This is a genomic window from Balneola sp. (assembly GCA_002694685.1).
Classification (GTDB): domain Bacteria; phylum Bacteroidota; class Rhodothermia; order Balneolales; family Balneolaceae; genus Gracilimonas.
This window is the reverse complement of the sequence record NZMW01000001.1, coordinates 403,700-461,370: the sequence shown is the minus strand read 5'-3', so window position 1 is coordinate 461,370 and position 57,671 is coordinate 403,700. Positions and strand designations below refer to the sequence as shown.

58 protein-coding genes (2 of these 58 running past the window's edge) are annotated in these 57,671 nt (G+C 41.2%); 46 read left to right on the top strand and 12 right to left on the bottom strand.

Annotated features, from left to right (window positions below):
* A protein-coding gene (locus tag CL667_01960) for a tetracycline resistance MFS efflux pump (protein ID MAL16450.1) crosses the window boundary here: on the top strand, window positions 1-1,069 show its 3' portion. 167 nt of this gene lie to the left of the window's left edge; the window shows 1,069 of its 1,236 coding nt (coding positions 168-1,236); the start codon falls outside the window, past its left edge; its stop codon occupies window positions 1,067-1,069.
* Here CL667_01960 and CL667_01955 read toward each other — a convergent pair whose 3' ends face one another.
* A complete protein-coding gene (locus tag CL667_01955) occupies window positions 1,070-2,803 on the bottom strand; it encodes a sodium-independent anion transporter (GenBank protein ID MAL16449.1) in 1,734 nt (577 codons plus the stop codon).
* Between the two features lie 3 nt (window positions 2,804-2,806).
* Window positions 2,807-4,594: an SLC13 family permease gene (locus CL667_01950; protein ID MAL16448.1), complete on the bottom strand. Its 1,788-nt coding sequence runs from the start codon at window positions 4,592-4,594 to the stop codon at window positions 2,807-2,809.
* 245 nt (window positions 4,595-4,839) lie between these two features.
* On the opposite strand from CL667_01950, the gene CL667_01945 reads away from it, so the two are divergent.
* The 14 genes from CL667_01945 to CL667_01880 all read left to right on the top strand — a co-directional run bounded on the left by CL667_01945 (window position 4,840) and on the right by CL667_01880 (window position 18,596).
* Entirely contained in the window at window positions 4,840-5,316 is a 477-nt protein-coding gene (locus CL667_01945) for a transcription elongation factor GreA (GenBank protein MAL16447.1), read from the top strand.
* Between the two features lie 16 nt (window positions 5,317-5,332).
* Window positions 5,333-5,791, top strand: coding sequence for an NUDIX domain-containing protein (locus CL667_01940; protein ID MAL16446.1), 459 nt, complete (start codon window positions 5,333-5,335; stop codon window positions 5,789-5,791).
* Entirely contained in the window at window positions 5,770-7,035 is a 1,266-nt protein-coding gene (locus tag CL667_01935) for a hypothetical protein (protein ID MAL16445.1), read from the top strand. The genes CL667_01940 and CL667_01935 overlap by 22 nt, the downstream gene beginning before the upstream one ends.
* Window positions 7,036-7,042: 7 nt before the next feature.
* On the top strand, window positions 7,043-8,260 hold the full coding sequence (locus CL667_01930; GenBank protein MAL16444.1) for an acetate kinase: 1,218 nt from the start codon (window positions 7,043-7,045) through the stop codon (window positions 8,258-8,260).
* Window positions 8,251-9,984, top strand: a complete 1,734-nt coding sequence (locus CL667_01925; GenBank protein MAL16443.1) for a hypothetical protein — start codon at window positions 8,251-8,253, stop codon at window positions 9,982-9,984. Before CL667_01930 ends, CL667_01925 begins: the two co-directional genes overlap by 10 nt.
* Window positions 9,984-10,847 (top strand): hypothetical protein, encoded by an 864-nt coding sequence (locus CL667_01920; GenBank protein ID MAL16442.1) that lies wholly within the window; start codon window positions 9,984-9,986, stop codon window positions 10,845-10,847. Before CL667_01925 ends, CL667_01920 begins: the two co-directional genes overlap by 1 nt.
* Entirely contained in the window at window positions 10,847-11,797 is a 951-nt protein-coding gene (pta, locus tag CL667_01915; protein MAL16441.1) for a phosphate acetyltransferase, read from the top strand. Before CL667_01920 ends, pta begins: the two co-directional genes overlap by 1 nt.
* A 225-nt stretch (window positions 11,798-12,022) precedes the next feature.
* Window positions 12,023-13,465, top strand: coding sequence for a Fe-S cluster assembly protein SufB (locus CL667_01910; protein MAL16440.1), 1,443 nt, complete (start codon window positions 12,023-12,025; stop codon window positions 13,463-13,465).
* A gap of 113 nt (window positions 13,466-13,578) precedes the next feature.
* The gene (gene sufC, locus CL667_01905; protein MAL16439.1) at window positions 13,579-14,352 is read left to right on the top strand and encodes a Fe-S cluster assembly ATPase SufC; all 774 of its coding nucleotides are present in this window, start codon (window positions 13,579-13,581) and stop codon (window positions 14,350-14,352) included.
* On the top strand, window positions 14,352-15,689 hold the full coding sequence (gene sufD / locus CL667_01900; protein ID MAL16438.1) for a Fe-S cluster assembly protein SufD: 1,338 nt from the start codon (window positions 14,352-14,354) through the stop codon (window positions 15,687-15,689). The genes sufC and sufD overlap by 1 nt, the downstream gene beginning before the upstream one ends.
* Window positions 15,690-15,773: 84 nt before the next feature.
* On the top strand, window positions 15,774-17,027 hold the full coding sequence (locus tag CL667_01895) for a cysteine desulfurase CsdA (GenBank protein MAL16437.1): 1,254 nt from the start codon (window positions 15,774-15,776) through the stop codon (window positions 17,025-17,027).
* Window positions 17,028-17,044: 17 nt separating this feature from the next.
* Window positions 17,045-17,596, top strand: coding sequence for a hypothetical protein (locus CL667_01890; protein ID MAL16436.1), 552 nt, complete (start codon window positions 17,045-17,047; stop codon window positions 17,594-17,596).
* Window positions 17,597-17,616: 20 nt separating this feature from the next.
* Complete coding sequence (locus CL667_01885) at window positions 17,617-17,955, top strand: iron-sulfur cluster assembly accessory protein (protein ID MAL16435.1); 339 nt, start codon at window positions 17,617-17,619, stop codon at window positions 17,953-17,955.
* Between the two features lie 131 nt (window positions 17,956-18,086).
* Window positions 18,087-18,596: a hypothetical protein gene (locus CL667_01880; GenBank protein ID MAL16434.1), complete on the top strand. Its 510-nt coding sequence runs from the start codon at window positions 18,087-18,089 to the stop codon at window positions 18,594-18,596.
* A gap of 5 nt (window positions 18,597-18,601) precedes the next feature.
* Here the strand turns inward: CL667_01880 and CL667_01875 are convergent, their stop codons facing one another.
* Window positions 18,602-18,883 carry a hypothetical protein gene (locus CL667_01875; protein ID MAL16433.1) on the bottom strand — a complete coding sequence of 94 codons (282 nt, stop codon included), beginning with the start codon at window positions 18,881-18,883 and terminating at the stop codon, window positions 18,602-18,604.
* Between the two features lie 47 nt (window positions 18,884-18,930).
* Here CL667_01875 and CL667_01870 point away from each other — a divergent pair, with 47 nt between their 5' ends.
* The 24 genes from CL667_01870 (at window position 18,931) to CL667_01755 (ending at window position 44,402) form a co-directional block, all read left to right on the top strand.
* Window positions 18,931-19,653, top strand: a complete 723-nt coding sequence (locus CL667_01870; GenBank protein ID MAL16432.1) for an SDR family oxidoreductase — start codon at window positions 18,931-18,933, stop codon at window positions 19,651-19,653.
* Between the two features lie 774 nt (window positions 19,654-20,427).
* Entirely contained in the window at window positions 20,428-21,453 is a 1,026-nt protein-coding gene (locus CL667_01865) for a type 2 isopentenyl-diphosphate Delta-isomerase (GenBank protein MAL16431.1), read from the top strand.
* 191 nt (window positions 21,454-21,644) lie between these two features.
* On the top strand, window positions 21,645-22,640 hold the full coding sequence (locus CL667_01860) for a hypothetical protein (GenBank protein ID MAL16430.1): 996 nt from the start codon (window positions 21,645-21,647) through the stop codon (window positions 22,638-22,640).
* Entirely contained in the window at window positions 22,630-23,487 is an 858-nt protein-coding gene (locus CL667_01855; GenBank protein ID MAL16429.1) for an outer membrane protein assembly factor BamD, read from the top strand. The genes CL667_01860 and CL667_01855 overlap by 11 nt, the downstream gene beginning before the upstream one ends.
* Complete coding sequence (nadD, locus tag CL667_01850; protein MAL16428.1) at window positions 23,487-24,071, top strand: nicotinate (nicotinamide) nucleotide adenylyltransferase; 585 nt, start codon at window positions 23,487-23,489, stop codon at window positions 24,069-24,071. The genes CL667_01855 and nadD overlap by 1 nt, the downstream gene beginning before the upstream one ends.
* A gap of 28 nt (window positions 24,072-24,099) precedes the next feature.
* Window positions 24,100-25,137, top strand: a complete 1,038-nt coding sequence (locus CL667_01845; GenBank protein ID MAL16427.1) for an LD-carboxypeptidase — start codon at window positions 24,100-24,102, stop codon at window positions 25,135-25,137.
* 25 nt (window positions 25,138-25,162) lie between these two features.
* The gene (locus CL667_01840) at window positions 25,163-27,619 is read left to right on the top strand and encodes a hypothetical protein (protein ID MAL16426.1); all 2,457 of its coding nucleotides are present in this window, start codon (window positions 25,163-25,165) and stop codon (window positions 27,617-27,619) included.
* A 96-nt stretch (window positions 27,620-27,715) separates the two neighbouring features.
* The gene (locus CL667_01835; protein ID MAL16425.1) at window positions 27,716-31,204 is read left to right on the top strand and encodes an amidohydrolase; all 3,489 of its coding nucleotides are present in this window, start codon (window positions 27,716-27,718) and stop codon (window positions 31,202-31,204) included.
* 448 nt (window positions 31,205-31,652) lie between these two features.
* Complete coding sequence (locus tag CL667_01830; GenBank protein MAL16424.1) at window positions 31,653-31,961, top strand: hypothetical protein; 309 nt, start codon at window positions 31,653-31,655, stop codon at window positions 31,959-31,961.
* 120 nt (window positions 31,962-32,081) lie between these two features.
* Window positions 32,082-32,468 carry a hypothetical protein gene (locus CL667_01825; protein ID MAL16423.1) on the top strand — a complete coding sequence of 129 codons (387 nt, stop codon included), beginning with the start codon at window positions 32,082-32,084 and terminating at the stop codon, window positions 32,466-32,468.
* Between the two features lie 313 nt (window positions 32,469-32,781).
* Window positions 32,782-33,450 carry a hypothetical protein gene (locus tag CL667_01820; GenBank protein MAL16422.1) on the top strand — a complete coding sequence of 223 codons (669 nt, stop codon included), beginning with the start codon at window positions 32,782-32,784 and terminating at the stop codon, window positions 33,448-33,450.
* 221 nt (window positions 33,451-33,671) lie between these two features.
* Entirely contained in the window at window positions 33,672-34,166 is a 495-nt protein-coding gene (locus CL667_01815) for a hypothetical protein (GenBank protein MAL16421.1), read from the top strand.
* Between the two features lie 123 nt (window positions 34,167-34,289).
* A complete protein-coding gene (locus tag CL667_01810; protein ID MAL16420.1) occupies window positions 34,290-34,727 on the top strand; it encodes a hypothetical protein in 438 nt (145 codons plus the stop codon).
* A 53-nt stretch (window positions 34,728-34,780) separates the two neighbouring features.
* Complete coding sequence (locus CL667_01805) at window positions 34,781-35,407, top strand: Crp/Fnr family transcriptional regulator (protein ID MAL16419.1); 627 nt, start codon at window positions 34,781-34,783, stop codon at window positions 35,405-35,407.
* 79 nt (window positions 35,408-35,486) lie between these two features.
* Window positions 35,487-35,699, top strand: coding sequence for a hypothetical protein (locus CL667_01800; GenBank protein MAL16418.1), 213 nt, complete (start codon window positions 35,487-35,489; stop codon window positions 35,697-35,699).
* Window positions 35,700-35,962: 263 nt separating this feature from the next.
* The gene (locus CL667_01795; GenBank protein ID MAL16417.1) at window positions 35,963-36,907 is read left to right on the top strand and encodes a Zn-dependent exopeptidase M28; all 945 of its coding nucleotides are present in this window, start codon (window positions 35,963-35,965) and stop codon (window positions 36,905-36,907) included.
* Window positions 36,904-37,311, top strand: coding sequence for a hypothetical protein (locus CL667_01790; GenBank protein ID MAL16416.1), 408 nt, complete (start codon window positions 36,904-36,906; stop codon window positions 37,309-37,311). Before CL667_01795 ends, CL667_01790 begins: the two co-directional genes overlap by 4 nt.
* Before the next feature lie 234 nt (window positions 37,312-37,545).
* Entirely contained in the window at window positions 37,546-38,652 is a 1,107-nt protein-coding gene (locus CL667_01785) for an alkene reductase (protein ID MAL16415.1), read from the top strand.
* A 191-nt stretch (window positions 38,653-38,843) separates the two neighbouring features.
* On the top strand, window positions 38,844-39,968 hold the full coding sequence (locus tag CL667_01780) for a hypothetical protein (protein MAL16414.1): 1,125 nt from the start codon (window positions 38,844-38,846) through the stop codon (window positions 39,966-39,968).
* A 74-nt stretch (window positions 39,969-40,042) separates the two neighbouring features.
* Window positions 40,043-40,291 (top strand): FUSC family protein, encoded by a 249-nt coding sequence (locus CL667_01775; GenBank protein MAL16413.1) that lies wholly within the window; start codon window positions 40,043-40,045, stop codon window positions 40,289-40,291.
* 118 nt (window positions 40,292-40,409) lie between these two features.
* A complete protein-coding gene (locus tag CL667_01770) occupies window positions 40,410-40,838 on the top strand; it encodes a putative toxin-antitoxin system toxin component, PIN family (protein MAL16412.1) in 429 nt (142 codons plus the stop codon).
* Window positions 40,835-41,071, top strand: a complete 237-nt coding sequence (locus CL667_01765) for a toxin-antitoxin system HicB family antitoxin (GenBank protein ID MAL16411.1) — start codon at window positions 40,835-40,837, stop codon at window positions 41,069-41,071. The genes CL667_01770 and CL667_01765 overlap by 4 nt, the downstream gene beginning before the upstream one ends.
* A gap of 164 nt (window positions 41,072-41,235) precedes the next feature.
* Complete coding sequence (locus CL667_01760) at window positions 41,236-42,618, top strand: amidohydrolase (protein MAL16410.1); 1,383 nt, start codon at window positions 41,236-41,238, stop codon at window positions 42,616-42,618.
* A 143-nt stretch (window positions 42,619-42,761) separates the two neighbouring features.
* Entirely contained in the window at window positions 42,762-44,402 is a 1,641-nt protein-coding gene (locus CL667_01755; protein ID MAL16409.1) for a glycoside hydrolase 43 family protein, read from the top strand.
* A 279-nt stretch (window positions 44,403-44,681) separates the two neighbouring features.
* On the opposite strand, the gene CL667_01750 is transcribed toward CL667_01755, so the two are convergent.
* The gene (locus tag CL667_01750) at window positions 44,682-45,749 is read right to left on the bottom strand and encodes a hypothetical protein (GenBank protein ID MAL16408.1); all 1,068 of its coding nucleotides are present in this window, start codon (window positions 45,747-45,749) and stop codon (window positions 44,682-44,684) included.
* 169 nt (window positions 45,750-45,918) lie between these two features.
* Window positions 45,919-46,767, bottom strand: coding sequence for a 5'-nucleotidase, lipoprotein e(P4) family (locus tag CL667_01745; protein MAL16407.1), 849 nt, complete (start codon window positions 46,765-46,767; stop codon window positions 45,919-45,921).
* A gap of 111 nt (window positions 46,768-46,878) precedes the next feature.
* Between CL667_01745 and CL667_01740 the strand changes: the two genes are divergently transcribed.
* From CL667_01740 to CL667_01715, 6 genes are all read left to right on the top strand, one after another.
* A complete protein-coding gene (locus CL667_01740; protein ID MAL16406.1) occupies window positions 46,879-47,325 on the top strand; it encodes a hypothetical protein in 447 nt (148 codons plus the stop codon).
* Window positions 47,326-47,337: 12 nt separating this feature from the next.
* Window positions 47,338-48,261 carry a 30S ribosomal protein S6--L-glutamate ligase gene (locus CL667_01735; protein MAL16405.1) on the top strand — a complete coding sequence of 308 codons (924 nt, stop codon included), beginning with the start codon at window positions 47,338-47,340 and terminating at the stop codon, window positions 48,259-48,261.
* Window positions 48,254-49,198 carry a succinylglutamate desuccinylase gene (locus CL667_01730; protein MAL16404.1) on the top strand — a complete coding sequence of 315 codons (945 nt, stop codon included), beginning with the start codon at window positions 48,254-48,256 and terminating at the stop codon, window positions 49,196-49,198. The genes CL667_01735 and CL667_01730 overlap by 8 nt, the downstream gene beginning before the upstream one ends.
* On the top strand, window positions 49,199-49,561 hold the full coding sequence (locus tag CL667_01725) for a hypothetical protein (protein ID MAL16403.1): 363 nt from the start codon (window positions 49,199-49,201) through the stop codon (window positions 49,559-49,561).
* On the top strand, window positions 49,558-50,448 hold the full coding sequence (locus CL667_01720) for a hypothetical protein (protein MAL16402.1): 891 nt from the start codon (window positions 49,558-49,560) through the stop codon (window positions 50,446-50,448). Before CL667_01725 ends, CL667_01720 begins: the two co-directional genes overlap by 4 nt.
* An 81-nt stretch (window positions 50,449-50,529) precedes the next feature.
* Window positions 50,530-51,210, top strand: coding sequence for an energy transducer TonB (locus tag CL667_01715; GenBank protein ID MAL16401.1), 681 nt, complete (start codon window positions 50,530-50,532; stop codon window positions 51,208-51,210).
* Between the two features lie 40 nt (window positions 51,211-51,250).
* Here CL667_01715 and CL667_01710 read toward each other — a convergent pair whose 3' ends face one another.
* The 6 genes from CL667_01710 to CL667_01685 all read right to left on the bottom strand — a co-directional run bounded on the left by CL667_01710 (window position 51,251) and on the right by CL667_01685 (window position 55,649).
* Entirely contained in the window at window positions 51,251-51,619 is a 369-nt protein-coding gene (locus tag CL667_01710; GenBank protein MAL16400.1) for a response regulator, read from the bottom strand.
* Window positions 51,620-51,937: 318 nt separating this feature from the next.
* Window positions 51,938-52,393, bottom strand: coding sequence for a peroxiredoxin (locus tag CL667_01705; GenBank protein MAL16399.1), 456 nt, complete (start codon window positions 52,391-52,393; stop codon window positions 51,938-51,940).
* Between the two features lie 17 nt (window positions 52,394-52,410).
* On the bottom strand, window positions 52,411-53,016 hold the full coding sequence (locus CL667_01700; GenBank protein MAL16398.1) for a hypothetical protein: 606 nt from the start codon (window positions 53,014-53,016) through the stop codon (window positions 52,411-52,413).
* On the bottom strand, window positions 53,016-53,546 hold the full coding sequence (locus tag CL667_01695) for a hypothetical protein (protein MAL16397.1): 531 nt from the start codon (window positions 53,544-53,546) through the stop codon (window positions 53,016-53,018). The genes CL667_01700 and CL667_01695 overlap by 1 nt, the downstream gene beginning before the upstream one ends.
* Window positions 53,547-53,559: 13 nt before the next feature.
* On the bottom strand, window positions 53,560-54,249 hold the full coding sequence (locus CL667_01690; GenBank protein ID MAL16396.1) for an NADH-quinone oxidoreductase subunit I: 690 nt from the start codon (window positions 54,247-54,249) through the stop codon (window positions 53,560-53,562).
* Between the two features lie 89 nt (window positions 54,250-54,338).
* Window positions 54,339-55,649 (bottom strand): ribosome biogenesis GTPase Der, encoded by a 1,311-nt coding sequence (locus tag CL667_01685; GenBank protein MAL16395.1) that lies wholly within the window; start codon window positions 55,647-55,649, stop codon window positions 54,339-54,341.
* A 67-nt stretch (window positions 55,650-55,716) separates the two neighbouring features.
* On the opposite strand from CL667_01685, the gene CL667_01680 reads away from it, so the two are divergent.
* The gene (locus CL667_01680; protein MAL16394.1) at window positions 55,717-55,959 is read left to right on the top strand and encodes a hypothetical protein; all 243 of its coding nucleotides are present in this window, start codon (window positions 55,717-55,719) and stop codon (window positions 55,957-55,959) included.
* A 3-nt stretch (window positions 55,960-55,962) separates the two neighbouring features.
* Here CL667_01680 and CL667_01675 read toward each other — a convergent pair whose 3' ends face one another.
* Window positions 55,963-57,671: the 3' portion of a hypothetical protein gene (locus tag CL667_01675; protein MAL16393.1), read on the bottom strand. Its footprint extends 1,270 nt past the window's final position; 1,709 of the gene's 2,979 nt are visible here — the last part of the coding sequence; its start codon lies off the right edge, out of view — the gene reads right to left on this strand; the stop codon is at window positions 55,963-55,965.

Below are 57,671 nucleotides of genomic sequence, written 5' to 3'. Positions count from 1 at the left end.
TGCAGCCACTCAGTTTCTTTTCGCTCCGGTGATAGGTGGACTTAGCGACCGGTTTGGTCGAAGACCTGTTTTACTCTTTTCTTTATTTGGGTTTGGTCTAGACTACATTTTGCTCGGCTTTGCCCCAACTATTATTTGGCTGTTTATTGGTCGATTTCTTTCCGGGATTACAGGAGCCAGTTATACAACAGCTAGTGCTTACATCGCCGACATTAGTCCACCAGAAAAGCGTTCTCAGAATTTTGGATTAATTGGAGCTGCTTTCGGGCTCGGGTTTATTATTGGCCCGTCCGTAGGTGGGATATTAGGGGAGTATGGAGTGCGGATTCCATTTTTTGCTGCAGCTGCATTGGTTTTAGTCAATATGTTATATGGATACTTTGTGCTTCCTGAATCACTCCCGAAAGAAGAAAGACGGCCTTTTGATTGGAAACGTGCAAATGCCTTTGGAGCTTTTAAACAAATAAAGAAGTACCCGAAAATTGCCAGTTTAGTCGGGGTATTCTTTTTGGTATATGTCGCCAATCATGCCACACAAAGCACATGGACTTACTTTACCATGGAAAAATTTGGTTGGACAGAGATGACAGTCGGGCTTTCGCTTGGAGTTGTTGGGATGGCAGTTGTTGCGGTGCAGGGAGGTCTTATTAAAGTGGCCATTCCAAAACTCGGAAATAATCGTACAGTTTATTTTGGTTTGTTGATGTACGTACTCGGATTCTTAGGCTTCGCTTTCGCATCCCAGGGCTGGATGATGTTTGCAGTCATTATTCCTTTTTGTGTAGGCGGATTAGCGACCCCGGCTTTGCAGGGTATAATTTCCAATGAAGTTCCGCAAAACGAACAAGGTGAGCTACAAGGTGCTTTAACAAGCCTGATTAGCTTCTCAGCCATATTCGGTCCTCCAATGATGACGAATTTATTTGGTTATTTTACATCCGATCTGGCGCCATTCTATTTCCCGGGCGCACCATTCTTCCTTGGGGCTATTTTGGTGATTGCAGCCATGCTGTGGGCAACAAAGTCACTCGGTATTAAAGAAAAGGTTGTTGTGATTAATGAGGATTAATCAAGCGCTACGGTTTGAGTATTCTGATAACCTGTTTCCTTCATCAGTAAGATCTTGTTTCTTAAGTGCAGCTTCTACAGCATCATGAACGGTACTGTAAATCCGGTCTTTACTTAGAAAAGTGCTTATATCTGATTTCCGGATTACATCCCTTACAGGCCCAATTAAGCCCGATAAATACAGCTCTATGCCGTGCTTGTTAAGAGTTTCAATAGTCATAATAAGCGTATCCATAGCCGAAATATCCAAGTCACCAATGGTTGTCCCATCAATTATGACATATTTAGGGGCTTTATCGCGGGTTATACTTTTATCCAGTATATAGTTTTTGAAAAATTCAGCATTCACAAAAGAAAACGAAGCATCAATTCTAAGTATTAATACACCGGGGATTTTTTGGGCATTCTCAAACCGACTGATGTTTTTGAAGTCTCGGGTTCCAGGAATAAGTCCCAGTTGAGCTACGGTCGGTTTTCCCATCTTAATAAGTAACGCTAAAACAGAGGCACAAATACCGATAATGATACCTTCCTGAATACCTATCACCAGAACACTGGCGAATGTAATGAAAGCTACAACAGCGTCTCTGCGTTTGGTATTAACCAAAAACCGAAGCTCTTTAATATCGATGAGACTGCTAACCGAAACTACGATGATTGCCCCCAATAATGGATTGGGCAGTACTTCAAACAGAGGGGTTAAGAACAGGAGGGTAACCAAGATTAGGAGTCCTGCAAAAATGTTATTTAACGATGTCTTTGCTCCGGCTTGTTCGGCTATTGCGGAGCGTGAAAAGCTGGAAGAAACTGGCAGGGATTGGAAAAGTCCGCCAAGGATATTACTGCTTCCAATGGCTATTAATTCTTGATTCGGATTCACGGTATAACCATGCTTTCGGGCAAAGGATTTTGATAAGGAAGCAACAGTCATAAACTGAATAAGTGAAAGCGTTAATGCACTGGGCAATAGTGATTTAATTGTTTCATATGAAGCATATTGAAGTTGGAAATCGGGGAGTCCTGCAGGTATATCTCCAATCTGAGCTATTCCAATTTTGGTAATGTCTAAGAAATGAACAACAATGAGTGTTAGTGATACAAGGATAACTGCCTCAGGCAACTTAGAGTAGAATTTTTTTGCTCCAACTAAGAACCCAATAAAAATTAAAGAGAGGAATAATGATGGGTAGTGAATTTGATGTAAATGGTCGGTCAGGTAAAGAAAGATTTCATAGATATATTGAGTATTTGGGATATCCATATTAAAAAGAGTGCCCAGCTGACTGAATATGATGATAATGGGAGCGGCAATGGTAAAACCAGATATCACCGGCCTCGAAAAAAGGTTGAAAGCAAAGCCCAGTTTTAATACTCCCATCAGCACCTGCATAATCCCGGTTAGAATGGCAATCATAACAGCTAGAAGGGCTTTTTCAGTGATACTGTCGCCAGCTAAGAGTCCTAATCCCGCAGCTAGAATCAGCATATCAATAGCTACCGGGCCAATGGATAAATGGCTGGAAGTGCCCAATAAAGGATATACAAACAGAGGAACTAAACCGGCATATAATCCATAAATGGGAGGGACTCCGGCTATTACGGCATAAGCCATTGCTTGGGGAATGAGCACAACTCCAACAGTAGCACCCGCAACAAGATCATCCCAAAATTTCGAGGAGGAATAATTACATAGTACCTCAATGATTGGTAAGTAAGTTTTCAGAAAATCTTTCATGAGTTAAAATGACCAGAATATAGGTATGGCAAAGCTACCGATTATCCAGAATAAAAGGTTAAGTGGTGTTCCTACTTTCACAAAATCCATAAACCGATACTGCCCGGGCCCAAAAATCATGGTATTGGTTTGGTAGCCAATGGGGGACATAAAGCTTAAAGATGCCGCCATGGTTACCGCAACCAGCATTGGCTCCGCGTTTACGCCGATGCTTGAAGCCGCTTCAATAGCTATAGGTGCCAATAATGCTGCGGTAGCTTGATTTGAGATTAAATTCGTTAACATCATCGAGAGGAAGAAAAAAGCAGATAGAACAGCTGTAGGTCCATAGACCTCGAGACTTGATATAACGGTGCTGGCCATTAAGTCTGCAGCTCCCGTTTTCTGCATGGCTACTCCAAGCGGTAAAACACCACCCAGAAGAAAAATCACTTTCCAGTTAATACTTTGGTAAGCTTGTTCATTGCTCAAGCATCCGGTTAGGATCATTAAAATAACACCGCAAATTGCGCTGGCCACAATGGGTAACAGCCCAAAAGCAGCCGATCCTACTACTCCCAGAATGATACCAACTGCCAACGGTATTTTGGATTCCTCGTGATCAGGAAGATCAATCTCCGTAGCCAGGACAAATTCCTCAGCTATTTTGATATCATTGATACGTTCCTTTTTGGCATATAGTAAAACAGAAGTTCCACTCTGAAGCCTTATCTCGGATAGCTTATCTTGTTGAACGGTACCATGCTGCCGAATTGCTAAGACCTGGGCCTCAAATAGCTCATAAAATTCAATATCCTGAAGGGGTATTCCGTCATAAGAAGATTCAGGAGCTATTACAGCCTCCACTAACTGGGCATTTCCCAGCTCAAAATCTTTGTCTTTCCAGTGCTCAGAAGGTTTAATGATGACATCTTCACGATTTAGCAATTTGTTTATTTCTTTGACTCCGCCCCGAATTCGAAGCACATCATCTGCTTCAAGCTGAATGGTTTCGCGGTCAGTTTTAGACTTTCCATCTTTGTCATATACCTCTACAATATCCAGGTCTAAATCTTGTATCAGTTTGGTATTTTTGAGGGGAGTGTCTACAAACGGGGATTTTTGGTTGAGTATGACATCAGTCAGATACTGTTGCATTTCGAAGGAATCGGTGAGCTCCTCATCTTTCCGTCGTTCAGGGATCAGTTTAATCCCCATTGTAAATAAATACACAAAGCCTGCTGCGAAGAAGATGAGACCAACCGGGGTAAATTCAAACATACTGAAACCCGCTAACCCATTTTCTTTAGCTATTGAGTCGACCAGTAAGTTTGTTGAGGTACCAATCAGTGTACAGACTCCTCCAAACATTGCGGCGAAAGACATGGGCATCAATAATTTTGAAGCACTTTTCCCCATATCCTTTGACAAACTAATGATGACAGGAATGAAAATTGCCACCGCAGCCGTATTATTAATAAAGGCTGAGATAACTCCAATCACTAGCATTATGATGAATATAGCCGCTTTATAGTTTAGCTTACTCAGTTTGAAAAACCAGTCGCCCACGATATTTAAGGCACCCGTACGCCTGAGCCCCTCACTCAAAATAAACATACAGGCAATGGTAACGGTTGCAGGGTTGCTAAATCCCGATAGGCCTTCTTTGGGAGTGAGGATGCCGGAGACCACCAAAATGGCCAATAGAATGAGAGAAGTTATATCAAATGAAATGCGCTTGTTAATGAAGAGAAATACAGCAAGTACGATAAGGCTGTAAACAAACCAGATCTCAAATGAAATTCCGAGCATTACTCAAATCTTATTGAAATTAGTTAGAACAACTATAACTTAATGGATATAGCCTAATTTTAAAATTCATGATGCCTTTATTAGTACAAGGAATAGGTTAAAATAGTTTGAAGAGCTAATTTGAAATCAACAATGGATATACATCTTTCTACACCGTATTTTAGCATATATTGTAGAACAAATAGAAAGGCGTCTGCCGCAGGTAGATGGCTTTTTTTATTTTTTGAAATCGAACAAAGGAAGAGATTATGAGCAAAGTGCAATACCTCACACAAGAAGGTTATGACAAATTAGACGCGGAATTAAAAGACCTTAAAACTCGGGGAAGAAGAGAAATTGCTGAAGAAATAGCCGAGGCTCGGGCAAAAGGCGATTTGAGTGAGAATGCCGAATATGATGCCGCTAAAGAAGCTCAGGGGCATATGGAAGACCGCATCACAAAACTTGAAGATGCTCTGGCTAATGCTCGTGTGCTTGATAAAACTGAACTGGACTTATCAAAGGTTCGTGTGCTTACTACGGTGACCATCCTGAATAAAAATGTAGGCAAAGAAATGAAGTACACGCTCGTTTCTGCAAATGAAGCTGATTTTGCTGCCGGTAAAATTTCGGTTGATTCCCCAATTGGTAAAGCGCTCATGGGACTCGAAATTGGTGAGACCGTTGAAGTTGAAGTTCCTGCAGGAAAGCTCGAACTGGAAGTGAAAAATATCGAAATCTGATTCGATTCCTCATATCATGAAAAAACTTATCGACGTCTATCCTTACAAAATTGAAGGTGGACAACCTCTTTTCCTGATTTTTAAGCGCTCAACGCAAAAGATCTACGGGAATCAATGGCGTATGGTTGGGGGAAAGGTTAAAGATGGAGAAGCAAGCTGGGAAGGCGCACTTCGAGAATTAAAAGAAGAAACCGGTTTGACTCCCGCTAAATTTTGGACCATTCCATCGATAAATCAGTTTTATGAAGCTAAATCGGATATGGTGCATTCAATTCCTGCTTTTGCGGCCGAATTTGAAACGGGTGCAGAAATTCATCTTGATGAAGAACATTCTGAGTTTATGTGGGTTAGTATTGATGAAGTTGATCAATTAATAGGCTGGCCTGAACAAAAAAGGTTAATGAAACTGACCTTTGATATTTTAACCGATAATTATCTTGAAATCCTTCCAGAGTGGATAATCGACATTTCGTAATTGCTTTTCTTTTGATACTGATTCCAGGCATTGGCTTAGCTCAGGAGGATAAGTATGAACTCGAATTTGCTCCCGATCTTTGGTACAACAGTGTTGACGGGATTCGCGTCGGTGCTCGTGTTTTGGGAGATATGGAGGGTACTTTCCTCGATGGACCTCATCGCTTGGATGCGGGTGTTTGGTTAGGTACAAGCTTTCCGGATATGCCGGTTTCATATTATGCGACTTTTACAGAACCGATTCCGTCATTATCTGATTTTGGGGAAGAGTTTAATGTTCAGCTTAAAAGTAGTATCCGAACCGGTTATAGTCAGCATGCCGTATCTTTAAACAAGCGTTTTCAAAAAGGATTTGATGAGCTGAGATATCAGGAAGTAAGTGTTAGCCTTTCTCAGGAAAAAGCCATTGATAATGAATACAGGTTACTTGGATTTGCTGAAACAGATTGGAAGACTCTTGCCGGAATAGAATTTAGAACAAGCGGTTTTACGCCAATTGGAACTCTTCAAACCAGCTTAAACTTAAAGCAGAATGTAAATACTGCCTCCGGAAACTTTTCGGTGGGTAAAGCTGAAGTTAAACACCTGTCAGATTTGGGAAGTGGTTTTGGGTTGAACTTAAGAGTCTTCGGAGCTTTAGTCAGTTCAAATGCTCCAACAGAATATACATATAGCCTGGCTAACCGAGACCCAATATCATGGCTAAATAATGGGGTTACAAGGGCGAGTGGTACCATTCCGGATACTTTTTTTGAAAATGGTATTGTACAGGTAGCAGGAGGGTTTAACCTTCGTGGATATAATGTAGATGCTTTTGTAACACCTCAGGGGAATGAACAAAATACAATTAGCTACAGTGGCACCATTGATAGAGGGGTCTCTTTAAATACTGAGCTACTTTTCCCTAACTTCATAAACTCTTTACTTGAACGAACGATTATGGGTGACTTTGTGCACCTGAAATCCTATGTGTTTGGTGATATTGGTAAAATCAACGGCAATGCGATAGATGATGACGTATCTTTTAATGTAGATCGGACTTATGCTGACGCCGGGGTTGGATTCCAATTTTCAATAAATATTCCCGATTGGTTAGGAAAAGATAGAGGATTCGCCATCAGATACGATATGCCGTTTTGGCTTTCAGATCCTGATGGATTACATGTTAATCCTTCTGATTTATCTGAATCACCAAATTTCAAATTCAGAGGAATACTTGGAATTGGAGCAGTAATCTCACTTTAACTCACTTATGAAAATTCTTGTTATAAATTGCGGTAGTTCATCCATTAAATATCAGCTCATAAATACTGAAAACAAGGAGTGTTTATGTAAGGGTCTCGTAGAGCGCCTTGGGGCGGTAACCTCCATCATTAAGCAGGAGTTTAAGGATGAGAAGCCGCTTAAGAAATCAATGGTCATAGAAAACCATGCCGCAGCACTAAAGAAAATCATGGAACTGCTGTTAGAGGCTGATAATGATTATCTGCAATCTTTAGATGAAATTGAAGCGGTTGGGCATCGCGTTGTACACGGGGGAGAGACCTTTAAAGATTCCGTTTTGATTGATGAAGAAGTTGAAGAAGCAATTCAGCAAGCATTCGATATTGCTCCATTGCATAATCCGCCAAACCTGGAAGGGATCAGGGCTGCGAAAAAGCATTTGCCTAATGTGCCACACGTTGCTGTATTTGATACGGCTTTCCATCATTCCATTCCTCAGCACGCATATTTATATGGTATACCGAACAGACTTTACCGTCGATATAAAATCCGTAAGTACGGGTTTCACGGAACATCTCATTATTATGTGAGCCGTCAGTACCATAAAATATCTGGACTGGCTAAAGAAGGTTCAAAAGTAATCACTTGTCACCTTGGGAATGGCTGTTCCGTTACGGCTATCAAAGATGGAAAGTCTTACGATACAAGTATGGGATTTTCACCTTTAGAAGGACTCGTAATGGGGACAAGGAGTGGGGATATTGATCCGTCTATCTTGTTCTACCTCATAGAGAAAGAGGAGTTATCTCTCGCTAACGTTCATGCATTATTGAACAAACATAGTGGGCTTTTAGGACTCAGTGGTTACGCAGCAGATATGCGTGATTTATTGGATGAAGCCGAAAGCGGAGATCGAAGATGTAACGAGGCAATTGATGTATTTTGTTATCGCGTAAAAAAATATATTGGTTCGTATATTGCGTCGTTAAATGGTGTAGATGCCATCATATTCACAGGCGGTATTGGAGAAAATGCGGCTCCCATCAGGAGTAAAATTCTGGAAGATATGGAGTACGCCGGAATCTCAATTGACAAGACCTTTAACCAAAACCTGGAAGGAAAGACCAAAATTAGCACTGAAGATTCCAATACAGAAGTTCATGTTATCCCAACAAATGAAGAACTTGTGATTGCTATCGATGCTGCTAAAATTGCTACGGCCTCAAAACAAACTCCATGGGCATAAAGAAAGCATTACTCTTACTAGCTGTATGTATTGCAGCTATGTTAAATCAGAGTTGTTCCAGCACCAGTTGGGTCATTACTGATGAAGAGGCCATGGATATCAACGACTTTGAGCTGATATCTTCTCGCTTTTATTTGGAGAGTAGTAAAGGTATTTCACCAACACAGCCACTGGTCTATTTTGATCTCAAATCGATCAATACCTACGAATATGCTCAGAGAATTGAAACGGAGCGATATATTCAGCGTTACCGGCCTCGACTTGGATATGTATTATTAGGAGCAGCCGGGGCGGGTATTTCTTACTACGCGGCCTTTTCAGACCAGCTTTTAGATCGTCCTTCAGATATTCAACGATATGCACTCACAGGAGCGGGGACACTTTTAACCGGACTTTCATTTTTAAATATGAAACCGGTCGGTGAGCCAACCCGAACAGGAGAAAGCAGGCTTTTAAGACAAACAGGCACTATTCAGGAAGTTGACACAACCGATGCCCGTCCCTATGATACTCAGGATCCGGCTATCAAAATAACCTATAACGGACAATTAATAGCCGAGAATACAGCTTGGAATTTCAACGGGGGCAGGATTAATGTAAATCTGGCTGAGGAAGTTGATGCAAGTCTGTTTGGTGAAAATCCGCGCAGTAATATACGGGTAACAGCGACCTACGATACTTTAAACCAGACAAAAGAAGTTCCTGTTCAATCTGTTTTCGAACAGTTTATAGTTGTTGATGTTCAGATTACAGCTCTTCGTAATGAGCCTGAATCAAATCCGGGCAATGTACTGACTGATTTAGCAGAAGGAAGTCAACTTAAGTTGATATCAAAGGAAGGAGAGTGGTATAAAGTGTTGTATGGTATTTCAGAAACCTGGGTCTCTGCAAATGATGTTCGTACAATATGGCGCCCTTCAGAATTCGCTTCTGATTTATCTGTTATAGCAATACCTAATGTGCCTTTTGGCTCTATTGATGTTGAGCGAAATATTCCTGTTTTGGGTAGAAGCTCAATCAACTCCGCAGCGTTTATCCTGTCAAACAATCAGTATGATGGCGAGATATCTGAACGAATTTACGGTCAACGCGACGCTAAGCTGATGGAAGAATATTTTATTCAAGGTTTTGGTGTACGGGGAACCCGAGTAGTTAAAGCCATGAATGCGGCCAACGACCGTATTGTAGAAAGAGCATATTCAAGGCTGGCGTCATCCATGAGTGAATCACGCCAAAACTTAAGGGTCTATATAAATGGATATGCAGAGATTAGAGATTCTCAGGTTTTTCTTTTGGGAAGTGACTTAGACAGCAATGGTGAAAATCAATATATCGACCTTCAAAAATTATTCAGAGCATTTAACAACCTGGAACTGAATTCTATATTAATTGTCGCTGATTTAGATATTCTAAACCAAGATGGATCTACAGAACCACTTCAGAACCTGGCTTCTATTGTTACGGATGCCAATTTTGGAGCAGCAGTCTTCTTTAGCTCCCGTCCCGATCAGCGGTCAGGGATATACTCCTCAAACAACGGGGATCAAAACCGACATAGTATCTTTACGTATTTCATGGCGGAAGCTATTAAAGAACGGAACATGACTATGAATTCCGTATTTAATCATCTTGACAGAAACGTGCCGTTCACGTCAAGGAGCTTGTATGACAGGCCGCAGAATCCCCTGTTTTTTGGAAATGGAGATCTTGGGCTACTTGAATAATGGGTTTACTCTTCATTGCATTAAGTATCAGCTGTTCTCTTTCGATTGCTCAAATTTTAAAGCTTGCTGAAAACCGAAAGCTTGATGTGCTCAAAATCCTTGTCTGTAATTACCTTGCTGGATTCCTGATCAGTCTCTTCAATTCGAAGGAATTTTCTGTATTCCCTGAGGTTTCTCCAAACCCGGAGATATGGCTCATAATTTTAGCTGGAGTTTTAGGTATTACATTTATAGCTAATATGGTTGTATACAGCCGATCGATTGACCGGGTGGGAATGGGAGTAAGTATCGCTGCTATGAGAATGTCACTCATTTTCCCAATTGGTATCAGTTTGTTTGTTTTTGGTGAAGCCATTGGCGGATTTAAATATTTTGGAATCATTCTCGCATTAGCTTCTTTATTGTTAATGGTACCTAGGATTAAAACCAAGAGTATCTCCGGGTTTTCTGATGCCTGGCTTCCTGTTTTGATCTTTCTGATGACAGGCGCTGCTGATACGGGCCTTAAAGTTTATGAAAGGTTGTTTTCAACTCAGGTTTCTGAAGATTTGTTTGTATCAGGAATTTTCTTTTTTTCATTTTTAATCGGACTTGGTATCCTTATTAAAAGAAAAGAACTTCATTTTAGCTTCACAGAAATTGGATATGGTATTGCCACCGGAATAGTAAATCTATATTCATCGATTTTTCTTTTATATGCATTAAAACTAATGCCCGGTTCGGTAGTTTTCCCTTTGGTAAACGTAAGCCTGGTCGTTTTAGGTACGTTAATTGGAGTTTGGTTCTGGAAAGATAAACCCTCCATAAAACAATGGTCAGGGTTAGCAGTAGCAATAATCTCAATCATTTTATTAGTAGGATAATGGACATAATTAATGACATCCGTGAACGAGCAAAGTCTAATCATAAAACTATTGTTTTCCCCAGGTCTTCAGATGAGCGGGTTATTAAGGCTGCTCTGTTTCTACAGGAGAATGGACTTGTTGAACCGGTGTTAATTCAAAATGAAGGTGCATCGATCCCAAAAGGACTTAAGGTTATCGATCCGGTTTCTGATGAAAATCTCAAGAAGTACGCTAGTTCTTTCTATCAACGCAGAAAACATAAAGGGCTTACGGAAGCAGAAGCCATTGAAGTGGTTAAAGATCCGCTTTTCTTTAGTGCAGCTATGGTAGCAGCTGGTGATGCTGACGGCTGTGTTGCCGGTTCAGTTTCCACCACTGGAGACGTACTTCGTGCAGCCATCCAAACGATAGGGTTAAAGCCTGGTTCAAATGTGGTATCCAGCGTCTTCCTTATGAGTTTTGATGACGGGAGGGTTTTCACATATGGAGATTGTGCCGTAGTTCCCTATCCAAATGCTGAACAATTGGCTACCATTGCTATGGATTCTGCCCGCACCCATAAAAAAGTAACGGCTGTTGATCCTAAGGTTTCCATGCTTTCTTTTTCTACGAGAGGTAGTGCACAACATGAGCGCATCGATCTAGTTCGCGAAGCATTAGAAATTGTAAAATCTCATAACCTTGATTTTCCTGTTGACGGTGAGCTGCAATTTGACGCTTCTATCATTCCGGAAATTGCCAAGCGAAAAGCTCCAGAATCTGAAGTAGCCGGAAACGCTAATGTCTTCATTTTCCCAAACCTGGATGCAGGTAATATTGGATATAAAATCACCGAAAGACTCGCAGGAGCTACCGCAACGGGGCCTATCATTCAAGGACTAGCCAAACCGATGATGGATCTATCCCGTGGATGCTCCTGGGAAGATATCGTAAACACCGCTTGTGTTTGTGCTTTGATGGGGGAGTAAATAGCTCTTAAGAACATGATTGATCTTATGCCTGCCAAATATTTAGCCCGTGCTTGACCTATTCCTTATATAGAGATTCTCAATCATTTCAGATTTAGTTAAGAGAGGTAGATTTTGTATATTTGTATTCGATCTAAATAAGCCCGCAAAACAGCGAACTTAATGTGATAAAAGGTTGTTTTTGAGGCAGAATAAAGAAGTGAAAATTTTAAGACCAAATAGCTAATGAGCGAAACGCAAGCGTTAGAGTCGATGATTGGGGAAGAGTACAAGTATGGCTTTTCCACTGACATTGAATACGAAGAATTTCCAAAAGGACTGAATGAGGACATCGTCCGTGAAATCTCGGCCAGAAAAGAAGAGCCTGAATGGATGTTGGAATTCCGTTTGAAGGCCTATCGTGCATGGACTGAAATGGAAGAGCCTGATTGGTTCAACGCGGTCTATGAAAAGCCGGATTTTGAAAACCTTCAGTATTATTCAGCTCCCAAAAACAAACCCAAATTGGATAGCCTCGATGATGTTGACCCCAAAATTCGGGAAACATACGAGAAGCTTGGCATTCCTTTGGAAGAGCAGAAAATGCTCTCAGGTGTAGCTGTTGATGCTGTATTTGACAGTGTCTCTATTTTTACTTCATTCAAAGAAAAGCTTGCTGAAGCGGGTGTGATCTTTTGCTCAATTTCAGAAGCAATACAGAAGCATCCGGAAATCGTTAAGAAATATATGGGATCGGTAGTACCGGCTCGTGATAATTTCTATTCAGCATTGAATTCCGCGGTATTTTCTGATGGATCTTTCTGCTATGTGCCGAAAGACACAGTGTGCCCAATGGAACTTTCTACCTATTTCCGAATCAACAACATGAATTCCGGTCAGTTTGAACGGACACTGATTATCTGTGAAGATAATAGTCATGTTAGCTACCTCGAGGGCTGTACAGCTCCTATGTATGATGAGCATCAGCTTCACGCTGCTGTTGTTGAGTTGGTAGCGATGGAAAATGCTGAGATTAAATATTCCACCATTCAAAACTGGTACGCCGGTGATGAAGATGGAAAAGGCGGTATTTATAATTTTGTAACTAAGCGTGGTGCTTGCCGCGGTGATAATTCCAAAATTAGTTGGACTCAGCTTGAAACAGGTTCAGCTGTAACGCTGAAATACCCAAGTGTTATTCTTCAAGGTGATAACTCAATTGGTGAGTTTTACTCTGTTGCTGTAACAAACAAACGTCAGCAGGCAGATACCGGTACCAAGATGATTCACATCGGTAAAAACACCAAGAGTACGATCATCTCGAAAGGTATTTCTGCCGGGAATTCTCAAAACAGCTACCGTGGAGAGGTTAAAATCTCCAAGAAAGCTGATGGAGCTCGTAATTACTCCGTTTGTGACTCGATGTTAATTGGTCAGTCCTGTGGAGCTCATACATTCCCATATATTTCTTCTCAAAACCCGACTGCAAGTGTGGAGCATGAGGCTTCAACTTCAAGAGTAGGTGAAGAGCAAATTTTCTACCTGATGCAGCGTGGAATCAGCGAGCAGGATGCTATTTCCATGATCATTAATGGATTTGTGAAAGAAGTATTGAAAGAACTGCCGCTTGAGTTTGCGACCGAAGCCAATGCCTTATTAGATGTGAAGCTAGAAGGTAGTGTTGGATAAGTATTGGCCATCTCGCTACGTACGCTCTGCGTCGTAGCGTTGGTGACGACGCAGAGCGTCATCACCAGTTTTTAGCAGATAAAGAACTTAAATCATAAAAGAAAAACGATAACGTGTTAGAGATTAAAAATTTATATGCCTCAGTAGAAGGCGAAGAAGAACAGATTCTGAAGGGTGTGAACCTGAAGATCAATAAAGGTGAAATCCATGCTATTATGGGACCGAACGGCAGCGGGAAAAGTACGCTTGCCAAGGTTGTATCGGGACATCCAGAGTATGAAGTAACCAAAGGTGAAATCCTTTTTGAAGGAGAAGACATCACCGAAATGGACGCTGATGAAAGAGCCCACTTGGGAATGTTTCTGGCTTTCCAATATCCGGTTGAAGTTCCTGGAATCACCAACAAAACTTTGCTTCGTGAATCTTTTAATACGATTGCACGCGAAAACGACCGGGAAGAGTTAGATCCTCTTGAGTTTGAAGATTACCTAAAGAGCCGTCTCGATATCATTGACATGAAAGATGAATTCCTTGAGCGCTCAATCAACACTGGATTTTCCGGTGGAGAGAAGAAGAAGAATGAAGTTTTTCAGATGGCCGTTTTGAACCCAAAACTGGCTTTCATGGATGAAACTGATTCTGGTCTCGATATCGACGCCCTCAAAGTAGTTTCAGACGGTATCAATAAAATTGCCGGACCTGAAAACGCAATTGTTCTGATTACTCACTATCAGCGACTACTCAACTACATCACACCTGACCATGTTCATGTAATGATGAATGGTAAGATTGTGAAGTCTGCCGGTAAAGAATTGGCCCATGAGCTCGAAGAGCAGGGTTACGAAGAACTTGAAAAAGAATTTTCCCTAAACGGAGAGGCTCAGTAATGAGTACTGCTGTACAAGAAAAAGAAACCATTTTAAGTTACCTGGACGGCAATTTTGAGACCGTTTCTGATGTGAAGACTATCGGAGCGATAAATCAAAAGGGTGCCGGAAATATTGCTGAGTTTCCATTTCCTACTAAAAAAGATGAAGACTGGAGATTCACAGATTTAAAATCAATTAGCCGAAATCATTTTGTTGCGGTTGAAGATGCCGGAGCTGCTTCAGTTGGAGATATAAGCAATTACTATCTGCCAGAAGCTACAAACAGCCGACTCGTTTTTGTAAACGGTGTTTTTGATGCTGAACTTTCCTCACTTTCAGATATTCCTGAAGGTGTGACGGTAGGAACTCTTACCGAGAATGGAGATGATGAAGCTGTGAAAAACCATTTGGGTAAATACCTCAATTTTGATGAAGAGCAAGATGTATTTGCAGCACTGAATGATGCCAACTTTAAGGATGGTGTTTTCATCCATGTGCCAAAAGAGACTAAAGTTGAAGTCCCTATACATATTCTGAATGTGTTTACAGATTCTGAAAAACCATTCTATGCAACACCCAGAGTGCTATATGTGGGCGAAGCTTATTCAAAGTCGACTGTAGTTGAAGAACATATTGGTCTGGCTGAAAACGAGTATCTGAATATCCCTGTTGCAGAATTTAAGATGCTGGAAGGATCCAACGTCCACCATGCCCGTATTCAGCGGGATAGCAAGAAGGCGAACCATATTTCTCGCCCAATGGCTCACTTGGATAAATTTGCAGAATATCATTCTTACACCATTTGTTTGGGAGCCAAGTTGTTCCGAAATGACCCGCGTGTAGTTCAAAATGATGAAGAAGTTAATTTCACTATTGATGGGTTGGTTCTGATTGACGGTGAGCAGATTGCAGATACGCATTCCGCTATCGATCACAGACACTGGCATGCACAAAGTCACCAGCTGCACAAAGTTGTAGTGAATGACAAAGCGCATTCTATTTTCAACGGTAAGATTTTTGTCCGCGAAGATTCACAGAAAATCGATTCCTTCCAGGAAAACCGAAATCTGCTGCTTTCTTTTGACGGAACGGTTCACACCAAGCCACAACTCGAGATTTTTTCTGATGACGTACTTTGTTCTCACGGTGCAACTATAGGTCACCTGAATGAAGATGAAGTATTTTATCTGCACAGTCGTGGCTTAACGAAGAAGAAAGCCCGTGAACTCTTGGTTTACGCTTTCACACTCGAAAGTATCGAGAATATGGAAGTGGAATCGGTACACAAATTATTACTAGACGAAGTTGTGAAATTTACCAGCCGCGACGAAGAATTTGTAGCGGTGAATAACTAGTTATTACATAGCTCGTTCCGATGCTCAGCGTCGGAACGTAATTGGTGCCGACGCAGAGCATCGGCACCAGAAGTTTACTGAAGTATGGAAGACACACTAAAAGAAGAAAGAAAGACCACCTTAACCACGGATTGGGAAGCCATCCGTGATCAGTTTCCTGTGCTTAAACGGGAAATAATGGGTAACCCTTTGGTCTATCTTGATAACAGTGCTTCCAGCCAAATGCCTCAGCGGGTAATTGATCGTATCAACGATTATCACTCTAATGAACATGCGAATGTTCACCGTGGTATTCACACCTTGAGTCAGGAGGGAACCGATGCTTTTGAAGCAACCCGGACGAAGGTTAAAGACTTGATAAATGCTCGTCACCTTGAGGAGATCATTTATACCACAGGAACAACAGATTCTATCAATCTGGTAGCTAACAGCTATGGACGTAAACATTTCAAAGAGGGTGATGAGATCATTCTTACTGAAATGGAACACCACGCTAATATTGTACCCTGGCAGATGGTGGCTGAGGAAACAGGAGCAAAGATCAAAGTTGTTCCCATGACCGATGCCGGTGAGCTTGTGATGGAGGAATTCCATAACCTGCTTTCCGATCGCACTAAGATGGTTGCAGTGGTTCATGTTTCGAATGCACTTGGTACAATCAACCCGGTGGAAGAAATGATTGAAGCGGCTCACGCCAAAAACATTCCGGTACTTGTTGATGGAGCTCAAGCCGTTCCTCATGCCGTCGTGGATGTTCAGGCTATGGATGCTGACTTCTACACTTTTTCTGCTCATAAAATGTGTGGCCCAACCGGATTTGGTATTCTTTATGGCAAGAAAGAATTGCTGGAAGAAATGCCTCCGTATCGTGGTGGTGGAGATATGATTGACAAAGTCACGTTTGAGAAAACGACCTGGAATGACCTTCCCCATAAATTTGAAGCCGGAACTCCGCCTATTGCAGTGGGAGTAGGTTTTGCCGAAACCATCGACTTCCTAAATGAAGTTGGGATGGAAAATATAGCAGCTCACGAACATGAATTGCTGGAATACGCGACTGAAGAGTTGAGTAAGATTGATGGACTTCGGATCGTCGGAACAGCGAAGAATAAAGCATCCGTAATTTCATTTTTACTGGATGGCATTCACCCAACCGATGCCGGTACGATCTTAGATCAAAAAGGAATTGCAGTACGAACCGGACATCACTGTGCACAGCCGGTTATGGATTATTATGATATACCAGGCACAGCAAGAGCATCTTTTTCCTTCTACAATAATAAAGAAGATGTTGATCGTTTAGTGGAAGGAATTAAATACGTAAAAGAGTTTTTTTGAAATAAAGGAGAATTGAGATGGCTAAAATTAAAGAAATAGAACGAACACCAAATCCTGATGCCATGCGCTTTGTATTGGCTGAACCGCTTACCAACGGAACCACGCGTTCTTTTGAATCTGCGGCTGAAGCTGAAGGCGATGAGTTGGCGTCTGCATTATTCGCAGTCGATAACGTGATCAACGTTTACTATGTAGATAAGTACGTTACCGTTACTCAAAATGGTAAAGCGGTATGGTCTGAGTTGCTGCGTAAGCTGGCTCCGCCAATCCGTGAAGCAGAAGCGTCTGACGAAAACGAAGATGACTCTGATGTACATATGAGTAAAGAAGTTCAGGGTTCTGATGATCCACGCTTGCAGGAAATTACCCGTATGCTGGATGAACAAGTTCGCCCATACCTTCTTGCTGATGGTGGTGGATTGAAGATTTTGGGTCTCGAATCAAATCGACTCAAGGTTCACTATCAAGGAGCTTGCGGAACGTGCCCAACAGCTACTACAGGAACGCTTTATGCTATCGAAAGCATGGTGAAGCGTATTGATCCTGAAATTCAGGTTATCTCAGTTTAACGGCTAACGAGAGAAGTATTATGGAAGAACTTTCCATCACAGAACGAGCTAGTGAACGCATCAACCTAATTCGGAAAGAACAGAGTGTTCCGGATGATGCTTTCTTACGCGTAGGCGTAGTGAGCGGCGGTTGCTCCGGCTTGACGTACGACCTTGAATTCAATTCTGATGTCCAGCCCGAAGAAAACGATAAGATTTTTGACGTGGACGGACTCAAGGTATTGGTCGACATGAGAAGTTTTCTCTATCTGGCCGGAACCGAACTGGATTACACCGAGGGACTTAACGGGCAGGGATTCCACTTCAAAAACCCAAATGCCTCCCGAACCTGCTCCTGCGGCGAATCTTTCTCTATCTAATTTTAAACTGGTGACGATGCTCTGCGTCGTCACCAACTTGTTCGCTACGACGCAGAGCGTTCGTAACGAGTAAAAATGTTAAATGGCTATTCAAGCATTTAACATTTAACACTTAAAATTGAGCATTTCCTATGTCAGAAGAAACAATTGTAAACCGGGTTCAGCAGAATACGAAGCTGGTAACGCTGGATTTGCAGAAATTTCATGATCCCACGCCGATCGAAGAGCTGGATATTAAGCAGTTCTTATTTCAGGAATTGATGCTTAAGGAAAAAGACTTCCGTGAGCAGGTTAAGGAATTTGACTGGTCTCAGTTTGAAGGGAAATACCTGACCGTTTTTTGTAGCACCGATGCCATCATCGCACCTTGGGCCTGGATGGTGATTACTTCTCATGCCTCTGCGTTTGCAAAAGAAGTATTTAAGGGTAGAAAGGAAGCTTTTCAATATCAGCTCTACCAGCGGGAATTAGATAACTACGACTGGGATCAATACGAAGATAAGTTTGTGCTGCTGAAAGGATGTGGCAAAGTGCACGTGCCCGATTCCATTTATATGCTAGCTACCAACAAGCTGATGAAGAGAGCGAAGAAAGTGATGTATGGGGAAGCTTGTTCGAACGTGCCGGTGTGGCGGAAGTAAGTAAGTTAGTTGGAAGTACTATCTGACTCTTGAATTGTTATTATTTTGTTCAAGTTTTGATTCAACTTAATTAGCTCTTCATTGTTAGACTCTAAGCTATCAATTTGACGTTGCATCCAAATTTCATCTGACTTCAGGTCAGATATATCTTTCCAATAAGTTGAACCAAGTATACTATTCTCTGAACTTGCTAATTGCTTCACTCGGTACTGATATTCTTTAATCTTGTCTAGTAATTCATCGTTACTACAACCAGTTGGGTAATTTTCGGGGATTCCTTTGCTCATAAATTTTCTTTATTTAAGTTTAGTTTAAATTTAAAATAATACATTTCATGCAGATATTAGTCACCGGCACCTCCCGCGGAATAGGAAAATCAATCGCTCAGCAATTACTAAGTGAGGGACATGAAGTAATCGGAACCTCGCGATCCACGAGTCACGAATTCCTGAATAACGAACTTTACAGACATATTGCCTGTGATCTATCCAAGCCCGAGGAAGTAAAGAAGCTTAAGGTTGTTTTTCAGGAAGAGGAAATCCCTGAAGTCCTTATCAATAATGCGGGAATGTTTGCAGAAGCTGATTTCGATATTTCGGATGAAGAGTGGCTGGCAAATTGGGATTTAACGCTGCAGGTTAATCTTCGTTCGGCCGGACTCATTTCTAAATGGGCACTCAATGCCTGGAAGGAAGCCGGAATAGAAGGGAGGCTCATCAATATTTCATCCCGTGCCGGAACCCGTGGCGATACGCAAGAATACGCAAGCTATGCAGCCAGTAAAGGAGGAATGACCGCCTTTACCAAAAGTATAGCCCGTAGCTTTGGGAAACACGGTATCACCGCTTACACCATCGCTCCTGGCTTCGTAAACACCGATATGGCCCAAGGTTCAATCGAAGTATATGGAGAGGATTATCTGACTAAGGACTTGGCTTTGGATTCAATCGCACCGCCCCAACAAATAGCGGAGATTGCAAGCCTGTTAGCTTCTGGTAAATTGAAGCATGCTACCGGACAGACTTTTCATGTTAACAGTGGGAGTTATTTAGTATAAACCACTGTCGTCATGCTGAATTTAGTTCAGCACTTAAGAAAAGCATCGAGGCTTATTCAGATCCTGAAATAAATTCAGGATGACCAAGTGGATTTAATTATTCTTAGCCTATTCTTAGAATAGTTTCAGATTAAACATGGGGAGATCCTTCGGAGGTATCCTCAGGATGTCTTTGGGGTGGGTAGATGGTGATCTACTTGAGTCATTACATATTTCTCCTTAAGGAGCTCAAGAAGCATCCGACCTCTTTTGTTTTCTCCTTATCAAGGAGAAAGACGCGTTGATAAAATTTCTACACTTTAACTCCGAATAAAAACTGTAAATAGGCTCGAACGAGTCTCTCCTTGAGAAGGAGAGATTTAGAGAGGTCGGAGTATTGGGCTTGGAATAATTACGTGGCTTTGCAATAAAATACCAAGCTTTCATCAGTATTTGTGAGTACCAAAAAGTTACAAAATGTTGTCTCTGAATTACCTGACATCTACAAGGATGACGACCGATTTTATAAAAAAGTCATTGCGAGGAGTATAGATCTCGGATTCGATTCAGAAAGTATTACGACGAAGCAATCTCCTAATAAAGTAGATCAAGTAGATCGCCTCGTCGAAAGCTGTAATCAGCCTTTTCAAGTCAGGAAGCTCCTCGCGATGACAATCTTAAAAAAATACCGTCGTAAAGGCGTATTGCGATACGCCCTAACGAGACTGTACTTGCCAGCTATATTACTTTCGAATTACATTTTGTGTTTTCGTGAATTAGTGGCAATTTCCTTCTATGACAGACATCAGAGATCGAAAAAAAGACCACGTTGAGCTTACCGTTACGGACGGAACCCAGTATAATGTATCCGCTGGGTTTGAACGATTCCGATTTATCCATAACGCCTTACCGGAAGTTGATTCCTCGGACGTTTCTACAGAAGCAGCGTTTTTGGATAGAACTTTCAGTTTTCCATTATTTATTTCTTCCATGACGGGAGGATATGCGGATGCGGGTCCGGTGAATGCTGTGATTGCTGAGTTTTGCGAGGCGGAAAATTTACCCTTTGGCGTTGGAAGTCAGCGTGCAATGCTGGAAGATGAAAGCCTGACTGACACCTTTGCTGTAGTTCGGGAAAAAGCTCCGAATGCTTTTATATGCTCTAATATTGGAGGCGCACAACTCATTGGTGGACTTGATACTAACAAGATCACCAAACTCATTGATTCAATAGAGGCGAATGCTATCATAGTTCATTTGAACCCATTGCAGGAACTCATGCAGCCGGAAGGTGATCGAGATTTTAAAGGCATTTTGGGTGGTATTGAACAGTTGGTAAAAGACACAAACCTTCCGGTCATTGTTAAAGAAACCGGGGCCGGGATATCAGAACATACTGCCCGAAGATTATTGAATGTTGGAGTCGAAGTCATTGATGTAGCCGGAGCCGGAGGAACGAGCTGGGCGAAAGTAGAAAATTTTCGTTCATCCAACGAAAGCGCAAATCATCATTTTGATGAGTGGGGAATTCCTACGGTTGAATGTATTCAGCAGCTCAGTAAACTGGAATGGGAGCGAAGCTTTGAAATTATAGCATCAGGTGGAATTCGGTCTTCCTTTGATATGGCTAAAGCAATCTGCCTGGGAGCCCACTTTACGGCATCTGCTCAACCTGTAATAAAGGCTATTAATGATAATGGCTATGAAGGATTAGAGCAGCTTTTCTCGGAATGGAAAAAAGATCTCAAAACCATACTGACACTATTAGGATGTACGAATATCAAACAACTTAATGGTTCACATATTCGTGAAATTATGTAGTTATCCTGAACTTGATTCAGGATCTGAGTGAGCCCACAATATATGAGTCGTTCGCAAGATGCTGAAATGAATTCAGCATGACGAGGGAAGGAGTTTTATGAATATCAGATTCTCCAAATTAGTGGCGATTCGAGTCTAAATTCATTCCAACATTTCCTTATATTTGAGCTATTCATCTACCAAAAAGAGCCTTGAGCAACACTAATTTATACCAAGACTTACTGAAACAGGTTGAACAGAACCTGAAGGACCTTGAACTTCCTGCCAAGCCGGAAACGCTGTATGATCCTTATCGTTATGCAATGTCGGTTGGGGGAAAAAGGATCCGCCCTTTACTAACCCTCTTATCTTGTGGCCTGTGTAAAGGTGAGCCCGAAAAAGCTCTCCCTGCTGCATTAGCCATCGAAATTCTGCATAATTTCACTTTGGTTCATGATGACATTATGGACAGCGCCGATACTCGAAGAGGGGAACCCAGCGTGTTTAAGAAGTGGAATGAGAATGTAGCTATTCTTTCCGGTGATGTGATGTTTGCCGATGCTTACCAAAAGCTGGGATTCTACGGCCATGAAGAAGAATTCTCCAAAGAAGAGTTTGCGGCCCTGCACGATGTGTTTGTCCGTACGGTAATTACCGTTTGTGAAGGCCAGGCTTTGGATATGGAATTTGTAGACCGGACCGATGTTAAGCATGAAGAATACATCGAAATGATAGCCGGTAAAACCTCTGCTTTATTAAGCGGGGCTCTGGAAATGGGAGCTATTGCCGCGCACGCATCTACCCAAAAAAGAGAAGAGCTTGCACAGCTTGGTTATGAAATGGGTATCGCTTTTCAGATTCAGGATGACTTGCTGGATGCCACAGCAGATCCCGAAAAGTTTGGGAAACGCCCAGGCGGAGATATTTTTGAAGGAAAGAAAACATATCTCACCATACTTGCGTTAGAACGTGCAGATGCCCAACAGGCGTCTTTAATAAGGGAAACACTGGATGATGAAACTCCCAAAGAACAGGATGTAGATCGTGTTCTTGAGATTATGGAGGAATTAAATGTCCTGAAAGATGTGGCTCAGGAAGTTGAACAACATTATAAAAAAGCATTCCAGTTACTCGACAAATTTGAATCTTCAGACTACAAACAAGAGCTTGAAAATCTTCTTATCTTCTTACAGAATCGTGATCATTAAAGCACAACAACTTTATTCAATGCGGAACACACTTTTATTAGTATTTGGTATCCTATTTCTATTTTCAGCTTGCAAGAACGACCGACTCATAAAGAGGGGTGATTCTGTAGAGGTAGCCTATGAGAAAGCGATGTACTTTTTTGAGCAGGAAAACTACACAGATGCAGCCAGTGCCTTTGATACCGTAACCCGGGTTGGCAGGGGTACAGAATACGGACAGGATGCTCAGTATTATCTTGCAGAAAGTTATTATCGTGATCGCCAGTATCTGCTTGCAGCTTCCGAATTTGACCGGTATGTGAGCTATTACCCGCAGGATCAAAGACGTCCTGAAGTTGAATTCAAGGCAGCTATTTGCTACAAGAATCTAAGTCCGCGATATAATCTTGATCAAGCCCAAACCCGCCGTGCTATTGAGCGTTTTCAGCTTTTTAATAACCGATATCCAAACTCTGAGAAGGTGCAGGAAGCGGCCGGCTATATTGATGAACTCAGAGAGAAACTGGCACGTAAGTCTTACGAAGCTGCCCAGTTTTATGTCAGAACCGAGCAATACAAAGCCGCTGCTATTTATTTAGATCGTACTATTGATCAATATCCGGAATCTAAGTGGGCTGAGCGTGCACTTGTTGACCAAATTAAGAACTATATCGATTACGCAGACCGAAGTGTTGCCAGTAAGCAAGCCGAGCGTTACACGAAGTCTATAGAGACCTATGAGAAATTTCTGCAGCTCTTCCCGGAAAGTAAGTTTCGTGAAGAAGTAGAAGATTATCATGATGAAGCTCTTAGCAAGCTTGCCGATGTTCAGAATCCTGAAGAAGTCGCAGAATCAAGTCAGGGCTAATGGCTCAGCGCATTGGTTTATTCGGGGGAACATTCGACCCGGTGCATAACGGACACCTCTCCATTGCGGAGTCTTTTCTACAGTCCGGACTGATTGATGAACTCTGGGTTTTGCTCACTCCATTTCCTCCGCATAAGCAGGACGTTAATCAGACTCCTTATGATACCCGGCTTCAGCTTTTAGAAACTGCTTTTGAGGGAATTTCGAACCTCTCCATAAAAACGATCGAGAATCGACTGCCTAAGCCATCCTACAGTGTTCAGACCATTCGGCATTTGAAGGGAGAATATCCCGATGCCACTTTTTACTACTGCATGGGGGAAGACAGCCTTGCTTACTTTCATACTTGGAAATACTACACAGAGATTTTAGAAGAATGTGATCTTTTAGTTGCCAAACGTCCAGGAGTAAGCCATGATGAGGTGGAAGATCAAATTTTAAGGAGCACTCACTTTGTGAGTCATACCCCTTTAGAGATTTCATCTTCATCCATTAAAGAGCAGATTCAAAAAGGAGATTCGATTGCGGGGTTGGTTCCAAAATCTGTGCATAAAATCATTGAAAAAGAGCAGTTATATAGCTAACTACTGCCATTCATAAATCAAAGAACGAATGGCTTTTACTCGAAAAGATTTTTTAAAAACATCAGCGCTGGTTTCTTTAACAGGGGCAGCTTTTAGCATTACAGGTTGTGAGGCTGAAGCTGACGTTCATTCCCCACAAGCCATTCCCAATAAGATTAAGCCTAAAGCCCTCAAAAAGGGTGATACATTAGGATTAGTAGCACCGGCAAGCCCCATCTATCAATCTTCTGTTTTTGAAGAAATGCTGGAGAATTTAAAAGCTCTTGGCTTTGAACTGAAACTGGGTGAACATGTCTGGAGTCAGCGTGGCTACCTTGCCGGAATGGATGAACAGCGAGCCGGGGATTTGATGAATATGTTTGAAGACCCCGAGGTTGACGGCATTATGTGTATTCGCGGGGGATGGGGTTGTAACCGAATTCTGCCACTGCTTGATTATGAAGTCATCCGAAACAATCCAAAGGTGTTTTGTGGATTTAGTGATATCACATCATTACATATGGCTATTTATCAGCATAGTGACCTCATTACTTTTCATGGGCCGGTGGGCAAATCGGACTGGAATGATTTTACTACGAGCGCATTTAAGCAAGTCATTTGGAATGGGGAAACTCCTGAATTTTCCGTGCCTGATGAATTAGACGAAACATTTGTAGTCACTGAGGGTAAAGCTGAAGGTAAAATGCTTGGCGGAAATTTATCTGTTTTAGTGTCTATGATTGGCTCCGATTATTTACCTTCTTTTGAAGATTCAATTCTCTTTTTGGAAGACATCGGGGAGAGTGTTTATCGTATTGATCGTATGTTTACCCAACTCAAGCTTGCGGGGATTCTGGATCAGCTCAACGGATTCGTATTCGGTAAATGTACCGATTGCGATGCGGGTTCAAATAGCCTATCGTTAAAGCAGGTTTTTGATGATCATATCAAGCCATTAAACATCCCGGCTTTTTATGGGGCTATGATCAGCCACGAAGAAAATAATATCACGATACCAATGGGTATGAAGGCCATGATTGATTCAGAAAAGAAAACTATTCAAATGCTTGAATCAGGCGTTAGTTAAAGAAGCACAGAGATAAAGCGAGTAGATGCAGGTACAATCCTACGGAATTAACAAATGGGTCTTGAGAGTAGCATGCAGCTTGTTTCTCTTATTATCCGGTGCTCAGGTTTCAGCTCAGCAAGGTACCTTGTCCGGTATTATATATGATGCTGAAACGGAGGAAACCCTTCCTTACGCCAATGTGATTGTAGAAGGAACCAGTCGGGGGACTTACTCGGTAGGTGATGGCTCATATTCCATAAAGCTTGATACCGGCTTGGTGAAAATCAGATATCGCTTCATTTCTTTCAGAGATACAGTACTAGAATTTCAGATCAAGGAAAACGAAGAGATAACTCAGGATATCTATCTCAAGCCCGATATGGCATCCATGAATATAACGGTAAGCGCCAATCGCGTGGCCCGGAAAGTTCAGGAACTGGCTAATATCAGAGATCAGCAGAATTCGAACCTCAATTCTTATGTAGCTGATGTCTATAAAGTAGCGATTCTAAGTAACGTGGGTAAGGATTTTAGGTATGAAGATGCCGAAAATCAGGAGTTAGAACCGATTGCTTTCTCAGAACGGAAATCAACCATTCGCTATTTATCCTCTCCGGAACGGTATTCTGAAACAATAGAGGCAAACCGAGCCAGTGAAAACTTCTTTAGCGAATATGACTTCTTTTCGACCGGGGGAGCTCCGCTGAATTTAAACTCTGATGAGATAAAGCTGAGTATCATGTCCGAAAACCTAACGGTGATAGGACCTATTTCGGATCAGGCCGGGAAATTTTATGAACTCTACGATGAGGAGGCCGACAGCACCTGGCCACCCGGTACCATAGAGATTTATTTTGAGCCCAAGATAGACACCCGTCCGCTATTTCGAGGACAGGTTTGGTATGATGAAGACCAATCGGTGATTCTGGGTATTGACGTGACCCTCAACGAATATTCGAATACCAATACGGGGGCTTACAGCATTTCAAACCTGCGGTATCAGCAAACCTATCAGAAAGAGGGCGACTTCTGGCTTCCTGAAAGAACCCAACTGTCGGCCATCATTCGGTTCCTCACTTCAAAAGAACGCATTTATTATCACGACGAATGGAGCTGGAATAACTTTGATGTGAATATTTCGGGGATTGAACCTCAGGAAGTAGAACTCAAAACAATCGACATTAAGGCAAATGCCCATAAACGGAAGGATGTGTATTGGGACACTCTAGCCAACAAGGAAAGTAATACCAACACAGAACTGCTTGAAGAAGCCAAGGATTACGAAGAAGACCGGGCTTCCGTTAAATTTGGGATGGCTGCCATGCGTACATTTTTCCGCCTTCCATATCAATTAGAGCGGTTTTATATCACCAACTTCAGTGATTTTTATCGATACAACAGGGTAGAGGGTAATTATGTAGGTATCGGTCTCAGAACTCCGGTCCATCCGGATTATGACTACAGAGCCATTGGTGGATACGGCTTTGGGAATCAATCCTGGAGTTACGAATTAAGTGGATATCACTTTTTGGGCAATGACTTCATAGCGCCCGAAGGAAGCTACCACAAAACAACGGTAGGTCAGTATCAGGATTATGAATACAACCGAACTCCTTTGGATTTCTTTGAAGCCCGCCAAACCATGTATGCACTATTTAGCGGCACGACCGGAAATAACTTTTTTGAACGGGAAGGATTTGAAGCCGGACTAAGACTGCGCTTCGACACTGAGTCCTTTCTAAGGGCGCTGTATCTTGATGAATCTCACAATTCCTTAAGCTCGACATCTGATTTCAGCATCTACAAGAATAGGCTGACCCCGGAAGAATATCAGAACAACGACGCTACTTATCCCGCTCAGGAAGGGAATGTAAAGGGATTGTACCTGCACCTTCATCATGATACCCGGCAGTATTTACGAACCCAGTTTTTGCGGGATTACAACCTCCGTGAATTCGGCTGGCTGGCAGATGCGGTTCTTGAAAAAGGAATCAACAGCTGGGGCAGTGACTTTGATTACGACCGATATCGACTTGGGCTGAAGTTCTACTGGCCGGTTTTATCCTCACATTCCGTTCAAACTGATATCATTATTGGGGCTTCGGATTCAGGAGTGCCCAATCAGCGTATGTTTACCTACAATGGCTTTGTTGTAGATGATTACGTTCGGTTCCGCCCGTTTTATACCGTGGTTTATAAAGAACCTTTGGGCTTTCGGGTCTCAGAGCTGCAGATTCGCTACAAGTTTGGCAGTTCCTTAACCCGAAGTATTCCCATCAACTTCATACAGAAAAGCGGAATACAAATTTCATCTGCTGTTACAGTAGGAGTTGTTGATCAAAAACAAACCTTAGAGCCACTGCTGCCTTATTCAGGGTCTCAAACGCAAGCTGAACTCAGCATAGCTGTATCAAAGATTTTTGGAGTATTCTACACCGAATTCAGTAGAAAGCTTTACGGGGAATACGGAAGCTCCTTCGGTTTTGTGATTCTATTCTGATCAAATCCATATTCAGAAAATTATTCAAACACGGGAGTAACAATTTGCTTTAATTCCGTAGGGATGATTTTAAACTACAACTAATCACTTAATAACATGACTACATTTACTTTAAAGAAGTGGGCTCAGATTCCACTGTGTTTAATGATGGGAGTGTTTGCAATTCAGAGTGTTACGGCTTCTGCTTATGAAATGAGGCAAGACACCACTGAAACGGATACAACGACCATACCAAAGGCTGACAACGAATTACCGATGAAGCCGGGACGCATTGTTGAATTCTCGACTACGGAAGCAACCTGGATGTCGCTGGATATAAGTCCGGACGGACAACATATAGTTTTTGATATGATGGGAGACATTTTTCGAATCCCTGCAAGTGGAGGAGAAGCGGAGCAACTAACCGATGGAATGGCGTTTGATACGCATCCACGATACAGCCCGGATGGCAAATACGTTTTATTTACTTCTGATGCCTCCGGCGAAGAAGATTTATACTATGTGGAAGTCGCCGACACGTCTGAGATTACACAGGTTACCAAAGGCGGAAATACCCGCTATACCAATGCCGACTGGACTCCCGACGGTGAATATATCATTGCTTCTAAAGGTGGATTGACTCCAAAATTATGGATGATTCACAAAGAAGGCGGCAGCGGAACAGCTCTCATTGGCGAACCTGCCAACCTAAAGATTATTGACCCTGCGGTTTCACCGGATGGTCGTTATGTGTATTTCTCACAGCGAAATGGAGCATGGAACTACAATGCCCAGCTTCCACAGTATCAGATAGCTCGCTACGATCGGGAGGATGGCTCCAGAAGAACCATTACCTCGCGCTACGGATCAGCATTCACTCCAACTTTATCGGATGATGGGAAGTGGATGGTGTACGGTTCCCGATATGAAGATAAGACCGGCTTAGTGCTTAGAGATATGGAAACCGGTGATGAAAGATGGTTGGCTTATCCGGTTCAACGAGACGATCAAGAATCCATTGCTACGATGGGAGTGTTGCCCGGAATGACCTTCACACCAGATAGTAAGAACTTATTAACGTACTACAGTGGAAGCATTTACAGTATTAACATCACAAGTGGAGAAGCTACTGAAATTCCGTTTGAAGTAAACGCTCACCTCGAAGCTGGGCCTGAAGTTTTCTTCAAATATCCGGTGGATGACAACAAGGAAATGATTGCTACACAAATTCGGGATGCCGTGCCTTCACCGAATGGAGAGCAACTGGCGTTTACCGTTCTGAATAAATTATACATCCAAAACTTACCGGATGGTGAGCCTAAACGAGTGACCGACTCTGACCTTATTGAAGCTCAGCCTGTTTGGTCTCCCGATGGAAAATGGATTGTGTATGCCACCTACGATATGGAAAACGGCGGGGCTTTATACAAAGTAAATCCTAATGCCCGACGTGTTCGTGCTGAGAAAATCACTAACGAACCGGGTGTGTACAGTGATCCGGCCTGGTCGTACAACAGCAACCGAATTGTGGCTCTGAAGGGCGATAACAGAAGTTATGACCAATCCATCGGGCCTAATGCCTTTGGATCTACTGAAGATATCGTATGGGTTTCTCCGGATGGAGGAAATGCAAACTTCATTGCTAAGAGCAGTGGACGAGGTAATCCTCACTTTGTGAAGTCCAATGACCGAATCTACATGAACAGAGGAAACGGAACCTTGCTTTCTATCCGATGGGATGGAACCGATGAGAAAGAGTACGTTCGTGTAACCGGTATTACTACGGCAGGCTTTAATGAGATGGGCACCAATTATCCGACTCCGGATATGCTGCATCCTGAAGAAGCTGCGAAAGAAAATAATCCTCCTTCCAATGCCGGGTTAATTACGATGGCCCCGAGCGGAGATCAGGCTATGGCGCTTATCAACAACGATATTTACGTGGTTACCGTCCCTAAAGTAGGTGGCGATACGCCAAGAATATCCGTTGCAAGTGCGCCGAGTGCAGCATTTCCTTCCAAAAAACTGACAACCATTGGTGGACAATTCCCGCAGTGGTCTGATGATGCCGGAAAAGTACACTGGTCCATTGGCCACGGACATTTCATCTATGATCTGGATGATGCCGAAGCCTATGCTGACAGCGTAGAAGCCGCCAAGGAAGCCGAAGCTGAGAAGAAGAAGGAAGAAGAGAAAATGAAAAAAGACGATGATTCTGATGACGATTCCGGTGATGCGGAAGAGGAGACAGAGGAAGAATCGGATGAAGAAGACGAAGAGAAGGAAGAGGACAAAGGCTATATGCCGGAAGAACTCAGCATCGAAGTGGTGGTTACCAGAGACATTCCGGAAGGAACCATTCTTCTTCAAAATGCACGCATCATTACTATGAATGGTGACGAGGTGATTGAAAACGGAGATATCCTGATTGAGAACAACCGCATTATTGAAGTGGGAACCAACCTTTCAGCGCCAAGTGGTGCCGAAACCATGGATATGAGTGGCAAAACCATTGTTCCCGGTTTCGTTGATACGCATGCTCACCTTTGGGCTGCATGGGGCATTCACAAGCAACGCTTCTGGGGCTATGCCGCAAATCTTGCCTATGGTGTAACCACAACCCGTGATCCTCAAACAGCTACCACCGATGTTTTGACCTATTCTGATATGGTTGAAACCGGTATGATGGAAGGTCCGCGCGTGTATTCTACCGGACCCGGACTTGGTTTCTGGGCGTACAATATCAAAAGCCTCGAGCATGCTCAGGACGTGATGAAGCAGTACAGCAAGTACTACAACACCAAAACCATTAAGATGTACCTGGCTGGGAATCGCCAGCAGCGTCAGTGGATTTTGATGGCGGCTAAAGAGCAAAGCATCATGCCAACGACCGAAGGTGCCTTAGACTGGAAACTGAATATGACTCAGCTTCTGGATGGTTATCCCGGACATGAGCATTCGCTGCCGATTTACCCGATTTACAGTGATGTGGTAACAACGGTGGCTGATCTGCAAATGGCAGTGACGCCAACCTTACTGGTTTCTTATGGCGGACCGTGGGCTGAGAATTATTATTACTCTCGCGAAAACCCATTCTTTGATGAGAAGCTCAGAACCTTTACTCCGTACACCGAGCTGGCTTCCAAGTCACGCCGACGTCCGGGCTGGTTCCATGATGATGAGCACGTTTTTCAAAAGCTTGCCGTTTTCCAGAAAGATCTGAAAGAAGCAGGCGGACTTTCCGGTGTGGGTAGTCACGGACAGCTGCAGGGCTTAGGTTTCCATTGGGAGCTATGGTCGGTTGCTGCAGGAGGGATGGATAACCACGATGCCCTTCAGGTGGCCACGATTGACGGTGCTACCGCTATTGGCTTAGACGGTGACCTCGGTTCCATTGAATCCGGTAAACTGGCAGATTTGGTTATTCTGAACGCCAACCCGCTGGATGATCTCCGAAACACCAACACCATACAAATGGTGATGAAAAACGGAAGACTCTATGATGGTAATACCCTCGACCAGCTGTACCCAATGCAGGTGAAAGCCGGTCCTTATGAGTGGGAATTCCCGAATCCATCCCAAATGACCTTACCGGGCGAAAAATGATTCGTTAATGGTAAAAATGGTGAATCGTTATTCGGATTCAGGTTTACCCGAATAACGATTCATGAATAACGAAAAAAGCTCCTTCGGGAGCTTTTTTTATGCCACTACAACTCAACCACAATTGTCATTCCTGCGAAGGCAGGAATCTGGATTTTGAAATAAACATAGCTCTCTTTTAAAGCTTTAAGCTTTCGGTATTAGCTGTGGGACAGTTTTTAATAATTTGGGATTAATTACAGTTGTAATAATGAGTTAAGATGTTATCTTGTTACGAGTTAGAATGATGTTATCCGTTGATATTATCCAACTTACGAGACGGAGAACATCCTAAATACAACAAATAATGGGTTTAAAGGGCGATTTCGGGATTTTATCTTCCGTTTGCTAACCAAGCCTTTGTTCATATAATATTTTGTTTTGCCAATAGAACCCAAAAAAGAGGAAGATTATGTCAAGACCATATGCTGTAATATTACACATTACTGAAAAGAATTGTAGCAAAGAGCAACTGGAAAAGTTAATTTCTTTAATGAAAGAAGTAAATAGCTTCAGTTTGTTAGGATCTTCTTATTCTTCAGACAAAACTCATAATGGTACAACGCTATTTAAGTCTGTAAGTGGGGAAAATGCACAAGTAGTATTTGAGGTTGTTAAGGCTGAGATTGAAGCAACTGAAATTAATATGATGGGTAATTTTAATTGTCAATTAACTGTAGCAGCAACAGATGTAGTTTCAGACGTAATATTTATAAAATAATTCTTAAAGTTATGAGCAAAGAAATAACCCGAAAAGAAATTCTAAAAGAGAGTTTAAATAAATTAGGAAGGTTAAAGAAAGATGATTCTTTAAAAGTTACAGTAAAAAAAAATAAGAGTGATGAGAAAAAATCAAAATGATAAAGAAGACGAAGTTTTTCGATCAGCATCAATAAATGCTTGGATACAATCGAAGATGGAGAGGGATAAAGCATTATTGACCTTATCCTCTGGAGGGGTAGGCTTGTTAGTAACTTTTCTTCAATTCAAAGAGAATATTGCTCCCTGTCATTCAATGCTGTATTACATCGCATTTATCTCCTTTACACTGTGTATAGCTTCAGTTATCGTCATTTTCAGCCGAAATGCAAAATATATAGAAAAACTTCTTTCTTCTGAGACAAGAAAAAACGATAAAGTACTTGGTTTTTTTGATTATATGGCTGTTCTTTTCTTCTCAATTGGAATACTTTTTACTATTATTATTGGAGTAATAAACATCAATTAAATCATATCATTATGTCTGATAACAATGATTCCAAAAAGAACACAAATCAATCGAATAGCCCATCACAAGAAGAAAAAAGCCTAAATAATTTGGGAAGTTTAAAAAGACCAGAGTCTTCAGCTCAATCATCCGAATCAAGTTCAGATTCTTCTAATAGCAATTCGTAAAATATTTGCATAGCAACGGTTTCAATGCGGACTTGGCTGCTGTTTGCCGATTCAAAATTTGTTGGCTTATTGAAATTCCCAGTTTTAACTACATTACCAGCCAATAAAGCCAAGCCGGTTAAACCGCAGACCGTTAGAACTCATAAATGAATATTCCGAAATTAGACCCCAGCAATAGAAGCAGAGAATTTGATGCCTACAGCGACGAATTGCGTGCACAAGTAATTCGTGGATGGCTTTTCTTTAGCAAAACCCATAGACAACTGGATGAAGATGTCCTTGGACTGGATCGAAATGTATCCAAAGGCTATCAGTCTATGGGCATTCTGCATTTTCTGGGATTGAAAGCCGCTTTTCGTGGAATATTTCAAGACATACCGGAATCTAAAGCAATAGATGTTCTTAGAACTGATAGTCAGGATTTCAGTTCGATCATTGCCTTTCTGGAAAACGGAGAGAGCATCATTAATATAAAAACATTAATTGATGACGAAACTGCGGAAATAGCAAAATCCAGAAAAGATACATCTGCAGCACGCTATGAACGCATAGCAAATGCGGAAAAAAGACCAAAAAGACAACGAGTTTATTCTTATACCTATCGACGCAATCCAGACATTATTGTTGAGGCATTAAAACGAGCAGATGGATTTTGTGAGAACTGCAAGAAGCCTGCTCCATTTCACCGAGCATCGGATGGAACTCCTTTTCTCGAAGTACATCACATCAAATCGCTTTCAGATGGTGGAGAGGATACATTAGAAAATGTTGTTGCACTATGTCCAAATTGTCACCGCAAAAAACACTATGGATAGTTCTAAAAAATCGCTTAAGCGATGCGGAGACTTAAAAGTTCTCGCCCCGGAAGTCTCCGACTTCCATACAGGCAATCGGCTTATCCCAACGTAAAAGGGCAGAGGTTACATTCACGATGGAACTTGATTGCCAGGAATTTATTTCGCTACTTCAAATAAATCATAAACTCCGCGCCGTTTAAACGCTGGGTCGTAATGCATAAAAGAGAAATCGAGTTTATATGGCAAAATTAATTTTAGTTTGCGGCCCAACCGGGGTTGGTAAAACGACTTATTCATTATCTTTATCTAAGAAAAGCGGCGCAGTTCGGTTTTCTATAGACCCATGGATGCAAACGTTATTCTCTGAAGACATGGTTTCACTTGATTACTCGTGGATGATTGAGCGAGTAAACAGATGCTATGAACAAATATGGGAAGTAAGTAAACAAATTTTAGTTCTTGATGGAAATGTCGTTTTAGATTTAGGCTTTACTACTAAAGAGCAAAGAGATGTGTTTGTTAACAGAGCTAAGGAACTGGGTATAAATGCTGAAATCCATTACTTGGATGCACCAAAGGATATTCGCAAAAAGCGTATCAAAAAACGTAATTTAGAAAAAGACCCATCTGTGTATGCTTTTGAGGTAACCGATATGATGTTCAACTTCATGGAACCAAAGTTTGAAGTTCCCAGCCAAGAAGAGCTTAAACACGGTTGCACAGTAAATGCATAACAAGCACATCAAAAGAAGTCTCTGACTTCCACATGGCATCGGCTTATTCCCACATAAAAGGGTAGAGGCTCCATTTACTTAATATCATTTCCTGTAAACGTTAACCATTCAAAACTCCTATAAATGTTTATCGAATCTGATTTCTATTCAATATTAGGATCCGCAATAATTTTTGTCCTGCTTTTTACCATTGGATTCAAGTTTTGGGAAGGCAAAAAAGAAGATGAGTTGGAAAAGGCCATTTCTCTGCTAAAGATTAACATTTTCTCAACGGGGTTTCTGCTGGTAGTCTTATGGTTTATGCTTCCCTCAACCCCTTCGCTTGGTACTTTCGGTTTTCCGGAAACGGTCAATGAGATACAGTCAAATGAACAACTCCTTAATTATCTGCAAACATATAACGAGGCTATAGTGCGAACCACGCAAGTAGTGCGTTGGTTTATCTTTATTTTTGTCTGGGCATTTTTGACAACCCTTTATTCTGTTATAAAGACATTCCAGAGCCTAAGAGAAAAAGATTATTTTAGTAATGTCAAAGATGAGGCTTCAGCCAAACGGTGACTTAAAAGTTTTGAGGAAGTCTCATATAGGAAGAATTAGAGTAATAGGGTAGAATGGAGTTCGATAAAAATTTTCTTTCATTTTTAAAACCGGAACTTCGGGAAGAAGTTTTTGAAATGTCTTCGGTTAAAGAGTTTCCAAAAGGCACTGAAATTTTGAGGGAAGAACAATATGTAAAGGTATTGCCAATAGTCATTGAGGGACTGGTTAAGGTTTACTCAAGATTTAATGAGAAAGAGCTACTGTTGTACTACATAGAGCCAAGTCAAAGTTGTGTTATGACTTTTTATGCTGCTCTCAAAAACACCCCCAGTCAAGTATTTGCAACTACTGAAAAGGCCTCCAAAATCCTTTTAATACCAGTCCAATATTTACCGGGGTGGCTGAAAGAATACCCGGATTTTAACGAGTTGTTTTACAACCAGTTTAATTTGAGATATACAGAGCTTTTAAATACCATCGGCCATCTTTTGGTAGACAATATGGACAAGAGAGTTTATGATCATCTCAAAAAGAAATCCCTTTTGACCAAGGATAAAACCATCAGGATGAGTCATAGCCAGATTGCAAATGAATTAGGCACGGCTCGTGAAGTGGTAACGAGAGTGTTAAGTAAGCTGAAAACTGAAGGCAAAGTGGAACAAAATTCAGTTGGTATAAAAATTATTGACGAGTGGTGACTGCAGTCACTGAATAGTAGCTAAAGTGTTCGCATATTAGTGCCACAATAAATTTTAAATCTAATAAATCTTTAGAATTATGAAAAAGAATATGGGAACAGCAGATCGAGTAATCAGAACAATCATTGCAGCTGTAGCAGGAGTGTTATATTTCACAGGTACAGTTTCTGGAACAGTAGGTATCATTATGTTAGCCTTGGCTGGAATATTTCTCCTAACAAGTTTGATAAGTTTTTGTCCACTTTACGCTCCCTTTGGCATCAAAACTTGTCCGGTAAAAGAAACCAACTAAAAAAGCTATCAAAAGCTTATCGATATATGTGAGGGGAGAAGTTTGAACCGTTCTTTCCCTCACTCTTTTTGTTTTCCAATTTTAGGGAAGATACATTCAGTCTTTGGGCTAATCTATGTGAACCACCTAATCTCTTTTAAGTCTTCAGCCAAGCGGTGACTTAAAAGTTCTTGTCCAGAAAGCCTCATATAGGAAGAATTAGAGTGAATAGAATTTCTTATTTCTTACATTAAGGCAGAACCCGGGAAATAGGAGGATAAATGTTGAGAACACTTCTTGTAATTATCACAATAACTGTGACCTTATCTGCCTGTTCAAGCAATGATAATTTTCAGCCCCTTTTGACGGAAGATTTAGCGGTTCAAAAAACGGAATATCAGCAACAGATTGTTGGGCATTTATCGGGGGAATATGTCTTGGCTGATAATACAACCATAGCCAGCCGATGGTCCAAAGAAGAACGGGAGTTGACAAGGAGGTATTTAAAAGAGTTGCTTTTGCAATTGAATATCGAGCCTCAGGAACAAGACTATATATCGCCAAACCTCAACTTTGCAATTGATTTAATTCTTGGCCCGTTTCGAGGGACCAATGTGTACGGTATTCTTCCAGCCACCCAACCCAGTAATGAGTATATCATCCTGGGTGCTCATTATGATACGGGGAAAAGAAATGCACCCGGAGCCATTGATAATGCAACGGGGATCGCTCTAATTTATAGTGTGGTCAAGGAAATGACAGAACTGGAATCCAGGCAGAAGAATATTTTAGTGGTCTTTTTTGATCAGGAGGAGGAAGAACTTATCGGCAGCCGAGCTTTTCTTGAACATATCAAACAACAGCAGTGGGATGTACACTCCATACATTGCTTCGATATGGTTGGCTGGGATGAGGATCAGGACAAAGCTATTGAGATTTTTTCGCCAACTGAATCATTACGAACAATCTATAAGGAAACAGCGGTATCACATAATATCCCTGTTCGCGAAATAGTCATTGATCCGGTTGGATACGAGGTAAGCTCAACCGACTTCGATGTTTTTGTCCCTGCCGGTTATGATGTGATCGGAGCCGGAGAATTATTTTATCACCGTGATTCAACTCCCTATAAAGACAGTCCGGATGACACCTTTGAGACGGTGGATTTTAACTATTTATTGTCCAGCTCAAATCTGGTTGCAGATATCATTGAAAAACTGGTGAAATGATGACAAAATTAGTGAATCAATTATACAACGTATTCCGCCAAAACCAGCTTTTTAGCTTAATCCTGAGCATTACATTGCTCTTCTTCGTTTACAAAGGAGTCCATTATGCTCTGATTGGAAGTTATGTACCCTTGCTCTTCATTATCATCATACTATGCCTGCTGATGGTTGGTTTAAATAAATCGCCTAATGTCTTTAAATGGAGTGTGGGTTCCTGGTCTGTTTTAATCATCCTTTGGGCAACGGTAAGGCTTTTGTTGAGTATGGCGAATCTATTTGTAAAGCCAGTACCGGAAGGTCATGTAGACGGGCAATTGGGACTAGCGAGTATTCTTCTCAGTGTGGCTTTTCTAATTGCCGGCATCTATTTATGGCAAAAAAGGAAAAAAGTTCTTTCTGTATAGTTTAAACATCACGTTTATCAGATCCATATTCACTTGACGCTTAGACCAGTAGAGCTAACGTCATCTAAGGTTTGTTCCTGCCTCAAAATAAAACGCCAAACCTTATTTACATGGATTGATTCACCTCATCTAACTGTTGGTTAAGCAATGCCGAGCAGTCGAAAATATTATTACTGATAAAAAAGACTCGGTCAGAGAACAAAATTCAAGAATATTTAAAAGAGAAAACCACCCATGAGTGAACAACCATTATTAAAGCCATTCAAATCAGATAATTTAGAATTGGATAACCGGGTCGTGATGGCGCCTATGACCCGAAGCCGAGCCGATAACGAAGGCAATGTACCCACAGGAGAGCTTCAGGGACTCTATTATGAGCAGCGTGCTTCTGCAGGACTTATTATTTCAGAAGGTTCTCAAATTTCAGAGAAAGCCATTGGATATATAAATACGCCGGGAATTCATACCCAGGAACAAGTGGAAGGGTGGAAAGAGGTAACCGAACGTGTGCACAATGCAGGAGGGAAGATCTTTCTTCAACTATGGCATGTGGGAAGAATCTCACACCCTGATTTCCATGACGGAGATCTGCCGCACGCACCGTCCGCTTTAAATCCCGGGGAGAAGTCCTACACACCCGAAGGCTTCAAAGATACGGTCACTCCCAAAGAAATGACCAAAGCCGATATCGAACAAACTATCGAAGACTTCCAGATGGGAGCCCGCAACGCGATGGAAGCAGGATTTGACGGAGTAGAAATTCACTCTTCCAATGGATACCTGATCCACCAGTTCTTTAATGGCACTTCCAATCACCGAACCGATGAATATGGTGGCAGTATTGAAAACCGCGCCCGATTCTTTTTTGAGGTCCTTGATGCCGTGAAAGAAGAAGTGCCGGAAGGGAAGATCGGCGCTCGTTTCAATCCTTCGCTGCACGGAATTTTTGGAATGGAAATGGATGAAGAAACCATCCCAACCTTTGATTATGTGATCGAGAAGCTCAACGACTATGATCTGGCTTATATCCATCTCTCAGAACCGTTTAACGATGTTTCTGATATCCCTTATGCTGAGACCGAAATAGCCAAACGTTACCGCCCAATGTATGATGGCACCATTATGATTAACGCCGGCTTTGATCAGGAAAGCGGAAATAAAGTAATCGAAGAAGGCAATGCCGATCTGGTTGCTTTTGCGAAGATGTATATCTCCAATCCGGATTTGGTAGAACGCTTCCGTGGAAATTCCGACCTGGCCGAATGGGATGAAGATACTTTCTATACCCCCGGTACAAAAGGCTACACCGATTACCCCAAACTGGAAGAGGTTGAAGCTTAGTATTTTTTCGATATTCGTGAATAGCATGATCGTTAATCGTTGATGGGATTTTGTTTTAAGCAAATGACCATTAATGAATTACGATAAATAAAAGAGCTCCTTCGGGAGCTTTTTTTAATTGAGTAATTCCTTCTTTGATATAAAAACTGATTTCTTCATTTTCCCTCAACTATTCAGAATAACACGACTGTATGACAACCATGAAAAAGACTATTCGACTGCTACCCATCCTTTTTTTATCCCTCTTGCTACAGCCGCTCAGTGTATTTGGGCAAAGTAACGCAACAGAACCGGGTTCATTAATCGGTAGTCCAGAAGACAATTTGCCACCCTATATCAAACTTGTAAGTGGCTTTGGAGAACGTCCAAATTGGTCTCATGATGGCAAATTCATTCTGTTTTTAGATAAGCCGATGGGTGAAGTGTATGAATTAGAACTGTCAACCGGAATTATAAGGCCAAAGACTTTACACTTTAATCACTACGGTTTTACTCGCGCCAAGTATCTGGCTAATGGCGACATTTTACTTGCCGGACCTAATGAACCCTTTGATCCAACGGATGAAGAAGAGAGATATCGGGCTCGTAACATAACTTGGTTATCAGTAATGGATAAAAGTGGTGAAAAGCCTCCGGTACCGTTAAACACTATGTGTGCTGAAGGTCCTGCTGTTTCCAGAAACAATATGAAAATAGCCTGGACCATACGGGATCGCCAACTACCCGAGCTGTGGAAAAACAGGGCGAAGTTGTATATGGCTGAAATAATGTATGAAGATGGTGTGCCACAGTTGTCCAACCAAAGAGAGATCTTCGATTCTAAGCAATTGCCTTTTTCACTGGGTGATGCCAGCCTTGAAACACAAAGCATAGTCCCACCGGAGGATGTAAAAGTAACATTTACCGCTTACACGATTAATGAGGGAAATAACACCGATGTTTTTATGGTAGATACTGAAACCGGAGAATACGAAGCCATGACCAACTCTCCTTGCTGCTACGATGAAGCTGAAGGAATTTTCCCAGACGGGTTACACACATTGGTTGAACACGCAAATTCTGAGGAAAAAGCATGGCCTTTAATTGATTTGTATAAGTTGAAATTAGATGGTTCAGGCGAAATGCAGAGACTAACCCATTTCACTGATTATAGAGGATACAAGGCTAATCAGGGAGTAATATCAGATGATGGAAAATATATGAGCATTCAGATAGGAAAAGATAATACTGAACCCGGTGCCGGCTTCGGTTTCCTGATTATGGATTTGGAAGAAGCTGCAAAACACCTGGGAGGTTTTAAATCCTATGATGAATAACGACGTTATTTACGTAAGTGTAGGGTGATTTAAAAGCTATCGCCTTTTTATTATTAATCAATATCAAAGAAAAAATGAACCAAAAAGAACTATCCCAACTATCCGATAGCGAATTGCTTGAAGCAGCACAGAGTAATAAGCCATCACCTTTGGTAGATGCTTTTTTTATAGGGTTTTTGGTTGGAATCATCATTTTTAGTGTGGGTTCAAACGCTTGGGGATTTCTCACCTTAATACCTCTGTTTTTGATTTATGTATTTTTGAAAAAACCGAAAAAGTATGAAACGCTGAAGAAAGAATTGAAAGCGCGAAATTTACAATAATCGAATTCGGTTAGTTGCAGGTTCCGTAGCTCTTTTAAGTCTTCAGCGAAGCGGTGGTTAGCCTATATAAAAGTGAATCGTCACTTGTTACTTTTTATGGTATTATATATAATACCATATGTCAATTCATCAAATTGTATTAGACACAAACATCATCTATTCAGCACTTCGGTCAAGGCGAGGGGCTTCATATAGATTGCTTTCTTTGTTGGATTCTTCCAAATTTGAAATCAATTTGTCGGTTCCACTCGTTATTGAGTATGAAGATGTATTACTTAGAAAGCTTGATACACTCAACTTTAGTGAGTCTCAGATCGGCCAATTCTTAGATTACTTGTGTCTGGTTGGAAACTGGCATGAAGTCTATTTTTTATGGCGTCCAATTTTGAAGGATCCTGAAGATGACATGATCCTGGAATTAGCGGTTAGAGCTAATTGCAATTACATTGTAACGTACAACAAAGCTGATTTTCAAGGCATTGATAAATTTAATATTGAGTTGGTGACAGCAAAAGAATTTCTCCAAATCATACAGGAGTTACCATGAGTACATTAAGCGTTCGATTACCCGAATCACTACATAAAAAAATAAAAGAACTGGCTAAAAAAGAAGGTGTTTCTATGAATCAGTTCATCACATTGGCGGTATCCGAAAAAATGTCGGCATTATTGACCATAGATTATCTTAAAGAACGAGCAGAAAAGGGAAGCAAGCAGGGGTTTGAAAATATAATGAATCAAGTACCTGATGTGGAACCTGAAGAATATGACAAACTATAATCCGATAGGCTAGCCCCCCCAGCTCTTTTAAGTCTTCAGCGAAGCAATGACTTATAAGCTCTCGCCTAGGAAATCTTAGATTTCCATACGGATCATCTGCTTTTGCACGGCTTTCCTATTTCAGCTACATTCATTTCAGAAATTCTCACCCAATCTTGTTCTTCATGAAATCAATTACGGCATTTGTAGCTCTGTTAAGCTTTATTCTATTGAGTAGCCCTGTCGCGTTTACTCAGGACTTGATTATACAAGGAGGCTGGCTGGTTCAGGTGGAAGAGGGCACTGCCATTGAAAACCCCGGAATAACCATTGTAGCTGGTAAAATTCATGAAATTGGAAACCCAAGCCGGGAGGATTTTCCCATACTTAGATTAGAAGATCAGGATTATATCCTGCCCGGGCTGATTGATCTGCATTCCCATTATCACGTCCGCTATAATGGCGTTACCAAAACGGATACGGTTGTTACTCCAAAGTTATTCCTGGCCAACGGAGTCACCACTACTTTTACTGCCGGAGATCCCAACCCTGAACTGACTCTGGAGTTCAAACATAAAGTGAACAGAGGAGGGGCTATCGGACCAAGAATTTTAAACTCCGGTCCATATTTCGGATCAGCAAATTCGGAATGGAATCGCGACTTCACTAAAGAAGATATCTACAGTATTGTGGATGAATGGGCGGAAAAAGGCACGAATGGATTCAAAGCTAAAGGTATCAGCTACAATCAGTTAAAGTATTTAATTGAACGAGCTCATAATTATGGTTTGACCGTGACTGCACACCTGGGTTCAGGAGCATATGGAGGAGTGAGTTCAGCAGATGCCATTGAATTGGGAATTGATCGCGTTGAACACTTTTTGGGAGGAGAAATGCTGCCCGGTGAATCAGGTGCCTATGATGAAATCGCTAATTTAAATACCCAAAGTGAGGGTGTGGAAGATGCCATGCAAGACTTCATAGATCATGGTGTCGCTTTCAACGCTACCATCGGAACCTACGGCGGCTGGTCCCGAAGCAATGACGGTGCCTTTGACTATTGGGTTGATGAATACAAATACCTGACACCATTTACTGCTGAGTTTATCAAGGCAACAGATAACGAACCTCAAGACATCCAGCCGACGATTGCCAGCGTGTATGCCAAAAAGAAAATCTTGCTAAAAAGGTATCACGAAATGGGAGGCAGAGTTACGCTGGGAACAGATCGCCCGTTCTATCTGGATTTGAATCTGGGTAATTACATGAATGGTTTTTTCATCCATAGGGAGATGGATATCATGGCTAATGCAGGAATCAGTAACGCCGACGTGCTTAAAATAGCTACCATTAACGGGGCAGAAGCTATTGGCTGGGGGGATCGAATCGGAACCATTGAAGTATCCAAACTCGCTGACCTCATGGTGATCAAAGGAAATCCACTTAACGACATTCGTAACACCCGAAGCGTACATACCGTCATCAAGGGAGGGGTGATATTCGATTCCGATGAAATCCTAAAGAAAGCAGAAGGGAAGCTTGGCCCTGTCAGCGAAACAGAATGGTAGTAGCTTAGGGAAAAAAAGATTTGCGGGAATTTGCTCAAAATTATGAGCAAAAATTTTAAATAAGGGTGGAATGTCCGTTGCGATATATTGATATTGGATAGCCTTAAAACCGATAACCAATTTTTCGAAGTACTACAGATCGCATTATGAAAATTACCAATCCCATACTTCCCGGCTTTAATCCTGATCCTTCCATTTTACGAGTAGGCGACGATTATTACATCGCAACCTCAACGTTTGAATGGTTTCCCGGGGTTCAGATACATCACTCCAAGGACCTCAAAAATTGGAAGCTTATTGCGCATCCTTTAAACAGAACTTCTCAGCTGGATATGACCGGAAATCCAAACTCATGTGGAGTCTGGGCGCCTTGTTTGTCTTATCATGAAGGTACGTTCTTTCTAATTTATACCGATGTGAAGACCTTTAGAGGAGCGTTCAAAGATGCTCACAACTATCTGGTTACTTCGGATTCAATTTCGGGGGACTGGTCAGAACCAATTTACATGAACAGCTCCGGATTTGATCCATCGCTGTTTCATGATGACGATGGGAAAAAGTGGTTTGTGAACATGGTTTGGGATCACCGATCTGAGAAACATCCGTTTGGTGGAATTCTGCTTCAGGAATATGATCATGAGCAAGAAAAGCTTGTCGGGCCAGTTAAAAATATTTACACAGGCACCGATATCAAGCTTACCGAAGCGCCTCACCTGTATAAAAAAGATGGGTACTATTATCTGATGACGGCGGAAGGGGGAACGGTACTTCGTCACGCCGTAACCATGGCTCGGTCAAAGAATATCGACGGACCGTACGAAACCGATCCGAATAACCCTATGCTGACATCCTTTAATAATCCCGAGCTTGAGCTACAGCGAGCGGGTCATGCTTCCCTAGTGGAAACGCAAACCGGAGAATGGTACCTGGCTCACTTGGCAGGGCGAAGAATGCCGTCTCGCGGTCGTTGCCCAATGGGAAGGGAGACAGCCCTGCAGAAAGTAGTTTGGAATGATGCTGGCTGGCTGGAACTTGCTGATGGCACTAACGAACCAAGCTTGGTTATAGACGGACCGGATTTGCCGGAACATCCTTGGGAGAAAGAACCAAGCCGGGACGATTTCGATTCAGAGGAATTGGACATCAATTTCCAGTTTTTACGGGTTGATATTTCAAAAGACCTGGTTTCCCTAACCGAAAGACCCGGTTATTTACGGCTGTACGGCGGTGAATCCCTGAATTCACACCATCGGCAGTCATTAGTTGCCCGACGCCAACAATCCTTTTTCTATACTACTGAAACTAAGCTTGAGTTCGCCCCTGAAACCTTTCAGCAGATGGCTGGCTTAATCTGCATGTACGATAACAAGAACTTTTACTACTTACATGTAACATGGCATGAAGAACTGGGCCGCTGCATCGATATCATTACAAATATTAAAGGCGAATATGAAGAGCCGCTGCATCAAAATCGCATTTCTGTGAACGATGAAGGCCCGGTTTACTTGCGAGCTAAAGTTGATTATGACAAACTTCGGTTCTTCTACTCCGAGAATGGTGATGACTGGAACTTCACCGGACAAATATTTGACGCTAGTACTCTTTCTGACGAATATGACGATGGAGGAGGGGATGGACACTTCACCGGGGCGTTTGTAGGAGTATGTAATCAAGATTTATCAGGGCGAAAGAAGCCAGCAGATTTCGATTATTTCGAATACGTTGAGCGGGATACCATGGATAAAACTCCCACCAAAGCAGATGATTATTACTACAAGGGATAGCAGCAGAAACGTTAGTTCGGTTTAGAATAATTACTGCAGTCACTCAGCCTACAAATGGCAACTGTACGTATTTTGTTTAGGCTATTCTAAGGCAGAAAAGGCATCATGAGCTAATAGGTCGTCATGCCGAACTCGATTCAGCATCTGAAAAGGATGAGGTATTAGCGAAAAAGCTTGTCGGGTTCAATAAATCACTCTTCTCAGACCCTGAAACAAGTTCAGGGTGACGACTTATTTTATTGATTCATTTAAGGGAAGGTCTAAGCTGATCTTCCCTTTTTAATTGGGCTGATAATTCATGTGGTCGAGTACCTGACCTTTCTTGGTAAAGTATTTACCCATCAAATTTGCCGTGAGGCATGAGTGTATGGGAAATATTTGTATGGTTTCACCCACATGAACCTTACTGAAAACATTTGGGCTGCACTGTATAACCCCATGTTCTTGGGATAAGCTTTTCACATAGGTTTCTTCGGATAGATACTCAAGCTTTGGTTCTCCAAAACTGAGGTAGTCATCAATCTGCACAGAGTCTTTGGAGAAATGAATAGCTCCGCCGTGAATTAAAACTTCCGTTCTTTCGTAGAATTTTTCAATAATCGGACATTCCATATGCACGGCTATTTCATTTGGTGAACAAGATCCTATTTGAACTTGCATCCAATCATAAAACACAAAATTACCAGGACTCAGTTGATCTACAGGTCCAAATTCTTCCAGAACACTGCACGAAGGAGTATCCCCATAACAGATAGGGAGCTCAGGGAAGTGCTCTTTCAGGACCTCAAGCTTATTGAGCACTTCATTACCTTTATTTCGAATTTCCTCCTTAGAACGGCACTTGTAGGTATGTCCCGCATGGCAGTAAAAACCAGCATTGTAACAATTTGAAGACTGCTCAATTGCATTGACTACTGCTTTAATTGCATCCAGGTTAGAAACAGGAACTCCGCTCCGCCCATAGTCCGGATCAATTTCTACATAAAGACCAATTTTATGCTTTAATTTCTTGTCTAGTTTTTCCACAACTTCTCTTGAAATTGCCAAGGTCTTAAGGGAAGCGTTCTCTGCGATTCGGTTATACTCTTTATGGGCTAAAACATTGGCAGGGAATGCAATAGTGATATCATCCCAATCATCCATTACAAAATAATCAGCCATTTTTGGAGAGGAAACAGTAATCCCCTTTATGCCTTGTTCACGGAATATCTTGCCAATTACTTTTGACTGGTGTGTCTTAAAATGAGGGCGAAGTTCAAGGCCTGTTTTAGCCGCTTTTGAAACCATGTTTTCGATATTGCTCTTAACAATATCTAGATCAACAAAGAGCGTAGGAAACGGATACATATTTGTACTAATTAGTTTATAACGAAGTTTGGGAAATCTTGGATGACAGAAAATTGATCCCTAAAATATGGCAGTAAATGTAATTTTCAAGGCCACATTTCCTTTTTTTAAAGAAACAAGGACGGATAGTTTAGAAATGATTACGGTCATACTTGTAAACCATCAGAAATCAGTTTCCTGACTTACTATTCAATCTTTTGCGAAGCTTTTCATTCCGCTCTTCCTCACTTAACTCACTGTTAAAATCATACAAGGCTTGTTCCCAAGAACCATAAACAGGGTTTGGAAGCATATACCAGCGACGGCCAAAGTAATCGCTGTACTCATCCACGAGATCTGCTCTTTTCTTTTGTGAGATTTCTTTAGCGGGAAGGAAGTCATTCAGGTCATCACCAAACATCATAATAACCCGATAGTTTTCTTCAACCTGCTTACGTCGTTCAATTTTTGATGACGTCCAGCCGGGTTCCTCGCCATTTGTCATGATGTTATCCATAGAAGAAGAGACCGGGAATCCTTTTTCAATTAGATTCTGACGGGTTGCTTCTTCAACTTCATACCCACGGTTACTTATGTAGAAAATGGTTATTCCTTCCCGGGCTGCATACTGGGTAAACTCAACGGCTCCGGCAATTGCTTCTGCTTTAGCTTCTTTACACCAGGCATTCCAGTCTTCGATGTTGAAGTCTGACCCTTTTTTAATCATTCGAGCCTGAAAGGGAGAGTTATCTAAAACGGTCTCATCAATATCTAAAATAATAGCAGGAGGGAGTCGCATAAACTCATCGTTTTCTTCCTGATTGAGCGATGCGGTCCAGAATGAGTCTTCCATAGGCAGGGGAAGGGTTCTTAGTGCTGAAGCATAGTTCTGAGTAGTGATCGCTTTATATTCGGCCGAGTTCTGTACCCACAATGTAGCTTGTGTAGTAGAATCGTCCTGAATATTAATGGTTTTAGTAGAGCTGCAAGAAACAAATAGAAAAACAGGTAATAACAAAAATAGCTTTAATGACTGCATAAGATAGATTTATTTGTATTATTAGGTAAAGATAGGAAATCAAAAGTAGAGCTAAACAAATTTTAGCAGGAAATGTGAATCGCGCAGTAAAACCTTTATTTTTAAAGATAAATGAATTCATCAACCCACAAGATTATTGGCAGAATTGAACAGGTAAATTTACCTGAATGGGAATTCAAAAACCTGGACGCCAAAATTGATACCGGAGCTTTTACTTCAAGCCTGCATTGTCATCATATAGAGCCTTTTAAACGCGAAGATGAAGAATGGATCAGGTTTTATATGTTGGACCCGGATCATGAATCCTACAGCGACAAAATGCTGGAAATGCCATTGCACGATAAACGGGAAGTCAAAAGCTCAAATGGAGAAACAGAACTTCGCTATTTCATACAAACGGAGATTGAATTTTATGACGGGAATTATAGCATTGAGTTTTCGCTCACTGATAGATCTGCCATGAAATACCCGCTACTTATTGGAAGGAAATTCTTGCAAAAAGGTCCTTTTCTGGTTGATGTGACACAAAAAAATCTATTTAAAACTTTAAAGAACTAGGAATTTTAGATAATGAAGTTAGGAATTCTTTCCAGAAATTCATCACTATACTCAACCTCCCGATTAGTCGAAGCCGCTGAAGCTGCTGGACACGAAGTGGAAGTAATTGACCACCTGAAGTGTGATATCGTTATTGAGCAGGATAGCCCAAAAATTTACTATAAGAGTAATAAAATTGACTATCTGGATGCCATCATCCCAAGAATCGGAGCTTCAGTTACCTTTTACGGGGCAGCTGTAGTTCGTCAGTTTGAAATGATGGAAGTATTTACAGCAGTCCATTCTCAAGCATTAGTAAGATCAAGAGACAAGCTGAGAAGTCTGCAGCTTTTGGCAAGTTCTGGTGTGGGGCTTCCAAAAACGGTTTTCACCAACTATTCTAAAGAGGTTAAAAAGTTAATTGAATCGGTTGGTGGAGCTCCTCTAATCGTGAAGCTACTTGAAGGAACTCAGGGACACGGTGTTGTTCTTGGGCCGACCAAGAAAGCAGCTGAATCAATTATTGAAGCATTTCACGCTATGAAAGCCCGAGTAATTGTACAGGAGTTTATATCTGAATCTAAAGGCGCAGATATCCGTGCTTTTATTGTAGATGGCAAAGTAGTTGGAGCCATGAAAAGACAGGGTAAAGAGGGCGAATTCCGTTCTAACCTCCACCAAGGTGGTTCCAGCCAGCTCATTAAACTAAGCAAAGCAGAACGAGAAGCAGCACTGACAGCAGCCCGGGCAATGGACCTATCCATCGCTGGTGTTGATATGCTCCAATCCGAGCGCGGTCCTTTAATCCTTGAAGTTAATTCATCTCCGGGGCTTGAGGGCATCGAGAAAACAACCAAAAAGGATATTGCAGGATTTATAATTGGCTATATCGAAAAAGCCGTAGAAGAACGGAAGCAAAACCCGGCTCGTAAGAAAAAAGCGAAAAAGCATGCCTGAGTTTATTACGATCAATAAACAAAAAATTGGTCTTGGCGAACAGAAGATTGTTAATCTAAATATTGCCAGGCTACCTACCTACACAAGTATTGATCTGCCTGTTTGCGTTTATAGAGCCCCTAAAGATGGTCCTGTTCTTTTATTGACCGGGGGTTTGCATGGTGATGAAATTAACGGTGTTGAAATTGTACGCCGTATGATTGAACGTGAAATTGTAGTACCCGAATTTGGTACGGTAATCGCTATTCCGATAGTAAACATTTATGGGTTTATTCAGAACTCCCGTGGGTTACCGGATGGTAAAGATATAAATCGAAGCTTTCCTGGCGCTAAAGGAGGTTCACTGGCCAAATTACTGGCTCATACCTTGATGAAGGAAATTATTCCGGAAGTGGATTGCGGTATTGATTTCCATACAGGTGGTGCAGCTAGAGCTAACTATCCGCAGATAAGGTGCTCGTTTAAAATAAAGAAAGCCAAAGAATTAGCTGCTGCTATGGGTGCTCCGGTTATGATGCATTCTTCGCTTATCACTAAGTCGTTTAGAAATGCAGCCCATAAAAAAGGCATAGAAATACTCGTTTATGAAACCGGGGAATCTCTCCGTTATGATGAGTTTGGTATTGAGGAAGGCATAGACGGAGCGCAACGTCTCATGAAACACCTCAAAATGATCAAAGAAGCACCAAGGCCTAATAAGACAAAAATATTCGACAGCTCAACTTGGATCAGAACAAAGAACGCAGGATTATTTATTACAAAGGCTGAGCTTGGAGAAGAGTTTAATAAGCGTCAGGTATTAGGTTCGATTAAAGACCCATATGGGGAATTAAACTCTAGAGTAATTGCTCCAAAGGATGGGATGGTAATTGGGCTAAATAACTGCCCCGTAGTAAATAAAGGCGATGCCCTTATTCATTTTGCATATAACAAATAAATAGAAGTTAAGACATTGGAAATAGATTTATTATTCACGGCAATTAAGGACTCTGACTGGAAATCTGTATCAGACAGTGGCAAATTTGAACCAGAATCTGTAGAGGAAAAAGGACGGGTTAAATGCTTTACAGGTGAACAAGCTGAAAGTATTATTAACCATTATTTTGACAAAGATGACACAGTTTTACTAGTCGTTTTGGATCCATTGAGAATTCAAAGTCCAATAAAACGTATTCAGGAGGATGGCTTCAATTTTGTTGCTGTTCAGGGAGCTGTTACAATTGATGCTATCATTGATAAGATTAAATTATCCGCGGGGAAAAAGGGTACGTTTTCTCTGAATGTTAAACATTTCGATTGACCGTAAAGCCTACATATTGCTTTATAATCAACTGTGCATCAAACTCTTTTAAAGCAGCTTCATTTTTAAAATCAAAGGAGAGACAAATAGCTCAAATTTTTGGCAATCCTGAGTTTGTATATATTCAAAAAGATGATTCCATTGTTGATATTGTTCGTGAAAAGGCTAACGAATTTACTCATATTATTGCCTGTGGCGGTGATGGAACCGTAAACCGGGTCGCTAATGGTATTATGGGTTCTGAGGCCATATTAGGCGTTTTACCACTTGGCAGCGGAAATGATTTTGCACAAAGTATTGGATTGGGAAATCAGTTTGAGGAAAACTTATCCATTCTTAAAAAGGGGAAAACCCGTCCTACTGATGTTATAGAAATTGAGAAGGGATTTTTTGTTAACACATTCGGGATTGGAGTTGATGGTCTTACAAATTACTACGCATCAAAGTCCAGGTTTAAAAAAGGAGCGCTAAAATATTTTTCTGGTGGACTGATTGCACTTTTCAAATCAACCCCTTTTAAGGCAGATTTAAGCATAGATGGATCCCAAATTGATCTAGAGGCCAAATGCTGGATGATAGCAGTAGCAAATGGGAAATCTGAAGGAGGGAGGTACAAAATTTCTCCGGAATCCCTGAACTATGATGGTAAAGTAGAAGTAATAGTGGTAAAAGCCGTCCAGAGAATAAAACTAATTATAGCTTTCCTAAAATTGTCTTTCGGCTTTGAATTTAATGACACACTTGTACATCGATTTTCTCTACAGGAAAACTGTACCATTAAAACAGATGATCATCTTAAATGCCATGCTGATGGCGAACAAGTTTCGCCAGGCACGGTAATTAATTTTAAATTACTTAAAGCTGGTCTTTCCGTCATTACCGGTTAACTAAATTGAGTTACAGGCTTCATTAAATCTTCACAGATTCTGAGTACTCTCATATAACTTCTAACATTAAAGGAGGAAAAAATGAGAGGTCCGGTAAAGTTAATCGACAGAAAAAATGATTTAAAAAAAGGCTACTTAATCCGCATGGAAATTGGGGTAATAGCTTCATTACTTATTTTCATAGCCGCAGTAAAAATGGATATCAGGGCTGAAAAGAGTAATGAAGGCATCTCCATTGATAGACAAGAAGAAGTTTTCATGGAGGAAATTGTACAAACCAAGCAAGAAATTAAAGCTCCGCCGCCGCCAAGACCTGTAGTTCCTGTTGCGGTTCCAAATGATGAAATCATCGAAGATGAGATCATCGACCTGGATGCTGAGCTTGATTTAGATGCTTTTGCAATGGAATTACCGCCACCACCACCAAGACAAATCGAAGATGAAGCTGAAGAACAAATCTTTGTGGTAGTGGAGCAAATGCCTGAATTAATTGGGGGAATGGCCGCTGTTCAAAAACAAATTACATACCCGCCAATGGCTATAAGAGCCGGGATTGAAGGAAAAGTCATCGTTCAGTTCTTAATTGATAAAGAAGGAAATGTCAGAGATCCCTTCGTAATTAGAGGAATTGGAGGCGGCTGTGATGAGGAAGCTCTTAAGGCCGTATCAAAAGTGAAGTTTGTACCTGGCAGACAAAGAGGAAAGCCTGTAGTGGTTAAATTTAGTCTACCGGTCTCATTTAGACTCGAAACTGAAAGTTAGACATACGTCAAGCCAGACAATCATAAGAAATTAAACGAACTCAGGATTCCGTTGTATTAAGAGAGGCAATGGTATTCTTGAGTTCATCAAATCCTACAGGTTTAATAAGATATTCTACATAATTAGTAGATTTTGCTCTTTCCCGATTTAAAGGATCTGAATTACCGGTAATATAGATAACAGGGGTGTCAATAGATTTTTCACGCAGAGCAAGCATTGCGTCGATACCATCAACGTCATCTTCAAGCATTATATCCATTAGGATCAAATCAGGGTTGAGAGCTTCAATCTTTTCGATAGCTTCCTGACCTTTAGTAATAACTTCAAGTACATCGTAATCTAGCCGCTGAATCATCTTGGATAAAAGTAACGAGAGCACTTTGTCGTCTTCAACAATAATAATTTTCATAAGAGCAAAGATAAGCTATTTATACTTAACTGATGTAATACTTTTTGAATAATATAGAGCTTTAGAGATAAGATTTATAATCTCTATTAACTTGGTACACGGTAAAAATACAAAGTCAGTTCTAGAAGTGTAAGTTAATTAGGTTTAATGTTTATGAATTGATACCGGTGTGACTCAGTCGTCATAATAGAATAGAATTACTCCTATAATTTATATTATGTAAAGTAGCGTTAGTTTATAAACATAGTCTTCTCTACTATTACTTATCTATAATCGAGCAGCTATATATTCGATGCGGAACTTTTAGGTCCTGTACTTCTAATTTAGATCGGCTAGTACTTGCTGCACTTTTGATAGGTTTGGCATTTCGCCTGAGTCTTCCAGGATTTCAGAGTGAGCTACTCTTCCCTGTTGGTCTATAATAAATACGGATCTCTTAGCCACGCCTTTCATACCAAAAAAATCTTGATATAAGACTCCATACATCTCGCTTACTTCTTTGTTGAAGTCGCTTAGAAGCTTAAAATTCAAATTGTTTGCTTCCTTGAATGCCTTAAGCGTAAAAAAGCTGTCTATACTGATCCCAAATACTTCAGCATCAAGTGCTTCATAGATTTTGAGATTATCACGAGTTGTACACAATTCCTTGGTACAAACTCCGCTAAAAGCTAAAGGGAAAAACAAAAGAACCACATTCTTTTCGCCTTTATAGCTTTCTAAGGTAACATCTTCGTTATTGGTGTCTTTCAGAGTGAAATTTGGTGCTTTATCCATGAAGTTAGAATACGTGTTTAGTTTTTATACTCTTCGCTATGGATAAATCTAATCGTAGCAAAAAGAATTCCCACACAGAGTAAAATTTCTGAAACCCACACCATATCAACACTTGTTGATCGATTAAAGATAAGCCAGTAACTAAGGTATGACGTTGCTACACCAGTGATTCCAATGATGTAATACCTTCTATTTCTTTTTTTAGCCTGTTTAAGGGCAAATACGAGAACAGTTACTATTAATGCCCCTCCTTGATAGATGGCATTAATAAGGTCCTTAATTACAATAGAATCAATTATTAATGGAAAAAATAGAAAACTTACAAAAGGTAAAGCGGTTAGATAGACGGGAAAACGTGCAAAAATAGGCTTTGATTCCCGAATCAAAACGAGCAGGCCACTTATATATATAGTGACGGATACCAGTTTACCCCATTGGAATAAATTTAACGGAGTTTGAATTTGAAAAAGATCAAATAAATACGGAATCGTAATTATTAATGCGGCTAAGCTGAAATAAAGCTCTAATAGTGATCTGCGCCTAATAAATAGCTTAATTAATAATACAAATACCGTTCCAAAAGAAAGAGAAACAACAAGGTCTGTCCACTTAGCCGGATCCATCAGCTTTCCGGATTTCGGCTTTCTAGCTCTCTCTGCATTTGTTTACTCTGTTGGTAAGTCATTACCAGATCAGCTATTTCTTTAAGGGTACTTCGCTCGTTTCGAACCATTTGGTTGGCAAATTCAAACAAGCTGATGCTATGCCTTCCTTTAGTTATTTCTCTTTCCCAATCAATGACCGGAATATTCTTAATAAGATTTAAGAGTGCTACGCGATGCTTTGAAATTTTATAGAGAAGCTTTTGAATGTCTTTGGCAAGGTCTTCATCTTTTTCAAAGGTTTCCTCCGGTTCCACATAGGCATTTAGATTGATTGGCCGTGCATTTTTGAAGGCATCTTCAATGACTTTCCGGTAGTAATTTTGCTGAGCATGATCTAAAAACATGAGAATCTCAGCAATAGAGCGACCTTCTGGAGGGGCTTCGCTATATGGGACAGAATCAATTACATACTTGAGGGCTTCAGCTTCATGCTCAAGATAGGCAACGTCGTCAATAAGAGTATCAATCTGGCTTTGTTTAATATCCATCTTCAAAGACTAATTAGGTAGACCAGCTTGATGATGCCGGGGTTGAATCATTTTTTTCTTGCTGCTCAATCATGTCAACCAAAGACAATCCGGTATTCCAGTCTTTGTCCCTGTCTCTTACAGAGTGAATATTATTCTCTTCCTGAAAATCCCAAAAAGAACCAAATTGCTGATTTCTGTATTTCTTGAGATACTCAAGACGCTCTTCAACGTCTTCCTTAGGAACCAATAATCGTTCCTTATCATATATAGCATCTTCTCTTGATTCGAATACGATATCGTAATCTTTACTCATCACAATAGCTTCTTCGGGGCAAACTTCTTCACAATATCCACAGTATATGCAACGAAGCATATTGATCTCGAAGAAATCAGGGTACCTCTCCTTCTCATCTTCTGTCTCTTTAGCCTGCATGCTTATTGCAAGCGGCGGACATGCTCGAGCACATAAACCACAAGCAACACATCGTTCTTTGTTGTGATCTTCTACAAGAACAGGTCGTCCACGGAAAATTGCAGGTGGATCCCACTTTTCTTCCGGGTAATTCAGCGTGAAAGTTGGCTGAAACATCTGTTTAAAGGAATACCACATTCCTTTAAATATCTCAGGCAAATACAAGCTTTCAAGAAAGTTAAGCTTTCGCTCATTCTTGTAGTTATCGCTTAGTGCGTTTACTGAAGGTTTTTCTAGATTCTTAGCCATTCAATTCGAATCGGTTTCATGTAGTAATTAGCACTCAAAAATAAACCATTGTTGGGTTAGCATCAAAGTTATTTCTGAGCTTTTCTATTTTATTTTTGGCGGAAAACCATGGTAATCGGAACGCCTACAAATCCAAAACGTTCCCGAATTTTATTTTCAATATATCTGCGGTAGTTCGGTGGCAAATCATGCGGACTGTTCATAAAGAATTTAAATACCGGTGGATTGCTCTTAACCTGTGTTGCATAGGTGATTTTAAGCTGTCTTCCTCTTTTCATTGGGAGAGGTTTTTCACCTAACATCTTATCGATAAAATCATTGAAGTCGGAAGTGTTAATTTCCTTATTCCGTTCTGCAATCACATGATCAGCTAAATCAATTACTTTGTGAATACGGGTTTTATTCATTGCAGAAATTGTCACAATAGGCACATAACCAAGCTGAGGAACCGATGTATAGATGTATTCCTCAAAGTCTCTGACCGTATTCGTGTCTTTCTCAGGCACCAGGTCCCATTTATTAAGTACAATAATGAGACCTTTGTTAAACTTCTCTGCTTCACGAATAACACGCTTGTCCTGAGCATCAAAACCTTGCATAGCATCAACTAAAAGAATCGCAATATCGCATTCACGTATTGCCCGATCTGTACGAATGGTACTGTAGAATTCAATATTCTCTTTTACTTTTGTCCGCTTACGAAGTCCTGCAGTGTCAACTAGTAGGTAATCCTTGCCATTATAGTTGAGGTTGCTGTTGATTGAGTCTCGGGTAGTGCCAGCTATATCGGTAACAATAGCTCGTTCATCATCCAGTAAAGCATTAAAAAGGCTGCTTTTCCCCACATTTGGCCGACCGACAAAGGCTAATTTTGGTGTATCACTTTCTGGTTCAGGTTCTGTTTCTTCAGGAAGCAATTCGACAACTTTGTCTAATAACTCACCTGTTCCTGTGCCATTGATAGAACTGACCGGAAACAGATCTTCAAAGCCAAGCTCATAGAACTCAGTAGAATTAAATCGGCGTTCTTCATTATCAGCCTTATTACTGACTAATAAAACCGGCTTATCCTGATGACGAAGTAATTCAGCAACGGATTTATCCAGTGTATTTACCCCATCTGTTACATCAACAACAAAAAGGATGACATCAGATTCTTCAAGGGCAATGTGAACCTGTTCGCGGATTCCAACCACCATCACATTCATTTCATTAGGAAGATAGCCTCCCGTATCAATTACGGTGAAGTCTCTCCCATTCCAAAATGTTTCGCCATAGTGGCGATCTCGGGTCACTCCGTACTCATCGTGCACGATAGCTTTGCGTTTTCCGATGAGTCGATTAAATAAGGTGGATTTACCAACGTTAGGGCGTCCTACAATAGAAACTACTGGAAGCATTTTAAGTCTTAGATTCTTAGATTCAACAAGTTATAAAGGTACGCATTATTCAGCACTTAATTATACTATGCTTCAAAGCTTTTACGACAATTTCGGATTCTTCGGCGCTTTGTTCCTCGCCTTCTTTCTATTCATCTTTTTTATTTTTTGGATGGCAGGAATCGCAGGCATCACTTTGCCTTATGATGGTGGCCGTAAAAAAGGCAGTACCTGGCAGGTAGTGCTAGCTATCTTCTTCCCTCCTTACCCAGTGGTTTGGCTTATTGTAGATATGTACCTACAGCGAAAGTACATGAAAGAAGGCGATTAATTTTTAGAAAGGAATCGTTGTTTTGACCCTGTAATAGAGATCACCTGCAGTTTCAGTAAACAATTTTTCAGTGGGCTGTGCAAATCCAACCGCGTGTGTGAGCGGTAATCCAAAAAATGAGAGCTGATTCTTAAATTCTACACCTGAACCCCATCTAACTATAGATCCAGTTTCTCCGGTTGCTGATCTTGCCTCCCAAATCATTCCAACATCAGAAATAAGCGAAAAGGCAACACCTCCAAAACTTATAAGTCCTAACAACTCAGTTTCAAGGGATGGAATGAATGGCATTCGGTATTCTAAACTACCAAATACAACCCGGTTACCTGCTACAAATTCTTTATAACCTCTTACCCGGTTTATACTGCCAAAGAATTGAAAAGGAACATTGCCGGGTATATCAATATCAATGTTATCATACTTTGAAAAACCGATGTAATTTTGTGGAAGTTGATTTCCCCATTGTTGCTGATATCGACCTTCAATAAATAGCCTATGCATCCCAATACTCGGGAGAATGGCGTAAGCATGAATGTCTGTTTCGAAAGAACTCACTTCCGAACCCGCAACTTTTTCTGTTCGAAGTACACTTACTCTTAGCCCCGTTCCATCTAACGGATGGAGTAAATTATCCTTCCAGGGACGTTGCTTTGTTATTTGCCAGCTTATCTGTAGGTCACTTACATCTGCAGATTGAGGAGTGGCTACGTTTGTATTTCCAGTAAACCGACTCACTCCATAAGGTTTAGTGGAATAGTACCTTAGTTTTGTAGAAAATTGACTGGATTGATAAGGAGCTGAAAACATATCAAGTGGCCAGGTTGCAGATATATCACCGCCGACATACTCTTCAAGTAAGAATTCATCTCCATAAAATTGTCCGTTCTCGGGAAGTTTATAAAGAGAAAAAGCGATGGTTGGATAAAGCTGGTTATTTACATAACCGAACCCGCCGTAAGACTCATTCTTTAAATCAGGGATGGAAATCCATCCGCCGGCAGTAATTGAATGTTTACCAAGGGGCTCTGTCCAATTTGTAGTAGCAAAAAAGCCCCAATCTTCTGAATCAGCGTAGTAAGGAAACCCAAAGGAAGCAACATGTGTAAGGTTTTTTAGTGACTTATACCGATATCTATCTGTAATTAAATCAGGATTAGGTTCAACCTTGGATGCAATAACACTTGGAGGAGTATGCGTTTTCCAAGTTGTATAAGTTTCCGGAAGTTGAACTGTCGGTTTATAAACTTTTCGATCAGCAGGTACCATGTATAACTGATCCCGATTCCTCGACTCAGAGGCCCCTACTATAATATGCTCAGTGTTTGTTGAATCGTCACCGGCGAGCCAGCCGAATACATCACCCCCTGTAAACAGATTCGTAAACCGGGACTCAACCCTCGATTCAAAATCGTAGATAAAGACGTTAGGAACTTCGTCCCGTAAAGAAATATAGGCGATTTTAGTACCATCAGGGCTTAGGAGAGCTTTTCGGTTATCTAAATCTCCTGAATCAATAACTGTTTCTTCTCCGGTATTATCACTTATGAGTACCAAATTCCGGTCACCGTTTTCGCTGAATTTATGGATGAGCCAGCTTTGCTGAGACTCAACCCAAAGCGGCCAAAGCACCTGAATATCACCGCTGTAATTTGTAACCCGGGTTTCCTGCTCTGTTTCTAAATTCATCGTAAATAAATTACCTGTTCCATCTT

Excerpts from the sequence above, each read along its gene's own strand:
- CL667_01785 (MAL16415.1), top strand. The coding sequence starts at position 37,546 with ATGAGTGAACAACCATTATTAAAGCCATTCAAATCAGATAATTTAGAA.
- CL667_01845 (MAL16427.1), top strand. The coding sequence starts at position 24,100 with ATGGCTTTTACTCGAAAAGATTTTTTAAAAACATCAGCGCTGGTTTCT.
- CL667_01815 (MAL16421.1), top strand. The coding sequence starts at position 33,672 with ATGGCAAAATTAATTTTAGTTTGCGGCCCAACCGGGGTTGGTAAAACG.
- CL667_01710 (MAL16400.1), bottom strand. The coding sequence starts at position 51,619 with ATGAAAATTATTATTGTTGAAGACGACAAAGTGCTCTCGTTACTTTTA.
- CL667_01870 (MAL16432.1), top strand. The coding sequence starts at position 18,931 with ATGCAGATATTAGTCACCGGCACCTCCCGCGGAATAGGAAAATCAATC.
- CL667_01885 (MAL16435.1), top strand. The coding sequence starts at position 17,617 with ATGGAAGAACTTTCCATCACAGAACGAGCTAGTGAACGCATCAACCTA.
- CL667_01840 (MAL16426.1), top strand. The coding sequence starts at position 25,163 with ATGCAGGTACAATCCTACGGAATTAACAAATGGGTCTTGAGAGTAGCA.
- nadD (MAL16428.1), top strand. The coding sequence starts at position 23,487 with ATGGCTCAGCGCATTGGTTTATTCGGGGGAACATTCGACCCGGTGCAT.
- CL667_01800 (MAL16418.1), top strand. The coding sequence starts at position 35,487 with ATGAAAAAGAATATGGGAACAGCAGATCGAGTAATCAGAACAATCATT.
- CL667_01910 (MAL16440.1), top strand. The coding sequence starts at position 12,023 with ATGAGCGAAACGCAAGCGTTAGAGTCGATGATTGGGGAAGAGTACAAG.
- CL667_01790 (MAL16416.1), top strand. The coding sequence starts at position 36,904 with ATGATGACAAAATTAGTGAATCAATTATACAACGTATTCCGCCAAAAC.
- CL667_01830 (MAL16424.1), top strand. The coding sequence starts at position 31,653 with ATGTCAAGACCATATGCTGTAATATTACACATTACTGAAAAGAATTGT.
- CL667_01740 (MAL16406.1), top strand. The coding sequence starts at position 46,879 with ATGAATTCATCAACCCACAAGATTATTGGCAGAATTGAACAGGTAAAT.
- CL667_01700 (MAL16398.1), bottom strand. The coding sequence starts at position 53,016 with ATGGATCCGGCTAAGTGGACAGACCTTGTTGTTTCTCTTTCTTTTGGA.
- CL667_01765 (MAL16411.1), top strand. The coding sequence starts at position 40,835 with ATGAGTACATTAAGCGTTCGATTACCCGAATCACTACATAAAAAAATA.
- CL667_01775 (MAL16413.1), top strand. The coding sequence starts at position 40,043 with ATGAACCAAAAAGAACTATCCCAACTATCCGATAGCGAATTGCTTGAA.
- CL667_01745 (MAL16407.1), bottom strand. The coding sequence starts at position 46,767 with ATGCAGTCATTAAAGCTATTTTTGTTATTACCTGTTTTTCTATTTGTT.
- CL667_01880 (MAL16434.1), top strand. The coding sequence starts at position 18,087 with ATGTCAGAAGAAACAATTGTAAACCGGGTTCAGCAGAATACGAAGCTG.
- CL667_01875 (MAL16433.1), bottom strand. The coding sequence starts at position 18,883 with ATGAGCAAAGGAATCCCCGAAAATTACCCAACTGGTTGTAGTAACGAT.
- CL667_01780 (MAL16414.1), top strand. The coding sequence starts at position 38,844 with ATGACAACCATGAAAAAGACTATTCGACTGCTACCCATCCTTTTTTTA.
- CL667_01930 (MAL16444.1), top strand. The coding sequence starts at position 7,043 with ATGAAAATTCTTGTTATAAATTGCGGTAGTTCATCCATTAAATATCAG.
- CL667_01940 (MAL16446.1), top strand. The coding sequence starts at position 5,333 with ATGAAAAAACTTATCGACGTCTATCCTTACAAAATTGAAGGTGGACAA.
- CL667_01890 (MAL16436.1), top strand. The coding sequence starts at position 17,045 with ATGGCTAAAATTAAAGAAATAGAACGAACACCAAATCCTGATGCCATG.
- CL667_01895 (MAL16437.1), top strand. The coding sequence starts at position 15,774 with ATGGAAGACACACTAAAAGAAGAAAGAAAGACCACCTTAACCACGGAT.
- CL667_01820 (MAL16422.1), top strand. The coding sequence starts at position 32,782 with ATGAATATTCCGAAATTAGACCCCAGCAATAGAAGCAGAGAATTTGAT.
- pta (MAL16441.1), top strand. The coding sequence starts at position 10,847 with ATGGACATAATTAATGACATCCGTGAACGAGCAAAGTCTAATCATAAA.
- CL667_01760 (MAL16410.1), top strand. The coding sequence starts at position 41,236 with ATGAAATCAATTACGGCATTTGTAGCTCTGTTAAGCTTTATTCTATTG.
- CL667_01920 (MAL16442.1), top strand. The coding sequence starts at position 9,984 with ATGGGTTTACTCTTCATTGCATTAAGTATCAGCTGTTCTCTTTCGATT.
- CL667_01925 (MAL16443.1), top strand. The coding sequence starts at position 8,251 with ATGGGCATAAAGAAAGCATTACTCTTACTAGCTGTATGTATTGCAGCT.
- CL667_01680 (MAL16394.1), top strand. The coding sequence starts at position 55,717 with ATGCTTCAAAGCTTTTACGACAATTTCGGATTCTTCGGCGCTTTGTTC.
- CL667_01695 (MAL16397.1), bottom strand. The coding sequence starts at position 53,546 with ATGGATATTAAACAAAGCCAGATTGATACTCTTATTGACGACGTTGCC.
- CL667_01805 (MAL16419.1), top strand. The coding sequence starts at position 34,781 with ATGGAGTTCGATAAAAATTTTCTTTCATTTTTAAAACCGGAACTTCGG.
- CL667_01770 (MAL16412.1), top strand. The coding sequence starts at position 40,410 with ATGTCAATTCATCAAATTGTATTAGACACAAACATCATCTATTCAGCA.
- CL667_01835 (MAL16425.1), top strand. The coding sequence starts at position 27,716 with ATGACTACATTTACTTTAAAGAAGTGGGCTCAGATTCCACTGTGTTTA.
- CL667_01685 (MAL16395.1), bottom strand. The coding sequence starts at position 55,649 with ATGCTTCCAGTAGTTTCTATTGTAGGACGCCCTAACGTTGGTAAATCC.
- CL667_01950 (MAL16448.1), bottom strand. The coding sequence starts at position 4,594 with ATGCTCGGAATTTCATTTGAGATCTGGTTTGTTTACAGCCTTATCGTA.
- CL667_01735 (MAL16405.1), top strand. The coding sequence starts at position 47,338 with ATGAAGTTAGGAATTCTTTCCAGAAATTCATCACTATACTCAACCTCC.
- CL667_01810 (MAL16420.1), top strand. The coding sequence starts at position 34,290 with ATGTTTATCGAATCTGATTTCTATTCAATATTAGGATCCGCAATAATT.
- CL667_01955 (MAL16449.1), bottom strand. The coding sequence starts at position 2,803 with ATGAAAGATTTTCTGAAAACTTACTTACCAATCATTGAGGTACTATGT.
- CL667_01690 (MAL16396.1), bottom strand. The coding sequence starts at position 54,249 with ATGGCTAAGAATCTAGAAAAACCTTCAGTAAACGCACTAAGCGATAAC.
- CL667_01705 (MAL16399.1), bottom strand. The coding sequence starts at position 52,393 with ATGGATAAAGCACCAAATTTCACTCTGAAAGACACCAATAACGAAGAT.
- sufD (MAL16438.1), top strand. The coding sequence starts at position 14,352 with ATGAGTACTGCTGTACAAGAAAAAGAAACCATTTTAAGTTACCTGGAC.
- CL667_01715 (MAL16401.1), top strand. The coding sequence starts at position 50,530 with ATGAGAGGTCCGGTAAAGTTAATCGACAGAAAAAATGATTTAAAAAAA.
- CL667_01865 (MAL16431.1), top strand. The coding sequence starts at position 20,428 with ATGACAGACATCAGAGATCGAAAAAAAGACCACGTTGAGCTTACCGTT.
- CL667_01750 (MAL16408.1), bottom strand. The coding sequence starts at position 45,749 with ATGTATCCGTTTCCTACGCTCTTTGTTGATCTAGATATTGTTAAGAGC.
- CL667_01825 (MAL16423.1), top strand. The coding sequence starts at position 32,082 with ATGAGAAAAAATCAAAATGATAAAGAAGACGAAGTTTTTCGATCAGCA.
- CL667_01730 (MAL16404.1), top strand. The coding sequence starts at position 48,254 with ATGCCTGAGTTTATTACGATCAATAAACAAAAAATTGGTCTTGGCGAA.